The sequence below is a fragment of the Bacillus cereus group sp. RP32 genome (assembly GCF_040459735.1).
GTDB lineage: Bacteria > Bacillota > Bacilli > Bacillales > Bacillaceae_G > Bacillus_A > Bacillus_A wiedmannii.
Genome location: NZ_JARVHO010000002.1, coordinates 230,687 through 288,357 on the forward strand (window position 1 = coordinate 230,687; position 57,671 = coordinate 288,357).

Consider the following 57,671-nt stretch of genomic DNA (forward strand, 5'->3'; position numbering starts at 1 on the left):
ATAAATTCCTCGAGCAGGATACCGTTCTTAAAGTGAAATAAACCTTTTTCTTTTAAATAAAAATTATAATAGTCAATCCACTCAGCTTTGCTTGTAATAATAGATACACTTATTGAACCCATGCCTTCTCGTGGCTTAGCAATAATTTTAGAATGTTCTTCTAGAAACTTTAAACCATCTTCAAAATTATCAACCTCAATACATTTAGGAATCTTTAATCCAGCTAAAGAGACTACTTTTTTCATTTTGTATTTATCTCTATAATTTAGTGATTCATTTTGTTTTTTCCCTTTTATTTTATAAAGTTCTCTAATTTCAGCTGCAATCATTATTCCTTTTTCTCCTGAGGCAATTACAGTTATAAAATCTTCTTGCTTAAAATTATTTAATATTGAGCTAATTTCATTAATATCTGTTATATCATTTACATGATAAAACGAATCACATAAATCCATAGAAGGAGGTGGCATACTTTTATCTACTAAAACTATGGTTTTATATCCCCTCTTTTTGACATTTATTAATACACTTTCTCTTCTTCCAACACATATACAATATTTTGAACTCATTTAAATCACTCCAAACTAACTTTAATACAACTCTCCATTTTTGCTACAGATTCTTTAACATCTTCATATCCTTTAGGTGAATAAAAAGCAAATAAAATTAAGCGTCCACGATTATCCTTTAATTTTTTTACCTTATCCCCTAATTTTGTTTTATATTCTAATCGTACAAAGTTAGGGTCGTTTTCTACTAATTCAACATTTTCTATATTTTTAAAGATACCATCAAAAGGTGCATGAACAAATTTAATAAAAGCACTTCCATTTGGTTTTGGAATGTTATCCATCTTGGTTCCCATGCTATTTTCGATTATTAATTCATACATATCTATACCTAATACTTTCCCCAACATATCTGGTATACAGCCGCCCCCGATCCTAGGGTTTAATTCAATTAAAGAGATATTTCCTTTATTGACTTTAATTTCTGCATGCGTTATACCTGTTTTGACTTGTAAGGCCTGGTGTATTTTAGTAACATATAATTTTATTTTAGATATTATATCCTCGGTTAAATCTCTAGCCGGTAATATATGACCCAATTCAACATTGGTAAATTTATTATGAAAAACTTTTTCCGTAATCATTAAAATATTTACTTTTCCATTTTCGATAACAGACTCTACTGAATATTCTTTTCCTTCTATATATTCTTCAATTAACATCACATTAGAAAAAATATTACCTAAATTTGCATAATCGTTATTTGCTAAGTTTTCCTGGTATTCCTTTTCTAAATCACTAAAACTGTAAATTTTTCTAACATTAATACTCCCAAATCCATTTATTGGTTTAATAATACAAGGGAATTTAATTTGATTTTTATGATTCAATAAATCCTCATAAGATTTAATTTCAAAAAATTGATAATTGAATAATCCAGCTTCCTTTAAAAGTTTTCGATTATTAAGTTTATTCATTGTATGCTCAATTGCAAAATCACTGATACAAGGTAAACCTAAAGTCTCAGCTACTCTATTAGCGATTTCAGGAAGGAAGACATGTCCGGCCAGAACACCATCAAAAGGGATTTTTGTGTATAATTGCACTAATTTATCAACAGTTTTCTGAACGTTTAAAATATCGACATGCACATAATAATCTAGTAGCTTTGATTCCTCTTTATCTAACTCATTTTGTAACTCATGTGTTGCAAGAATAACTTCAAAATTTAACCTTTTGGCATGTCTTAAATAGTTCTTCCCAAAAGCAAAATTACCGATAATCAGAATTCTTTTCAATTTTTATATTCTCCTTTTTAACATTAATAATTTCATCTTCAATATTGCAAGAATAATCAATTATTAAATCGAAAAGTGGTTTGATAAATGTAGTGTCGAGTCCTAAATCTTTGCCTAGTACTTTTCTGGTTTCAAAAATTTCTTGCATTCTATTTGGTTGCATAATATCAATAGTTTCATTTTTTTTTAGTATTCCAACTTGCCTTACCAATTCGAATCTTTCAGATAAAATTTTTAGTAACTCACTATCTATCTCATCAATTTTTTTTCTATAATGATTTAATTGAGACATATTTCATTCTCCTTATATTAAGATAAAGAAGGATAGATTGCGGATCCTCTTTTAAGGAAGTTTTAATTCTGCTAGAACCAAATTAAAAGTTCTCGATTTTTTCTTTTTCACTTTCAACCATTATTTTGTATTTATCTCTGAATTCATTAGAAGTAGTAATTGCCTTTTCCGCATATGAATAGCAGTATCTACATTCTTTCCCACAATAAAGCTTATTACATTTATCCATTACAAACCAATTCATAAATTTAGTGAGCTTACTATTATCAATATAAATATTGTTTAAAAATTCTTCGGGAGACATTACATCTTTATAACCATAATGTTGAATTATTTCTAGTAAATTCCCATCGAATTTCTCCTCTGAATATGCTTTACATCTTTTTATTGCAACTTCAGTTGGTGTCGCTCTATCAATAATCTTAAAATGGTCATAGCCCATTTCTGTATAAAGGTGCAAATCTTCAGGTCTGATAATATCAGATATTAAATAATTTGCTGGTTCAAACACCCTTTTTGAAGAACAACCTAAATAACAATAGTCCATTGTAACTTTTTTTCCTGAAATACGGGAAGATTGGCCTAGGAACGCTTGATGATACGGTAGCATTGGGCATTCATAAAGACAATTATTATTCACAATAAGTTCCAAATCGATATTAGTAGCTTTTCTAATTTCTTTTAATAGTGGGAAATTACGATTGGTTGTCATTGGATCCAAAACAATACAATCAGCGCCCATTTCGACCCACTGTTTCACTTTTGCTACAGAGTTCACACATACCGTAGAAGAAACCTTTACGCCCAAATTTGGATAATTATCTTTAATAAAGCGTACAAGAATTGGTATAGAAACTGTCAGTGAGTCAATACCGATATCAGAAATCCAATCTAATAATTTTCTTAACTCTTTTTTTCCGTTTAATGTAAATTCATCGTTAGATAGAAATGGGTTGTTAAATGTATAGTTAACAGTTATACCATGATCATGAGCATACTGAACATGATTTTCAACCTTATTTTTATCAATTGCGTCTAAAAAATCTGTTTCTAGTCCTCCACCTACGAAGTCGTTTGTTAATTTGCCAAATACATTGGTTACCTTCAAATCTTTTACACCATCAATTAATCGATTATCAAAGTTTGTTGATACAGAAAGGTTCATATTACTTCATCTCCAATTGATTTAATTTTTTCTTCATTTAATTTAATACTCAATAAAATAAACGTAAGTCCTATTACTCCTAATAAGAAAATGTATATTGAAATTATTAGTTCATTACTAAATGTACTAATAAAAATGAAGACAGCACCAATAATTTTTGCTACCTGAAAATTAATACCACTAATTGCCATATAGGATCCTTTATTATTTAGGTCAATAACATCTGCTAATATAGCTTGCTTAGCTGGGGCATGAAAAAGCTCTCCAACCGAAATAAATAATATTGCAACAAATAATAGAAGCAAATCCGTTGTGTATGCTAGCACTGAATATCCTAGAGCAAAAGATAATATTCCATAAGTAATAAATGGTTTTATCCTTGTTGTTTTCATCCATGAAATTACAAATGGTGTTCCAAATATAATAATTATTGTATTAATAGTTGTTAGGATGCTTAATATTTTTACCCCATCAATTGTAGTATGTAATCCGAAAATTAATTTTTGTAGAAAAGGAGTTATATTCTTAGCCAAATGTATTGATATCAAATTATTACGCTGCAATTCTACTCCTAAAATCAAAATACTACCTATTGTATAATAGAGATAACATTTATCACTTAAGACAAATTTATAAGTGGAAAAAACATTTACAATATTAAATCCCTCTTCTTTTCTTTCAGTTTTTGCAAAGGTTTCTTTGATTTTAAAAATTGTAATCCATGATATTACAACTGAATTTAAAAACAAAATAATTAATATTATAAATTGAGAATTAAATAGCCACCCTCCAACAATTGTACCTATCATAATAGATAAATTTGTAACCCAATAATTTAAAGATAAAATTCTTGCCCTATTTTGTTCATCACACAAATCTACTAACATTGCTTCCCCAGTTGGATTAATTATTCCTTGTGCACAACTAATAGTAGAAACTAACAGAAACATTATATACGGAGAGAATTGGAAGACCATTAAAAGAAAACAAACCAATTTAATAAGTTCTCCTATTACCATTAGTTTCTTTCTTCCTATTAAATCGGTTTTATATCCACCGTATAGCCCTGAAATAAATTGAATGATTGTCGTAATAATAATAAACATAGATGCCCAATATGCATTTAATTCTCTGGTGTAATATATTGCTATGAATGGCAGTAACATAGATGCTCCAGCTTTGCTCATAAAAGATATTATTAACCTATTTCTTATTAAAGGATGTAAATTTGAAAACATTTTTTCCTCCTTCCTTACATTATAAATATTGCTATATTCAACATGTAAAAAAAAGGATATAATATTAGAAAAATGTATCCCTTTTAAGGAGAAAAAAATGACAGACATAGATTACTATACATTAAGAGCATTTCTATACCCTCGAGAAATTAATCAAAAAGTATTCTTTACCTTAACAGAGATTGAAAAAGTTTTGAAATACAGTAAGCAAAATGTAAAAAAGAAATTAAAACGGTATCATGAATTAGAATATTTAGAATATCTGCCTGGTAGAGGGCGCGGGCATCAGTCTTGTTTAATTTTTAAAGAATCTTTCTACTCTGAAGTGAATAAAGTACTTAAACAAGAGCTAGCAAACAAAAATATTAATTTCTCTCTTTCTATTGTCCAATTGAATATTCCTAGATCTTGGTTTTTTTCATTTAGAAAAGAACTAAATGAAATATTTGAAATGCACGGTACAGACAATAATTCTGATACTATACGGCTATTATTGAATCGCAAGTTAGCTACCTTAAACCCGTTAGTAGCATCACTTTCCTTTGAAAGTTTTTTAATTCAAAATTTAAGTGAAACTCTTTTAAAATATAATGTAACAGACAAAAAGGTTGGGCCTTGTATAGCCCATCATTGGGAACATAACAAGGACTTTACTAAATGGACTTTTGATATCAGAAAACATATTTATTTTCACCATGGGAGAGAATTAGATAGTTTGGATGTAAAGCATACTTTTTTTAATGCTCAAAAAGGCTTAACAAGTAAGTGGCTTGTATCTAATATTAAGGAGATCATTTGTGATACTCCATATAGAATTACATTTTCCCTTTCATATCCAGATCCATTCTTTGAGAAAATTGTTTCGCACTATCCATTAGTTATACTCCCTAGAGATGTATTATTTGATGAAGATTCATGGATTGGTTGTGGTAAATTTATACTTGAAGAAAAAAAGGAGGATTATCTACTTTTAAAAGCTTTTCCTAATTATTTTAAAGAGCTACCATTAACAGATAAAATAGAATTTTGGTATATTAAAAAGGATATACATTATCCAATGTTATATAGTCCTTCAAAGGAATCACATAAAGAAGAAATTGTTAAAATTACTAAAGAGCGTTGCGGAGTAAATTATTTGATTTTTAGTCAGAAAACACAAAATTATGTGGTAAATAATTATATGAGAAAAGCCTTGTGTCAGATACTTGATATAGGTAAAATGGGAAAAGATTTAAAGAAAGACAATATTACACCTATTTCTAGCTTCTTTTTTAGGATATCTGAATTTGAACAAAAGGAAGAAAATATACTTGACCTAATAGAAAAATCAAATTATCAAGGGCAAACACTTATCTTGGGTCTTATTGATCACCCTCGGGTAATAGAGGATGGAAAATGGTTTGTTAATGAAGCTCGAAAATTTGGAATCAAATTAATATTAAGGCCATATAAATTTGATTCTGATTTTTATAAGTCAGAACTTGAATTTAAAACTCACATGTCTTTTGGTTCTGAAATACCTACAAGTGATCTAGAAATTGGTTTTCTAGATTTTATATTAAATGACACCCTTCTTTTAAATAGGTTTCTTTCAAAAAAACATTTACTTGAGATAAATCAAATGGCCCAAAATTATAGAATGAAAACTAATTCTGAATCGAGGAAAATAATTTCACTTGAAATTGAGAATTACTTATTAAGTAATAATCTTTTGAAATACACCTATCGTCCATGTAAACACTTTAATGTTCAGTCATTAATACAAGGATTTGAAGTTGATGAAAATGGAAATGTAGATTTAGGGAAAATTTGGATTTGATAATTATTAGTTTTTAAGAAGACATAATAGATTAATTAAGATATTTGATTTTTCGCAATAAAACCATGTTTTCCTAATTGGAAATGCTCTTAAACAAGCTGACTACAAACGAATTTGGTCGAAATGAAAAATCAATTAACAGATTATATAGAAAAGAGGGATAAATTAATCAAAAAAGACATAATTAATCGTAAAGATCATGAAAAGCAGCTAGAAAAATGGGCTAAAAATCTTATAAAGATGATGAGCGGGATTCAAGGTGTAAAAAATAAACTTACTTCATTTGGTACGAGAAGTAAGTTTATTGTTTTTTTTTTTTGATTGCAATGGCCATTACAATCAAAAACAGATTTATTAAATCGATATTTGTTTTTCTAGATGTACTTTTGATTTTACTTTTTTATGAGGAAATGAATCATGATTTTAATACGTTAAATGCAATAACTGTAATTTTTAATATTTTTTAATTGAATAATGATTACCTAGAAAATCAAAATACTCACTCTAACCTTTTAACGTTATTCATCGAAATTTACTTAATATTTTTTGATAGCTGCTTTTAATTATAATACTTAATTGTAGTTATATATCTTTATCTATATGCGAGTTATATTATTAATCTATTCAATTCTCTTTTTGGAATGGGTGTTTCAATTAATAAATCTAAATAATAACCCTCTTCTGTATCAAAGAAATACTCCATTGTCTTCTCAAATTCTTCTTCTTCACTTTGCATATATTTCTCTACTTCATAATTAGAAAGCGCTGAAACCGATTGAGCGATTAAAGAATATACAAATCGCTCTGCTAACACATTATCTTCAAAATGTTTTTTTCTTTTCGAAAACACCCAGGAGTATGATAAGTAAAAGAGACAAAACTTTTCATAATAAAATCCCCCTTTAATTGTCTTAAAATAATCAATGGATTTTCGTGCTTTTTTCATCTGCTTCATCTAACAGTTTAAATCTCCCTTTTCCTGTTTTTATAAGTAAACCTTCTTCAACTAACTGATCCATGATATTACGAATTACATTCACATCTAGTTTCATTTCCTGTTTTACACGTGTCACTGCCGTATCCCCTGTTTCTATAATATAAGTCTTTATCCTCTCATATGGTGTTGGTAATGGCTTTATGTTTAAACCATTGTTTGGACGTTCATAAGGGAACAAATCACATATATTTTGCAATATATCCTTAGTTTTGCCTTTAGATAAGTCAACTACAGGACTTTGAAACCTTACGTATTCTTCGCTCATGACAGGGCTTTTTAATAAAGCATCTCCTTTACCAAGTAACTTCACACCTGGTGCACTTCCAAAAACAGTTTTGTAGTCATGATAACTCCCACAACTAAAAGCAATTTTCGTTGGTAAATTCGCCTCTTTTGTGAACGTTAAAAACTCTGAACTGCTTAAGATATCTCTCAAGTAAACAACACTTCGCTTTTCTTTTGGAAAACTAAACATAATTGAGTTCAGTTCTGAAGCAGATGATAATTGTAGGTCCTCTAAACCAACAGCTACCCTTATATCCTCTACATGTTTTTTAATGTCTCTAAATTTAACGTTAGAAGGAATTGGAAGGGTTACATGCATAATTGTAGACCCTTCTTCTATTTTGATAATTTCACACGATTCTTTTATGATATTTTGTTCTCTCATTACATTTAATATCTTTAATGTATTCTCATCTGCTTCTAATCGAGCATTGCGTTCCTCTTTTGTATAAGGTAATAGTTCAATAGTTAACTTTGCAATATAAATTTGTATATAATTCCTTTCAAAGACACAAAATAACGGGGTGTCTATTAATAATTCTATTGTTTTTTATCTCATTCTAAAAAGGAGCTGTATAATATGGACAAAGAAAATCTAATAAGCGAACAGATTAATCACGTCCCATCGTATGCCCTGAATACCCCTAGTAAGGAGCAAGAACAAATGTTAGAAACATCATCTCAAATGAAACATAATCCAAACAATAACAATAATGATAGAAATAAAGATAGCAACCAAGACCTATACGGCACAGACTCACCCATTTCAGATGTAGATAGAACAACAAACAAAACAAAAAATAAAATACAAAGAAAAAACTTAATAACCAGTAAACTAATTTCTTTCTAATAAAAAAATAATCATCAGGTCAGAAGCAAACGCCAAAATTAAAGATTGTTCCTACATACTTACTGAAAGAACTCTTCTTCAAATGTATGCAAGAAGATAGCCCAACAATAACAGTAAGGAGGACTTTCTTTTCTACGCATACATAGAAAAACGAGCACCCTATCACTATAAATAGGAGTGCTCGTTTTTTTCGTCTATTCCTTTTCTGGCCAAATTTTCGCGTTTGGTTCTAATAACCACTTGTGTTCTTCTTCCATGATACGATCATTCCATGGGTTATTCTCAAGATGTCGAATCATCCAACAAAAATACATTGCATATCCAGGTGCAGTTGCTTGCGGATGGTCTAGTTCACCTGGAATTGTAATAAAGCTATTATGTACAACGCGATAAGCATCCTCACCTACCATTGCACATCCAAATCCCTGCGGCTTGTTAAAGCGATAATAATATACCTCTGGCTGGTCATGGTGATGTGGTGGATAACTGGACCATCGTCCTGGATAAGAAATAACTTCTCCTACTACCATATTAGAATATGCCGCATTATTATAGTCAAAAATTGTACGAATAACACGCTGTGCTGTTCCCTCCCATACTCCTTCTCCAGCTACAACACTTTGACATTCATTTGGAGTATACAACTTGGATGCAAATTTTTGGTCATTATCTGTTTTTTGAACAAGCACTTCACTATCTGAAAGAGCGGTAATTGTAACTTTCACATTTTTAGCTACATGTAAACACCAAGGGTTTTCTTCAAACACAGACTGTCTTTGAATAACTTGTTCCATTCCTTCCCACTCTAAACGTACTGCCCCTTCTAGTAAAAGTACTGCCGTTTCATTCTTACTATCAAATAGCAACTCTTCTTTTCCATTAGACATCTTATATATGCCTATATCCATTAACATATCACTGCATTGACCGTTCATTTCTGTTAATACATTATACCCTTCATTTAATTCACCTAATTTTCCTAACACGGCTTTCTCCCCCTTTTATAAAATAGCTACTCAATCATTCTCTACTTTTGTCAGTTCACTATATTCCGAGTTTCTTCTAACTATCAATGAAGAAAGCTTTTCTGATTATGCTCTGTTTTCACTTCCGAATATTTGCATATGACTTTTAACGTTTTCGTATGCAGCCTCAATAGCATCCTGGTGATACATAAAATAATCTGAATACGGAGTATTTAGGGCGGCAGTGTTAACCGCATTAATTACATTCTGAAATGTGGCTGTTGCTACATTAATTTTTCCAACACCATGTTGAATACATCGCTTGAAATCCTCTGGACTAATGCCAGAGCCGCCATGTAAAACGAGTGGGATATGGACTACCTCATTAATCTCTTGTAGGCGGTCTAATCGTAAATTAGGATCGCCATTGTACATACCATGCGCATTTCCAATTGCAACAGCTAACGCATCTACGTCTGTTTCTTCAGCAAATCGTTTTGCTTCTGTAGTGCTTGTCAGCAACATTTCAATATCTTCTGATCCGTCCTCACTACCACCTACTCTGCCAATCTCAGCCTCTACCGTCGCTCCGTATTGTTTTGCAAGCGCTACAATTTCTTTTGTCTTTTTAATATTCTCTTCTAATGGATAGTGCGAGCCATCAAACATAACTGAACTAAAACCAATTTCTAACGTCTCTCTAATCTTTTCAAACGTCATACCGTGATCAAAGTGAACTGCTACTGGGACAGTCGCATTTTTCGCCGCAGCAACCATCAAAGGACCAATCATATGAATTGGCGAATGATTCAAACGAACTTCCGCAATTTGTAGAATAAGGGGAGAACGTAACTCTTCTGCTGCTTGAATAGCTCCCATTACCATTTCCATATTAGCAACACTGAAAGCTCCGACTCCATAACTCTCTTGATTTGCCTTAATTAAAATATCCTTCATTTGCACTAATGGCATTGCACATTCACCTTTTTCAATATTATTTATTAAATGGAGAACCAAACGTCTCGCTTTTTTTCTCCTCATGTAATCTCACCATGCGGAAATTAAAGACCTGCTTTTTCATGTATAAATTTTCGGGCTTTTAATGCGTATTCAAAAGGATTCGCTAAAGTTTGTTTATTAGACATCTGATGTCCATATGCAAGACTCATTACAACCAGAACATGCAGAAATGTCTATAGTTCTTTCTCCCATTTACACCAACTCACAGTAATCTCTAATTATTTATTGTAATTCCTAATATTAAGATGTAAAATAACATTATCTTATATGCGCTTAAGATAGATCGGAATAAGAAAAGGAACCCTTCTGGGTTCCTTTTTCTATGCAAAATAAAAAGCATTCTATTTAAATGCTCTGTGCTCTTATTTTTTTCTATATAACACTAATTCCTATTGCTATAAGGATACCTCATACAATACATACTAACCCTACTAATATTGATAACTCTGGTAACCCAAAATGTCCAAGTATCATACATAGAATTAAGCCTATGATATACAAAGACTTCTATGCAATTTATCCGTTCATTTTCCCTAGCTATATAGGACGTAGTTATACGATAATTAAGACTCCTAATACAATTAAAGCACGCACTTTCTTCAAAGTTAATCCTTTTTGCTTGTCCTTTTACTGTCTCGATAATTAAAACTACCCCTTTCCTCTTTATAAAATCAAAAATATTATAACCAAATCTAGTTACTGGTCTATCTTGCAATTTTTTAAATATGGCACCGTTATATTTTTCATCCACAAAAATATATCTTTTAAACCTATTATATTTATATATAATTAAAATAGGTTTCAATATACTTATTAAGATAATATATCGTTTTTAAGGAGGAAATGTTTTGAAAAGAAAATTAGTTGAATTATGCTCAGCACTATCTATTAGTACCTTAACAATACTTGGAGTTGGACATTATACCGCTCATGCTGAAGAAGCCTTTGCTGATGTACCACAAAACCACTGGTCATATACAGCGATACATGACTTAAAAGAAAAACAAATCCTATTTGGATACGGAAATGGGATCTTTGGATTTGGAGATGATGTAACACGAGAACAAGTAGCCATCCTTATGTACAATTACCTCAAACCAGAAAATAAAGAAACATATACTAACCCTTATTTAGATATCAATTCTCTCACAACCCATTACTCAAAAGAGATTTTATCTCTCACAAACTTAGGAATATTCACTGGAGATGAACATGGTAACTTCCGCCCTAAGGATACTTTAACACGTGCTGAAATGGCTTCTGTATTAACGAAGGCATTTCAGCTAAAAGCAACGGGAGCATTTACTTTTAAAGATATATCGAATGGATTTTGGGCAAAAAATGCAATTCATGCTATTCATTCCAACCATATTGCGGAAGGCACAGGTAACAATAACTATAGTCCATATATGAAGGTATCTAGAGAACAGTACGCACAATTTATTTATAATGCTATGAACAGGAATAATAAACAAGGTAATAATAATTTACCGCTTATTCTTGTTGAAGAAGTTGGAGAAATTGGAGAGTCCCATGTTACTAATGGAGGAACAATATTTAAAGGATAAAATGCACTAATACAATATTTATAATTAACCATCGATATCCACTTTCGAATAATACACCGAAAGTTTGTTAATACTATATAAAACCAAGTCTCCAATTCCCCTGGAGCTGAGCAGTTAGTTCATTCTAACTGCTCTTTTTATTTTTTATCGTCACCCTTCCATAGTACCTCCATATGTTGTATAGAGATATCTCCTTCTAAATTGTCATTGATGCCTCTTTCAAGTCCTAATACACACCTTAAAAAGAGCACTTTGCATGTCACTCATCCTACAATGAATTGAGATTTTAACCTACGAATAATTTATGTGATTATTTCCAATTATGAGAATAGATTGGTAACAGCCAATCTATTCTCATAATGAATCTCTGATTTTCTTGAATTCTCCCTGAGGCAAGACGGCTATTTTTAATAGCCGTCTTGCCTGTATGAATTATAAATATTTGCACATACTATTAACGGAATGGTTGAATCATTGTCATTGAAAATGTTCAGCACTTCCGCTCCTTAAGAGAACAGTCTACGCAACTGTTCTCTTTCCTATTTCCTTTTTTCACGCATATAATCTGACAAGCATTATTAACTCCCCTTACAATCAATCGCATTGCAACATTCTCAACGTTGCCTCAACAAATTCTCAATATTTTTCATGGACAACAGCACACTTTCTCAACAGTTTTAATATCTTAATATTAGATACTGAAAGGAGATGTTGAAAAATGACTTGGTTCATTATTTTAGGGTTTATGCTTATTTTAATAATAAGCGGTTTTCATGCACATAGTATTCATATCATTTTCAAAATAGGTTCAGATACAAAAGCTGTGCCAAGTTGGGCTTTCGTTAATAAAATAAATTTCCAAACATTAAAAGAATTAATAAAAGGACTAAATAAGGATAAACTTAAGATCCTTACAATAGGAGAACTTGTTATTCCTTTAAGTTTCTTTAATAGATTATTTAGCAAAACATTAATTTTTCTATTCCTATTCTTTTACTCTCAATACTTAAACTAATGTAAAATGAGTTGAGTTAAAGAATAACAATTACTGAGCGTAGCAAGCGAACGATTGATCGCCTATGATGAACTGGACCTGAAGAATTAAACAAAAAATTAAGCGGCTGTTTGAATGTGAGTCCGGTATGATACTGGACTCATTCTTTTTAACCGTACTTTGATTTTTTTCGATTGTAATGAACTATATAATTATCCTAATACTATCTTAATCTGTTCCATACCTTCGAATTTTGTAAAATAAATTACTTTTGCTTTATCTTGTTCTGTAATTCCATCTCTTTTTGAACGAAGGCCTTTAACTTTTTTAAGTAATCAATTTCCATACGTAAACATTCATTTTCATCTTTTAATGCCTCTATAGCCTCTTCAATAACTGCATTATCTAACTTCGATCTTGTATTTATAATTGCCATAGCTGGACCCCCTTTCCTCTTTTATATAGGAAATCCATTTCTTATATAAAATATACTCCCCTTCATCTACGCACTATTTCAATGAATTCCTTAACAAAAACGATTCATTTATTTCCTTTGTTTTTAATCCATTTCTAAACATTTCAGAAATACCCTTTGAAAAATCCCGCTATATTCATTCCATAGTTCTCTCCCCTAAATGAATCCTAGTACATATTATCCCCAACACATTGATAGGTTTTAATTGTATTTTTAACAAAATCTTCTTACATTTAAATAGACATGCCACTTTAATCTGTCAACTCCACCTATATTGATAAATATAAAAAAACAAATTTATTTGACATTTTGGTGACTTCTAACAGGAAAATATATACATTAAATGAAACCTGATATATCGTTAATTTGTAAGTTGTAGTTAGTTGGCCAACTTTTCATACAATTTAATAATTTAAAATATGGGGGATCTAAAACGAATCAAGTATTATGGAAAAGTAAGAAAAAAATGATGTATCTAGTTGGTTCACTTCTAATTTCTCTATCAATGTTTTCAACTACTAGTTTTGCAGCTACAGAAGGTGCTGTAAAAAGTGTTACAAATAGTACTTATACCGGAATTGCAGCTGATATAAATCTACCAAAATCAGTTGTTGTTAAAGATGGGTATGTGAATTGGTATTTAGGTATTGGAGCATCTAAAGTTGAGGGTGGTATTTCCAAAACACCAAGTGGATATAAAGTATTTCTAAATTCAGGGTATAATGAATCAGGTCAAAACAGTAAGTATTGGAACACACAGTATGATGAATCAATTAAAGATGGTGACCGAGTAAACCTTAAACTCGTTAATAACGGAAATGGTACGGTTACTATGTATGTAAATGGAAACCCTAGATATGCAAATCAGCCTGTATATGGCTCATTTTCTCAATATGAACCAGTAAAAATGGTTCAGGGGGTTGAAGATACTGGACGTAACTCCTTTAGCCAAGCTAGCTTTTCAAATGTACTTCTAAGAACAGATACATCAGGGGCTACCTACAAAAGTTGGAACAGTTCAATTTCTTCCTCATTTTCAAGACACGGTACTTATGGTAACAATTTCACAGTTTATTCTCAAGTACCATTAAGTGCAAGTTTACGTTAAGAATGCTTTTAAAATAATAATGTTTTGTAAAAAAAGTAGTTGCACTTGCAGCTACTTTTTCTATAGAGTACATTGTAATAGATATCCGTGCCAATATAAATACCATCTTTCAACCTTTTCAAAAAACAAGCTGTTTATATAAACCACATATTCCTTATAGATTTCTAAATTTATTATTGAATCTCGATTATATCCTTGTTTTAATAACTCCTCTGAAAATGTATCTCCTGAATTTTTTATACACTTTACTTTCATATACAAGCTCCTATCAACCAAAAATTAATCTTCACATTTAAAATCAACAAAATTGATAAAATAAAAACCGCAGAAATTAAATATTTCCGCGGTTTTATGTCTACTTAAGGCTCTTTCTCCTATTTTACAATAATATAGAATTTACCTGTCATCTCTTCTTGAGTATCTTGAAATGTTTCTAAAATCAAATCTGCTTCTTCACTTAACATATTCTGGCTTTCTTTAAAAAATTCCCATTCTATTGTTAAAGGAAGAGTAACCCATGCTGTTAAGCAATCCCATAACGCATTTGCATTCTCACCATAGTAATCTGGAAGATCTAATTTGTTCTTTAATGTTTTATGCAGTACATCTTTACTTGTAAACATCCGCCCATCTAAATGTATTTTTTCCATAACTAAAATCCTTTCTACTTTATTTCAGTAAACGTTTTGTAATAATCTGAGGTCTTATACACCGATCCATCAATAGAATAAAGAATTCTATCATTACCTCAATACCCTGGTATATAATTTCTATCCGCTTCATACCAGGTGCTACCTCATGCAAATTATCTTCTTTTCCCTTCCAACCTAATGATTAAGCTTGCTCTTTAGTAATATACTTATTCGGGAGTTTTTTATTTTCTTTAACGCACTTAGTAACTTCATCTATATTTACTAGAATATATACTCTAATTTATATACCAAAAACAAATTCAAGAATATTCCAACTGTTCACCATGTATATATCTAATAATATAAACTGAAATGGAGGAGTCCGTACATAATGGAATATAGATTATTAGGTAACACAGGATTAATAGTTTCAGAGATAGGATTTGGTTCTTGGGCGATTGGTGGAGATGAATGGGGAGTAGTAAAAGATAATGAATCCATTGATGCAATCAATAAAGCAATTGACCTAGGGGTTAATTTTATTGACACTGCTGACGTTTATGGATTAGGTCATAGTGAAACACTCGTTGCAAAAGCTATAATTAATCGTAGACAGGATATCATTCTTTCTACAAAAGGTGGATTAATTGGTCATCATTATGACCCAAATCAACCAGCCGTTTATGGAGATCCTCAAAAGATTATTGATGCGTTTGATGCTAGTTTACTGCGGCTTAAAACTGATTATATAGATGTGTACTTTTGTCATATTTGGTGGGATAAACCTGAAGAAACAGAAGCCTTTCTACAGGCTTTCCAAGCCTTAAAAAAATCTGGTAAAGTGAGAGCAGTTGGCGTTTCTACTAATAATTTAAATTATATTAAACATTTTAATCAGAATGCTGATTTAGATGTTGTGCAATTTGATTATAGTATTTTAAATAAAGAACCTGAAAAAGACATCCTTCCTTATATTGAAAAACATAATTTAGGTGCTGTGATAAGAGGTCCACTTAAGATGGGGATTTTAACAGGGAAATTTAATCATGAAACCCAATTTCCAGACGATGATTTAAGAAAAGATTGGCCCAAAGAAAAGTGGTTTAAAGATAGCTTAAACAAAGTAGAGAAATTACGTTCACTTGTACGATCAAATCGAAGTCTAGCGCAAATCGCCTTACGTTATGTTTTAAGTCACTCAGCTGTTTCAGTTGCTATTCCTGGTGCAAAAAACTCTCCTCAGGTTGAAGAAAACTCTTCACACCTAACTCGTCCATTATTATTAGATAATGAAATTGAATTTATTAAAAAACTTTAACGTATTCCCCGAAAGAATTCTCCTTCCTCAAGCGTGTGAAGGGCGTAGCCCAATGATAGGTGGGAGATGAATTTCGGTTTGGTATAGCCAAAAACTTTTGATAAACTAGCTATATGAAGTTCTTTGATAACTTGATATAGAAGGTTGCAGGAAGAAAATAGAGTGCGAAAACCAAGCCATTCGGTTCCTGCGTAAAATATCAACCGTACCAAAAGAGCATCCTTGCGTTGGACTAGGGGTGGAACACCCCGAAGTAACGCTCAGGGAGACGAAAGGTTACTTTCGTCGTGGAACTGAGAAGCTCCCACTTCAAGCTTTGCTAAGTGGCGAGTAGTTCACCAAGTCTTTTATTCTTCCATAAAAATCATGCTAATTTAACTACTAATTCATCCTCTATTCCATATGTCTATCTACTCTTCATCAAAGAATCTAATTGAAAATTTACAATAAAAGTAAATAACCGTTTTATATGAAGATTACTTAGGGAAAGTGAGTGTATTTTACTGGTTTCTCCTTTCTTCTCATTATCCTTAAGGTTTTTTTTAGTCTATTTCTCCTACGTTCCTGCTAGATAACATGTCCACTAATCATTAACAATCTGTATAACTGTATAAAGACTCTCCCAAATTACTAAAGGAATCTCCTTCCCCCTATCGAATTATTTGTAGAGGAAAGGAGAGGAATACATGGAAATTCTAGGATTAGACCCTCGCGCATTAGCGACTTTAGGTGCACTTGAATACACCAATCGTCGCAATAAATTAATCGAAGACTCGGAGAATAACATATACGAGTGTAAAGAAATTAAAGAAATACTTCAATCACTCCCTAAAGAGAAGCAGATTGAGGTTCTTGAGAATCAAGCTTACTTTGAAGCAGTGGCAAAGATGATTGAACAAAACAATTTAATTCTTTTAGAACAGATGAAAGCTCTACAGCTAATTCAGAAATAACAAACTTATGATTAATTAATTCTACATATGCTTCCATAAATAATGTATCTGTATTTATACCATCAGCCTCTGTTTTTACAGGGGCTTTTGTTATGTGTTGATTCATATTTTGAATTTGAATTGTTTCTTTCACATGTATGAATAGATCTTCTAATAAACCTGGTGTAGACTCTAATTCCTGCTTTTCAATTTCCTCTGTGACGGCACTGATAAATTCCCATAGTACTTTTGCACCTAGTAGTTCTGCTAAACGTTTTTCACGCATTTCAAAAGTTTTCATGTTCATATTTAACCACTTCCTTCTCCTTTCGAAATAAAAAAGAAGAGACTGCTCCTCTCATCTTTTTTCACCTTCTTTTGTATTTTGAAATCCAAAATTCTTATTTCCCCACTACAATTCTTAATAATTTAAGATAATCTATCACATCCTTGCTAGTTGATTACTTATCCTATTCCCACAACGCAAAAAAACCTTCCAGGAATACATTCGTATTACAAATTAGCGTATATGCGTTATACACTTCCTTGTAATGAATCGTAAACCCGAAAGGTTTGTGATTATTTAACAATGATTAAAAAGGAAAAATTTTCTTGAACTTATTATATAATAAGTTCATTTCTATTTTAGTTAAAGAAAACGACATATTCATACTTTCTTATAGAAGGACTTCCTTGACGCTACTCTCTATTGAAGACTAAAAGTAATATATGATAGTTTACTTTCATACGCTGACTAAAAGCCGCCCTTTTCCAATGATTTCACCTAAAAAATTTCTATGTTTTTTTAATTACTTTCCTTTAAAATAGCTCATTTCTCATATTCCCAATCAGCTTTTTAAAGTATAACTTTGTTTTAAAAAATTTGCTACAGAACCACTACCAGTAACACTCGTCATATAAGCAATTATTTGTTGTATATATTCACTATTAATAATAGGCCATTGAACACCTAATAATTTTAGCTTTTTTTGAGTTTCAGTCGAATCAAGCTTTATTGGTTTATAACAATTATCTTTTGGCTCTTCAAATGTCATGAGATTTTGAATATCTTCCTGTTTCTTTTTATCTTTAGATAGTTCTAAAATAAATTGCTGATACTCTGTTTCAGAAATTACTTTAATTGGATATCCCATTGAATTTAGTAACTTTACAAGTTCCTTTAAATTTAACGTAAGATGATTGTATATATGATTTACGCAATCTTCACTATTTTCATGCACTTCATTTGATGTTACAAACCCTGTGATAATTTTGCTGCAATAATCTACAGGTGTAAATTCAACTTCACTTGATAATAATACATCTGTCACGATACCATATTGTAATATAAATTTTAATTTGCTCATAAATGCATTTTCGGTGAAGTTATATTGATGTTGTCCATCAATATATCTATTTGTAAGATTTCCTACTCTATAAATAGTAGCATCTGTTCCCCTTAATATTGCCTTGAACACTTCATATTCTGCTAAAAATTTACTTTTCACATACACATTATCTTTGTAATTTTGTTTTACATAAAAATCGCTTTCTTTATATATTATTTCCTTTTCACTTAATACAAATTGTCCTGCTACACCAGTCGTAGATATATGATGTAAATCCTTAGTATCACCAACAAAGGCAAGAAGTTCTTTCACCGCCTGGACATTCGCTCTTTCAAATTCACTATACTCGCCAAAATGTTTTGTTAAAGCCGCAGCATGAATAACAGTTGAGATTTGTTGATGAAGCTCCTTATATAATGCGTTTTCTAATCCCATATTTTGTTTAGCTAAATCACCTTGCACAATAAAGATACGCTGATTTACTAAAGATTGATATCTTACAAATTTGTTTTTAAAATAAAATTGTAACATGTCTAATAAACGATTTTTCGCCTCTAGTTTATTTTCCCCACGAACTAAACAATATATCTTACATTCTGTAGTATCCAATAGTTGTTCTAGTAGATGTATACCTAAGAATCCTGTAGCTCCTGTTAAAAGTATTTTGCTATTATTACTAAATGCAAATCTTTTTGTTTCCTTTAGCTTCTTCGGAGGTGTTAACAATTTAATATCTAATGTATCTGAATGTGAATTTACTCTATATCCATATTGAATTTTTTTAGCTATATTATTAATAGTTTTTAATTCAAAGTAATCTTTAATAGTTACATTCCAGCCTTCAGAAAATGTTTTTACTAAAGTACTCATAATTTTTAAAGAGTGCCCACCTAGTTCAAAAAAATTAGCGTTTATCCCAATGACAGAGGAGTCAATCCCTAATACCTCTGACCAAATTTCTACCAATTTTCTCTCTACTCTATTCCGAGGTGCTATATACCCATCGCTTGTTTGTATAATAGAATCCCATGCAGGTAAAGCATTTTTATCTACCTTCCCATTAACAGTTAACGGCAATGATTCTATCTTGATAAAATGAGCCGGTACCATATAATTTGGAAGATGTACCTCTACATGTTTTCTCCACTCTTGTATATCTCCTTCACCTACAATATAGGCTACTAAGATTTTATCTCCAAATGTATCTTCTTGCGCTACCACAGTAACTTCTTTAATGTCTGGATGTTTTCCTAATATTGTTTCAATTTCACCTAACTCAATTCGAAATCCTCTAATCTTAACTTGTTTATCAGCTCTCCCTATATATTCTATATTTCCATCAGGTAAATATTTAACTAAATCACCTGTCCGATATAATCTATCATTTGAGCTATTCTTGAATGGGTGTGGGATAAATGATGCTTTTGTTAATTCAGGTTGATTTAAATATCCTCGTGCTAATGCGATACCTCCTATATAAAGTTCACCCACTGTTCCAATAGGGACAAGTTTTTGAGCTTTATTTAATACATATACCTCTACATTGGGAATAGATCGACCAATAGGTGGTGTCCCTTCACCACTATAAATTTCTATAGTAGCAACCGATGCCTCTGTTGGACCATATGCATTAATAAAGAGGTGATTTTTCACCCACCGTTTTGCCACTTGTTCACTACAGACTGAACCCGCAGAAATAACAGTTTGTAATTCCTCAAATTTAGATTCATCTAACAAATTAAGTACCGTAGGTGGTAAAAATGCATGCGTAATTTTATTTTCTAGCAAAAACTGAGTAAGTGGTTCAACTGGCATAATATCTTGTTGACCACATACATATAAAGTTCCACCCGACACCAGAGTTGCGAATATATCATATAGTGAAACATCAAATGCAATTGAAGAAAACTGAACTACCTTACTACTCGTATTTAATTTTGTAAAATCAATGCTGGCATTAATAAAATTGCATAGACCTTTTTGTGCATAAAGGACACCCTTTGGATTTCCTGTGGATCCAGATGTATAGATTACATATGCTAAATTATCTGGTTTAACTTCAATTGTAGGATTTGTATTTTTTTCTCTCGAAATATTCATTTCATGTTCTTTTATATCAATACAGTCTATTTCTTTAGGTATCCACTGTGTTAGATGACTTTGTGTTAGCAATACTTGTATGTTGGCATCTTTCAAGATATATTCAAGTCTCTTTGTTGGATAGGCTGGATCTAGTGGGACATATGCGCCACCAGCTTTTATTATTCCTAATATACTTACAATCATCTCTAAAGAACGTTCTATATAAACCCCTACCATACTTTCAGGTCCTACGTTTCGTTTCTGTAGATAAAAAGCTAATTGATTTACTTTTTCATTTAATTCCTTATAAGTTAACTGTTGTTCTTTATATACCAACGCAACAGAATTCGGATTCTGAATCACTTGCTGTTCAAATAACTCTTGAATCACCACATCTTTTTGATAATTCCCCTCTATGTTAGTCCATTCATGTAATAATTGCTTTTCTTCCTTCCTAGTAATTATTCTTAAATTCTCAATAGGTTCCTCCGGAAATTGTAAAATTTCATCTAGCCAAATTTCAAAAGATTGAGCCATTCTTTTTATTGTAGAAACCTTAAATAAGTCTGTATTATATTCAAAGTCCACTTGTAATCCTGTTGGTACCTCTTCCATTGCTATAGTTATATCAAACTTTGCACCATTCATATGTCTAGGCATTTTTTCTACGCTATGATCTAATAATTTTGGTAACTCTTTTAATTGATTATGAAAAACAAACATTGTCTGAAATAGTGGAGAATAACTCATATCACGTTCTGGTTGTATGGCTTCTATAACTTTTTCAAAAGGAACGTCCTGATTTTCTTGTGCATCTAACATTTTTTTCTTTATCTGTTGGACCAATTCTTTAAATGTTATATTATTTGAGCAATCTGCACGATAGACTACAGTATTCGCAAAGAATCCAATAAGATCTTCAACCCCTGGATAATTCCTATTAGCAATCGGGCTGCCTACTAAAATATCTTTTTGATTTGTATAACGAGAAAGAAACCCTTGATAACTTGCTAATAACGTGGCAAATAGTGTAACACCTTCCTTATAATTAAATACCTTTATTTTTTCTAACAATTTATTGGGTATGACAAATTGATACGTATCTCCATTATAGCTTTGTATTGTTGGACGAGGATAATCAAATGGGAGTTCCAATATAGGAAGGAAGCCACGTAATTCATTCCTCCAATATGCTATTTGTTTTTGTATTATGTCTTCTGTTAACCAGCTTTTTTGCCACTTTGTAAAATCAATATACTGAAAAGGTAAAGGGGAAAGCTTATCAGTTTCGTCTTCCAAAAATGCATGATAAAAACTCATCCATTCATTAATAAAAGTATCTAATGACCAGCGATCAAAAATAATATGATGGACGGTACAAAGAAGTACTAACTCTTCATTGTCCATTATTATTAAATGAGCACGCAATAAAGGCCCTTGGCTTAAATCAAATGGCTTTTCAGCTTCTATTTTCGATATTTTATCCATTTTCGATATTTTATCTTCTGGAGAAAGATAACATAAATCAATTACTGATAAGGGAACTGTTATATCTTTTTGAACAATTTGCACTGGTTTTCCGTCAACTTCTTGAAATACTGTCCGTAAAATTTCATGGCGATGTATCATTGCAGCATATCCTTTTTTTAACATGTCAACGTTCCATTTCCCTTTTAAACGCCATGCAATCGGGACATTGTAAAGTGCACTATTTGTTTCAATTTTATCCATTATCCATAAACGTTGTTGAGCAAAAGATAATGGTTCATATTGTTCACGTTTTACTGATTGTAACGGTGTTAAAACATCGCTTCCCACCATTTTTCCCAATAAAAATGTTAAACGTTTTGAGAAACTTTTAATAGTAGGGTATTCAAATATATCACGTACTTGTATTAGAATTGAAAAATCAACACCTAAACGTGAAATTATTTTAGTTGCTAAGAGAGAATGTCCACCTAACTCAAAAAAATTAGCGTTTATCCCAATGATAGAGGAGTCAATCCCTAATACCTCTGACCAAATTTCTACCAATTTTCTCTCTACTCTATTCCGAGGTGCTATATATCCCTCGCTCGTTTGTATAATAGAATCCCATGCGGGTAAAGCATTTTTATCTATCTTCCCATTAACAGTTAACGGTAATGATTCTATCTTGATAAAATGAGCCGGTACCATATAATTTGGAAGATGTATCCCTACATGTTTTCTCCACTCTTGTATATCTCCTTCACCTACAATATAAGCTACTAAGATTTTATCTCCAAATGTATCTTCTTGCGCTACCACAGTAACTTCTTTAATGTCTGGATGCTTTCCTAAGATTGTTTCAATTTCACCTAACTCAATTCGAAATCCTCTAATCTTAACTTGTTTATCAGCTCTTCCTATATATTCTATATTTCCATCAGGTAAATATTTAACTAAATCACCGGTCCGATATAATCTATCATTTGAACTATTCTTGAATGGGTGTGGGATAAATGATGCCTCTGTTAATTCAGGTTGATTCAAATATCCTCGTGCTAATGCGATACCGCCTATATAAAGTTCACCAACTGTTCCCATAGGGACACGCTTATGATCTTTATTTAATACATATGCCTCTACATTTGGCATGGGCCGACCAATAGGAGGTGCTCCATCTCCTTTATATATTCCCGCGACAGTATAAACTGTGGTTTCTGTTGGACCATACGCATTAATAAAAAGGTGATTTTGCATCCAGCGTTTTGCAACTTTTTCACTACAGGCTGATCCTGCAGAAGTAACAACCTGTAAATCTTTAAATACAGATTCATCTAACAAATTAAGTACCGTAGGTGGTAAAAGTGCATGTGTAATTTTATTTTTTTGCAAGAACTGAGTAAGTGGTTCAACTGGCATAATATCGTGTTGACTACATACATATAAGGTTCCACCTGAAACTAGGCTAGTAAATATCTCAAATACTGAAGCATCAAATGATAATGAAGCAAATTGAATATTTTTACTGTCTGCATTCATTTTTGTTAAATTAATACTAGAAATAATAAAATTACATAAGCTCTTTTGTTCAATTAATACCCCTTTGGGTTTTCCTGTAGATCCAGATGTATAGATTACATATGCCAAATTATCTGGTTTAACTTCAATTGTAGGATTTATACTTTTTTCTTTCGAAATATTCATTTCATGTTCTTTTATATCAATACAGTCTATTTCTTTAGGTATCCACTGTGTTGAATGGCTTTTGGTTAGCAATACTTGTATATTGGCATCTTTCAAGATATATTCAAGTCTCTTTGTTGGATATGCGGGATCTAGTGGGACATATGCACCACCAGCTTTTATTATTCCTAATATACTTACAATCATCTCTAAAGAACGTTCTATATAAACCCCTACCATACTTTCAGGTCCTACGTTTCGTTTCTGTAGATAAAAAGCTAATTGATTTACTTTTTCATTTAATTCCTTATAAGTTAACTGTTGTTCTTTATATACCAACGCAACAGAATTCGGATTCTGAATCACTTGCTGTTCAAATAATTTTTGAACATAATGTTCTGATTTATCAGTAATTTTAAGGTTAATATTCATTATATCGCTCCTTTAATATCATATTTAGCAGTAATCATAGTACTCATATATCTTGATTTACTCTTTCTTAAAATCTAGAATATTATCAATAGATATATAAAACAGGATTAGGTTCCGAAAATTTGATTATTTAATTTATTATCTTCATTAAACGGGTAATTGTTATATTTCTAAACATTAGGGTTAATTTTATCCACCCTTAATACGGTTTATTTCACCGACTAATCAAAATTTTTATATCGCATTTAAAAAATTAATGAACATAAAAACTTTTAGAAAATCCTAAAGGTTTTTATGTTCACTATTAATTTTATTACCCATAGCAATCATTAATTTTTTAGGGTATACACTTAAATATAAAAAATATTATTACTTACAAAATCATGCTTCTGTAATAGAGCTATTATTTACTTGATCGTTTTTAACATATAAAAATTTATTCATAAGTAGTGAAACAATAACTGGCAAAATACCAATAACAAACAAAGTAAACATAAATGTTGTATTAGCAAATAACCAACCAACTAAAAATGAACCTATTCCCATACCACCTATAATTAAAACATCAATAGCTGCAAATACTCTTCCCGAAGCATTGTCAGGAGTCTCTTCCTGAATAATAGTCATAATAGGTGCTTCCGGCAACATAGTAAAAATACCTATAAATAAAACTGCTAAATATGCCACGAAAACATGATTTATTCCACCACAAATAATACAAGCAATAAAAGAACCTAATACGCTTATCCAAATTATAAAAGTAAGATTTTTCTTACCAAAGTGTCCACCTAATAAAGTTCCGATAACACAACCTAATCCATTAATCGCTAAATAATATCCCGTACCTGAACCTTCTTGTCCAGTTATATCAGCAAGATATGGAACAAAAACAAAGACTGATCCAACAACTATATGAATAAAGCATAAAATAATAGAGACAGAAAAAATCTTTTTATTGAATAAAATAAATTTAAATCCCTCTACAATATTATTTAGAGAATCTGAAATTTTAACCTTTTGTTCAGTTTGCAACAATCCATCAAAATTTTGATTGATAGATTTTGGTATAAAACACACTAAAACTAAACAAATTAAATATACTAGAACATTAATTAAAAACGCCCAAAATAAATCGTTTAAACCAACCAATACGCCTCCAATAATAGGAGCTATCATAAGAGAAATTGTACCTAATGAAGTCGTAAGTGTATTCATTGCTAATAATGAATCCTTATCAACTAATTTTTTACCAATTGTCAATCTAATAGGGTAATCTATAGTTCCTACAAACACCTGAATTAAGGAAACTAGAAGAAACACATATAAAGAATTAATTTTTAAGAAAGAAAATATAATAAGCATTGTCATAGATAGTACATTTAAAAGATTTATAAAAATAATTATTTTTTTCCTCGGAAATCTATCAATTATATAACCAGATATGGGTGAAAAAAGTATATATGGAATTTGTCTTGTAAGACCAAATATCGCAACTCCTGTAGTTCCAAATTGCTGATAAATCAAAGCGGTCATTGCAACTACATAATTCCAATTCGCAATACTTGTTAAGAAACCGGAATATAAAAAACTTTGAAAACCGGGAAAATGAAACGTTTGCTTCAAATACTTAAATAAGTTCATAAACTCTCCTTAAGAATAAATTAATAAAAACTCGCTCAATTCTTGTTTAATTTCATCAAAAAAGATTTTCCCTAAATTAGAAAACTCAGCTTCGTTTTCTAAAATCTCCACACCTTTTTCCAATCTCAAAATAAATTCTTTTTCCAAGTTATCCATTGTTATTTTTTCCTCTTCAGATAAAACAACTTCAGATTCTTTTATTTTAGAAAATACTTTTAAAACTCTCCATAACACATATGTAGCATGTAACGTACCATTTAACCAACGTTTATCTTCTCTTAAAGGAGAATCTGCTTTTTTAGTTAAATTTTCAATCATTCTTCCAAATGTTTGTTTAACCATTAATGCTTGATGTCCACTTTCATGTATTAAAACATCAACAAAATTCATAGCATTCCAACCTGGTTTATTTTTCAAAAATATTGCCCCAAATGAATATGCTCCAGTAGCCGAAGTAAAATTATCACCATTAGAATCAATCACAACAATCTTTTTTGATAATAATTTTATTTGTTTATAAGCTTCTGGCCAAGCCTTTTCAATAATACTTAAAGCTCTATTAATTAATTCACATTCTTCTGTAGTTGGAACATTCATTTTCAACACAATTTCTCTATTTAAATCTTTTGAATTACTTTCAGATAAAATATCAAGTGAACGACTAACCCAATGATTATCATTTATAGAATTAAACCATGACTTATCTTGTTCTGAGATAGCAAGATTTTCCTTTAAAAGCTCAACATTTTCAGGATCACGATAAATTGACCAAGCCATAGCTGGATGGTATTTTAACTCATCTGAAAAATCTATTTCATACTTACTTAATAATTCTTTATATGTATCTAAAAGGGCTAATAAAAATTCATTTGCTTCATATTTCAACTTAGATTCCTCTAGAGTAATAGTAAATATGTCTTCTATTCTTTCCATTAATTAAACATCTCCTATCAAATATTAGATTAATAAATTATATAGAACACGATTCACATAATTCATTTTTCAACACATCCTCTGTTCTTACAATATCACCTGTTTTAAAAGTTAAAACTTTATTTTTAGTTAAAGGCTCATATGTACCTGTTAACCAAGAAAACCATTCTAAAAACTGATAATGTGATGATAATGTAATTCCTGAAACAACAGAAGGATACTTTCTTCCTCGTTTCTTTTGCATCCCAATAATTAAATCCTCATAATCACTTTTGTCTAAATTTTGTCTTATATATTCTTCATAGCATGTAAAACAAGCTGTTTCTTCTGGTATAAATAATGGACCAATCTGTTGAGCAAAGCTTCCTATATAAGGAATTTTCAACTTTATACACGCTTCATTTACCCACCTATTCAATATAAATCTTGGTTCATCAGCTTCTACAAAAATAAAATCAAGACCATCAGCAAACGAATAAACATCTTCTAAATTTTCAACATAACTATTAATACATTCCACATTAACATCTCTATTAAATGAATTTATTCTCTCTTTAATAATTTCGGCTTTAAATTCACCAATTTGATTTTCATCATAAAAAATTTGCCTAACTAAATTCGAGGATTCAATTTTATCTCCATCCATTAATTTAAGATAACCAACACCAGTAGCTCCAAGCATCATTGCTAATAAACTACCCGTTCCTCCCATGCCTATAATTCCAACTTTGGCATTTCTAATTTTTTCAAAAGCTTCCCAGGGATTATTTTTTAAATCCGGAAAATTTTCAAACAAATCAATTAAAGTAAAATACCGATCATATTGTTCATTAGAAAGCCATTCTGGAACCTTTCTTTTATTACATTCAACTACAATTCCATTTTCAGAAAATGTCTCCAATATTTCCTCAATTTCCACTTCTGTTATGTCATAATTTTCCAATCTTAATTCATTAACAATTTGCTTTATATTTTTAGTGCCATCACACTTTTCAAGTAAACATTCAAGTATAGATTCTGCTTTTTCAATTCTCATATGACGCCCCATATGACTGTTTAGAAATATATCTCCATTCGACAGTTTTATAGGCTCAATTGACGATGATACTATAGGGAATTCAATTTGTTTTTTCATTATAGTAACCTCTCTAAAATAAAGTATTGAAAATCTATATAATATATAAACTAAATATTATTCATATTTTGAATCAAAAAATCAGTAAAGGGGCCTAATGTAAATAGGCCCAATTACTATTTTGAATTAAGCGCGTGGCTCGCCAAGTGAAGATGTTAATTCTTCAGCTTTAATGTTAACTTTAACTTTAACTTTTTCCATGATTATCAACTCCTTGTTATGTAATAAAACCTAAATTGTAATAATATACAACACTTAGATTAAGCACGTGGCTCGCCAAGTGAAGATGTTAACTCTTCAGCTTTAATGTTAACTTTAACTTTAACTTTTTCCATGATTATCAACTCCTTTTCTTGTTTTTTTAAAATTATGTTTGCATAATTTTCATACTTGGATTAAGCGCGTGGCTCGCCAAGTGAAGATGTTAATTCTTCAGCTTTAATGTTAACTTTAACTTTAACTTTTTCCATGATTATCAACTCCTTTTCTTGTTTTTTTAAAATTATGTTTGCATAATTTCTACACTTGGATTAAGCACGTGGCTCGCCAAGTGAAGATGTTAATTCTTCAGCTTTAATGTTAACTTTAACTTTAACTTTTTCCATGATTATCAACTCCTTTTCTTGTTTTAAAAAATTATGTTGTCATAATTTCCACACTTGGATTAAGCACGTGGCTCGCCAAGTGAAGATGTTAATTCTTCAGCTTTAATGTTAACTTTAACTTTAACTTTTTCCATGATTATCAACTCCTTTTCTTGTACTCAAAAGCTTATGTTGTAATAATATTCCACACTCGTTCGTTTGTAAATATAAAATATTCAAAAAATTCTTTATTTTAACTTTATAAATAATTTTCTGAATTTAAAGAAAATTATTTATAAAGTTACAGTATGCTATGTGCTTAGATATACTAATATGGGATTTACATGAAGAAATAAATGGTTTTTAAAAATATGAAGAATTGAAACATTAGTCAACCAACTAAATGTATAAACCTTTCAAACAAACAACGGCAGTAAACGAACATTCAAAACTTCCTATTTATAAACCAATCTTTTCAAAATCCATAGTAGATAATTTGTTTTTGGGATTATCAAAATATTTTTGCATTGATTTGGGTTTTATCAAATTTTTCTTCTGCCTGCCAATTGCTTGTTTGGCATGATTATGTAGCTCTTCGACAGATTGCCACACCTTCAATACAATCACTCCTTCAACTTTGGAATCTGATGAAGCTTTTTATGTGTCTAAAGCTAAAAATGCAAATTGAATCTCTTAATATAAGCCTTTTCAAAATCAAATATTGTTAGTTGCTCAGGCATTATAATCACTCCAAGCCCTTACTTTTTATTTTTCAGCTTGATCATAGACTAGTAAAATTGCTTACTGGGGCCTCCGTTTAAATATTTTCAAAATGTTCCCTACAGAAATACCAAATTTCCACATCTCTCGAAAATCATTAATCTATTGGATACTCCACCCATGATTAAATTTCTCTCGCATAATATAATCTACTTCCATTTGACTTAAGCTTCTTTTCGATATTTAGCTAATACTTGTTCTAAACGTTTACGTTCACCTTAGGCGCATTCTTTTGTAAAGCTATTTCCATTGCCTTGAGAACAAGTTGTGAATTTAAATCTTCAATCCCCGTATTATTCCCTTCAGCCACAAATGGTTTACTAACTCCAAAGTTTGCTCGTTGAATGCTATTGGGTTTTCTTCTACTACTTTTCTATCACTTGAGCAACTTACTGCTTCTTTTCCCTTCATATCAAAAACCTTTAAGCTAATTTTTCTCGCTTTAGGTTAGAGCTACCTTGTTAGGTTATTAGGCATAGATCCTTTTTTTTCTTATCCTATATTTCTGACCTTTTAATCTGTCCATTTCCACGAATCACATATTATGAATTCATTTATAAATCACACTTACAAATAAAAAAATAAGAAGATCCATGCGAATAAACGCTTTAGAATCTTCCTATTCCTCCTTATACACCCTTAAAAATAGTTGGCTTATTGCTTTGTATTAGATAATCCCCTTTTTCATTAAACTTACATAGCTGTTATCTCCAATAATGACATGATCTAAAAGAGGTATACCAATAATGTTTCCACACTCCTTTAATCTCTTAGTTACCTCAACATCTTCATGAGACTCCATACTATGTCCTGATGATAGCAATAGGTAAGACTTTGAGGTTATCTCCACCTTTTCCCCTGCTCTACACCGTGCGTGCAACTTTCATCGCACACGGCATGCCATCGTTTGCCTTCTATTTCATTTTCCTCAATCTACTTAGTTTAATTTAAATCCCTAATTTACTTGATTATTTCATTTCCAATTAACAATCTTAGTTTATTCAGCTTTATAAGTTGTTCCTCATTTAATTCAAGAAATTCAAGATACCTTTGGATAGTTTCTACATCTGTGGCATGGATTAGCCGGTGAACATCTCTAGTAATTAGCACTAAGTTGGAATAACTATCATCCTTCGTTTTACTCCATAATGTTTTATGATGGCAATCCATTTCCGTTAGAATCAATTCTTCCCCAGTCACTGCACATTTTCCATTTTGGGCTATAAACAGCGATATTCGATTGTCATTGAATTCTATTGTTGCCCGTTCATTAATGATAGGGTGTTCCCTAATCCATTGAACTTGCCAGTTCGGAACCGACTTTTGTTCCCGATGCATTAGTTCTCGTCCTTCTTTGGTAAATTTATTAACACTATTTTTGGGCATTAATGCTGTTTTTGTTTTAATGAACCCAATAGGAATGAGGGGATATCCATTAATATATCTTGTCATCTTTGATTTTAAATAAGGTTTAATGCCTTTATCTTTGATTGGATAATTGGTTGTTTTTCTCAATGAAAATTGCTTTAATCGCTGACGTTCTATTTGTGTTAATTGGTATTGTATTGGCATCAAACTATTGACTACTTGCGTCGCAATTTGATAATAATTGTGAATGCCAATAACCATACTATTATAGATTCGAACGTTCTTGATTAATTCGTTTCCATTGGGAACTCTTTGCATGAGTTTGATCTGGTCTTTGAGTTGTTTCTTAATCCTCTTTCGTGCTTTTTCTGCTATATGTGATTGACAAACGTATTTTCTGCGGCCAAAACGGTCATATCCTTTTCGTTCCATTTTCAGTTCAAAGCCGAGAAACTCGCTACTTTTCTTTTTCAGATTTGTAATTTGAGATTTCTCCTCAGAAATAGGAAGGTTTAACCGTTCCTCTAGCCACATTTTACTTGCCATGAAAATCTTTTCAGCATCTAATCGCGTTGTAGTAAAAATTTTAAAATCATCTGCGTAGCGGACAATGTACATTTCTTTTAATGTAGATGTTTTTCTAAGTTGTTGATAGCGATATTGGCGACTATACCATCCTGTTTTCTTATTAAGATAGTCCTTAAGCGTTCGGCACTTTTTACTTTCCCATTGGTTTGCAATCCACCAATCAAATTCATTTAAAGTGATATTCGCCAATAGAGGGGAAAGTATTCCACCTTGCGGTGTCCCTTTTGTTGGATGTACGATTTCTCCATTTGGTAAAACAATAGGCGCTTTTAACATTTTACGTATAATCACAAGTAATTGTTTATCACGAATACCCATTGTCCAAATTTGTCGCATAAGTTTTGAATGTTTCACTTCATCGAAGAAACCTTTAATGTCTATATCCACTACATATTGCATTTTATTATTGTTTATTCGTCCATTACATGCAGATATTGCATTTTCAGCTGATTTTGTCGGTCTAAACCCATAACTATATTTGTAAAAATTAGCTTCACATATAGGTTCCAGTACTTGTAGAATACATTGTTGCGCAATTCTATCCCACATAGATGGAATACCTAATGGTCTAGTTTTTCCATTAGGTTTTGGAATTTCCACACGTTTTACTTTTCGAGGATTATACTGTTTAAATCTTTTCTTCACAATTCCAATAAACTCATGGGTTCCAAGCTCTTCAACGTCCTTTATCGTAACTTCATCGACTCCAGGCGTAGCGCTTCCGTTATTCCGTTTAATATTTCGATAGGCAAGTAGAATGTTGTTGTCTGAAGTAATGATTGACATGAGGTTTTTAAATTTTTGTTTATCCTTACTTTTTACATAAAGTTCATCGAAGATTTCAGTCATGCCATAATACTCTGCATGGCGTAACCTTGTATTTTTCATTCTAGGGATCTTCTTAAAGTTTTCGTTCAAGGTATATCACGCTCCAATCTTGGCTCGTGACCTTTTTAGTCATACGAGAATCCTTGAGATGATTGAGTTAAAATAGTTTAGGCGAAACGACTTGAGGCTATTGTTCCATTTCCATTACAGAAACTTCATCACTCCTGCCTCTACTCTCACTATCATAAAAGGAAGTTATAGATATATTCCTTTCCTCCCTACCACTTCATAGAGTGTGTACTCTCCATGTTGATAGCTTTCCACGTTCCCTTAACTCTATCTATTCTTAACTTAGGTGCTAGCTCTTGCCTGACGTCCTCTCCATCGCCTGTAACGATGCATGGAGCTTTCGAAACCACCATACTTACTCGCCCACGGAACGCACTTGAAGTTTTCATCAAGTCTACTCATTTCTAAGTAGTTCCACTTACAGACATTTCATTCGCTAGTTCGTCAGTGTTTTACCACATTCTCACCATATTAAGTTTTTCACGACTCCCGACCTATCAGTTGTACCAACCACCTCTGGTTAGCTTTCGGTTACTCATGAGTACTACGACAACTTTCAGCCGACTTCACCGAGCTTCACACCCTATTCTTATACACATTCGAATAACGCATGTCGGAGTATTAGAGTAGGCATTTCAAGGCGTTACCCTATCATTCTACCTATCGAGTTAAGAGTTCACGACTCTCTTACTTGCCATAAATGACGTTCAGACAGCGTGCGTAACCTTTTCAGTTAGGAACGTGTCGCACGATGGTTATGAAAACATATGATTGAAGATGCATTATTTAATATTGCCGTGCGGAAGGTTTCCCTTGGATGGACTAACGATGAATCAACAGTTCCTTCGAACACAATACTACATCCAATAATTTCATTCTTTGTATTTAAGTTAAATACACCAAAAATTTCATTTGGCCTTGATTCTATATCAAATATAATCTGTGCAAAGCGTACAGCATCCGCTGGACAAGTGATTTTCTTTTTCTCAATATCATAAATACGATTACTGTCTTTTACCAACTTTACAGATTGAACCATAATTTTCTTACCCATGTCCTTCTCCTTTCGAAATAAAAAAGACGAGACTGCTCCTCTCATCTTTTTTCACCTTCTTTTGTATTTTGAAATCCAAAATTCTTATTTCCCCACTACAATTCTTAATAATTTAAGATAATCCATCACATCCTTGTTAGTTCATTACTTGTCCTATTCCTACAACGCAAAAAAACCTCCCAGGAATACATTCGTATTACAAATTAGCGTATATGTTTTATACACTTCCTTGTAATGAATCGTAAACCCGAGAGGTTTGTGGTTATTTAGGAATGATTAAAAAGGAAAAAATTTCTTGAGATTATTATATAATAAGCTCATTTCTATTTCAATAAAAAAACAAAATATTCATACTCTTCCAAAGGAGATTTGATTTCTATAATAAAAAACACCCATATTCAATTGAGTTCCTTTACAAAATTATTTAACTTGTTTTTGTAGAATTCCCTCTAATTCTCGCACAGTCTCGGCAAATTCATCAATTCTTATCGTACACATTTCAATAGTTTTTTCTGTATCGATAATTTCCCACACAGGATAATCAGCTTCTATTTCTTGTCTCGGGTATAGCAATATACACCTTTGAACTTCCTTATAAGCAGTTACATACGCATACATTTGATAAATGTCACTCTGTACATAACTACTTCTTCCATTATTTGTTGCACTTTTCCACTTCGTATCCATGATTATCACATTATCAATCAAAAAATCTGGTTTTAATAAAATGTTCTGGCGTCCACTCTTCTTATTACGTAGGAGTCTCTTCTCTGCATGTTGACTGATTATTTTATTATTATCAATAGCCTCTTGTAGTGCTACTTCAATATATTTTTCAAATAACATATTCATTTGAAATAAGAAAGAGAACGATGATGCTCCTCGCCCTTTACTATAAATCGTTGCCCGCTCAACAATTAGCTTAGCAAATAAAGCAGCTTGACGAAAACGTTCATTCTGTCGGTTAAATGTAATACTCTTTAATTCCTTCTCTGTAAAATACACTACATCCACAGGTTCTAAGTAGCCTAAACAGCGCTCAAGATAAAGTTTTAAAGTATGTATTTTTGTATGCTTTTTTACAATGAGCAATGCACATTTAAATAGCTGGTTCAAAGAGTTATTTTCCGTATATTCATCAAATGCACAATATGCTTTTGTTTTTTGAAATACATTCTTATAAACGTGTTTACTAAGCTCGAGTTTGCCACGCAGTGTATTTAAGTTTTCTTCATGACGTTCATATGTTTTATAAGTCCCTTTTCTGAGTTCATTCAGCAAACGAGTAAGAAATGTAGCAAGAAATGCCGTAAGCAGTTCTCCCCTATCCTCACCATTTAGTACTTCCTCATAAAATGAAACCGGCAAAAAGCCTGTAATTGAAAGCATTCCTAGCAATGCCTTTCGATCGTCAGTAGGTGTGAGTTTTAATTTAGGAATAATTTCGTACCTCACATCTGAACATTGTATCACTCCAACATAATTAATAAAGCGAAGTCGTTTATACTTCTGATCAATCACCTGTTCATTAGGATATTTTTCTTCAATATACCGTATAAGCTCATCAAATTGTTCTACTGTAACCTCATTTTCTGTAATCCAGTCATACGCCTCACGCACTATAATTGTCTTATTCATAAATCGCTATTAGCTCTTGTGCTGTTAATTTTCGTTTTACTCGGTACAGCGCAGGAATATAAATAGATGGCTTTTGTTTAAACAGTTCATTTACATTAACTTCTTCTTTATAAACAATATATTGATCTTCCTTTGAACTCCCTATTCCACCCAAAACAAGACCGATTTTTTCCCAATCATCATAAAAATACTCTTGTAAAAGTGGAATGATTTTCGTTTGAAAAATAGCGATAACTTCATTATCAGTTTTCGCGTTTATAAAATACGCATGCCCAATCATATGATCGCGATCATACAGCACTTCAATCCGCTTATTAATAACAGAAAGCATCTCAGCAAGATCAATTTCATCACCAATCGATTCAAGAAGATCCGTATTTGGCATAATTTCTTCAAACACAAAGCGGCGACGTAACGCTGTATCCAGTAACGCTATGGAGCGGTCTGCAGTATTCATTGTCCCTATTACATATAGATTTGGAGGTAACGTAAACTTCTCTTTTGAATAAGGTAGTTCAACAATCAATTCATTACTTTGTGTTAAACGCTTATCCTCTTCTAGTAACGTTAACAGCTCACCAAAAATCTTAGAAATATTGCCTCGGTTCATTTCATCAATTATTACAACATGTTTTTTCGCATTCGAATAATCAAATGAACCGTTTTCCAGCAATGCCTTTTGAATAATTGTCTTTTTCCCTTCTACTTCAACTTCAATCTTTTCTTCGCCTTCTACTGTATCTTCCATTTTTTCTAATATCCAATTTAGTACAGACCAATACCTCGTCTGATTACACCCACCAATCGCCTCACGAACAAACATAGTATTATTCTTCCAATCAATATCATGCTCCTGAATATAGCGATAAAGGCTTAGTAAACGATTCTTTGAAACTATTGAACTAGTTTTTACATCTTCACTCGTTACAACGATATTGTTTTGCTCTGAAATGTATGAAATAAAATTTGTCGTTCCTGTTTTTGATTCGAACTGAATATTATTCTTCAAACCATTTTCAACTAGGTAATCATAAAGTTTCTCAAAACGAACTTCATTCGAAAAATCCTGACTAGTGCTTTGAATTCCTTCATACATCGCTTCAAGAGCTGCTTTTTTCAAAATACCATCTGTTGGCACAAAGTTCCCTTTTCCATCAGATTTCAATCCTTCTATAAAATCTTCATATCCATAGGACTGATGGAATGTCACGAGATGAATTTTCCCTTCTTTAGTTAAACGTGAAAACTCTTGTTGTAATGCTTCTCGTCCATCTACTTTCAGTTCCTCATATGTTCTTTTATCGATCAATTCAAGAGCACGTTCAACGATTTGATATGTTTTCCCTGTTCCAGGTGGACCAAAAAAGACATAGTTTCTTGGATCTGTATCTAATACTTCAATAGATTCTTGGGGCGTATTACTTGTTTCCTTTCCCTGCATAAATACTAAGTTAATGACATTTTTATTTTTCACTTCATTTAATGTACTACGATATCCTCCATAACCTATGAACTCTCTCTCTTCAATATTAATCCACTCAACAGGAAGTAGATGTCCGTACTCTTCAGAGAATTCATAACCATCAATAGTATCTTTGGTAATTTTCCCAACAGCACTAACTCGTAACACTGATCTTGTCTTCCCATCAACCTTACGAGTAAATGATGTTTTTAAAGCAACTAGGTCCCCTTCTTTCATTTTTAAAAATTGCTTTAATGCTTTTTGTCCTGCTGATGTTTCTTCCTTCTCATCTATAATATCTTCAATATTTTCTTCTTCTAAAAGAGATGATAAATCCTCATGTAAAAAGCCTATCGCTATGCAATTGTTTTTTAATAAAAAATCTTGAATGGAACGATCTTTTCCATATGTATGTCCTGCTAGCCAATAACTTGAATTCTTATCAAGCGCTTTATCTCGTTCTGAAAACGTCTCCCAGATAAATCGTGAAATTTTTTCATTAGACCAATCTAAAAAAACATTCTCTTTTTTAATAGCATGCAACACTGCATGATTCAACTCAATTGCATTTTGAGGAGTAAGCAATTCATCTTTTATATGTAATTCCTTCCCAAGCTCAATTAATATTGGTGGTGAATAAATATTAAAAAATTTCTCTGGAACATAAATATTTAAAATTTTTAGCAGTACCATATTATAAATTGGTAAATCCAATGTAACAATTTCAGAAATATGGCCTTCCTTTGCAAGTCGTATTGCCTCACAAATCCCTTCTTTTAGGACTCTAAATTCTTCTTGTAACTGTTCATTTTTTAATACCACTTTTTGTTTACCATAACTTTTACAGTACTCACCAGTTTTAGCAAGATAAATACCGAATTTAGCAGAATTGGCTCCGCCAATGCCGCCTAAAATATTTTTTCGCTCGAGCCAGTAATTGAAACAATCTTTTGCTTTAGTATTTGCATATTCTTCTATGGTGAGATTTCTTAAGGATTCTAATGGAAAACGTTTTACGAATTCTTGGCGCCCTGATTCTTTTTCAGCTAGCAATGAAATATCAGGTTCAAATTGAGTAGCTTTTTGGGTCACTATTTGAAGCTTCATATTGGAAATTACCCCCATTTAATTTTATAGATTAATTATAGAATATGAGGAGAAAAGAAGGAAGTAATTGGGTGCAGATTAATAAACCTTGTGGATGAGGTTTAAAGATTGAAAAGCATTTACTTCCCATAACTTCCCTATGAGAGCGCCACTTTGACAGGATGGAGGTCGCTGGTTCGAGGCCAGTCGAGATCATACGAAAAAACCCTTGCAGCGCAAGGTTTTTTGTTATATGTTAGCATCTTTAAGGTATTGCAGAGGTGCTTATTTTAATATTTTGGTCAACAGTTTCGATTTTTGTGAGCTTTAATGAATAACCTACACTATTATTAGAAATCAGGAACGGATATTCACCTAAACAACAAAATGTTTACGAAGAAGTCAAATACGGTATTGAGAAATAAACGTTTTTTGGGAGATATTAAATTTCACACAATAAAGTATCACTTACAATACGTCATTCTAATATAATGCTCATAATAGTGTCCCCACTAAAAAAACGAGAGTATGTACCTATTCACAGGCATATACTCTCGCTAGCATTACATTATCCTTTTCTATATCTAGCTTCTAAACCAGAGATTGTCATATTTTCATTGACATCATTATGTGGGATTAATAGATAAACCCATTCCTTACCATCATGTTGAAGTTCATGCTGGGTAGCATATTTGCACCATTGAATTGCTGCGTCTGCTTTTGCTTCTACTTCCTTATCTCCCTCAATCTTATTGGTAGCTTTCAGTTCCACAAGATATTTCTTATTAGTTGTCTCGACAATAAAATCAGGATTATAGGTTTGTTTTTGATTATAATAAATTTTGAGCTGATTTTGTGCTGGTTTGAACCACTTCTCAACCATCGGGTCTTGCTCACAGATAACCGCAAACCTTCTTTCATTTTCGGCATCAAACTTTTGAACTGAATACAAGCAACGCTTAAATCCACCAAAACTCATACCACGTATGGCTGCTCGATTTTCTACAGAAAGTTTGTAGTCCCTAACCTCTTCATCAATATCTACTGAAAACGTATTTGTTCGCAAAATCTCAAAGTCACTTCTTACTACCACATCATACTCAACTTTCGCTTCCTGATAGTGATCCAACATCTGAGAGTGTATTTTGTTTGCCAACAATTGCTGATTGTACATCAATACATTTCGAACCTGACTATCATCATTTAAATAAGATTTCAAATGAGCAATTATTTGTCCCACGAGTTTGTATAATAAATCTGCATGGTCCTCGTAAGATATATCATCAAAATCCATCAAACGAGAAATAATATAATTCTCTAAAGGCTCTTCACCATTCACTTCAACTTTAAAATGCATTACATCACGTTCATGTGTCCGCAGCTCTTGTAATAAGATATCTTGCGTAACCGGCTGAAGATAGATTCCTGAAACATCCAAATCAAAATCCCGAAAACTCCAAGTGATTTCATCCTTTGGTTGCAAGATAACCTTAGGAATATCCATTGTTTTTTCAACAATATACTCCGCAACTGTTTCGACAATCTCTTCTATAACAGCCTTATCATCTTCAAACATAAGCTCTATTTGATTTAAAGGATAGTTAGCTCTTACTTCTTGTACAATTTTCTGCTGTACTTCAGTGTTTGTTAGGTGAGAATGACGTGCTATTTCCTTCATCTGTTGGATTGTTCGCAGTGTTGTTTCAGCAATATTCCGCTTAGTTTCTACACGTTTTTTCACAATCTCATCTTGGCTATTTGTATCATCACCAACAATCCTTTGGAAAATACTTTGTTTTACTTTCGATTCAACCGAAACAACCTTCTTATTTGTCCTTGCAACATCTCTTCCAATTACAACGCCTTTTCTTATAATTGAATCTGGGTTATTGGCTTCGTCGATAATGTCTTGAAAACGATCATGTGCGATAATAGTTAATCTGTCAATTGTTTTCATTTTTGTTCGCTTACCATATGGTAAGCGCAATCCCCGCCCAATAGATTGCTCGACCAAAGTTTTAGAATTAGCCGCTCGCAGTGGAATGATAGTGTATAAATTCGTTACATCCCATCCCTCTTTAAGTTTATTAACATGTATAACAATTTCAGTGTTGGAATTTGGATTTTCAAGTCCTAAAAGTTCCTGAATGGTCTCATCTTTTTCTACACCCGACTGTTTGGAATGCACTGTAATAACTTTGTCTTTATATCTTCCATTAAAAAATTCATCACTCTTGATGATACTCATCAGATTTTCTGCATGACCGGTATCTTGGGCAACAACCAAAATAAAAGGCTTTACTATTGGTTGATTGTTTTCTCTGGCGTACACTTCCAACTCTACTTTAGTTTCCTCATGAACAAGAATACCGTCTTCAAGCTTTAGACGCTCCAGCTCAACCTCCGAGTAGTTCGATGCGTCAAAATTCTCACGAGTAGCTACTGTTGGCTCTTTTACATAGCCATCTTCCATGGCTTTAAATAATGGATAGCTGTAAATAACATTCTTGAATGGAATAGCTTTTTTACCTTTCTCAACCTGTGGCGTTGCGGTCAGCTCCAAGCCCAATACAGGATTCAATTCATTCAATACCTTGATTCCTGCTGAAGCCCTGTAACGGTGAGATTCATCCATCAACAATACTAAATCCGGCAAGGAGGCTAAGTAGTCAAAATAGCTTTCCCCGATATATTCGCTTAGTCTTTTAATACGTGCAACATTACCACTTCTTACCTCGGTGTTAATCTTGGAAATGTTAAAGATATTAATCTTCACAAGTTCATCATTCAATAGGAAAATAGAACTCTGCTCATAGTTATCTCCAGTGATTATGAATGGAGGCTGTGAAGCAAATTGAGAAATACCCGTGAATACATACTTTTTAGTATTAGGTGTAAAATCTTGAATAAGCTTCTCGTATATAGTCAAGTTAGGTGCCAAGACGAAAAAGTTCTTTATCCCTTTAGCAAGATACAAATATGTGATAAATGCCCCCATTAAACGAGTTTTTCCTACACCAGTTGCTAAAGAGAAACAAATGGAAGGGAACTCTCTTTCAAAGTCTTCTACAGTTGGAAAAAGACCTCGAATTCGATTTAATCTCGCTACAAATTCCTCTTCAGAATTATTTTTCTGTAAACAAAGCTCTTCAACAACCTCAGCTAATATTTCCAAAGATTCGCGTTGAGGAGATCGAAGGCTGAGTCGATTAGAAATTTGTCGAACATAATGGTTCATTCTTCTCCCCCCTCATTTAGCAACTCATCATCTTCTTCATGCAACGGCTCCACTTTCAAGTTGTAATCATCTCTGCCAAATTCACATTTATTAAGGATAGCTTGAGGTATCTTCTTCAAAGTGATATTCTGGAAATCATCCTGATTCGCGTTAAATGCCTTGCAATATATTACTAATGTTTCATCTTCTAACATTTGGGAAGCTATATCCGTTAGTATTTTTTGGTTAATTAACTGAGTAGTTGTATAAATAAAATCTGTTTCAGTGGATTGTCCCTGCTTCCAAAAAACATTACTATCCGGACCGTACCTGAATCCTTCAAATTTACAGATTGCTTCAGCGAGCATACTATTATCATACTGTTTGCTAATAACCCAATTTCCATATTTGTCTTTTTCTAAAAGACTTGGAGCCAGATTATATGTTATAAAGCCGCCGCCACCCTTCCAACTCACTAAATCACTTACACCACCTTTGTCTGTTCCATCAACAACTTTTTTTAGACGCGGTATTATATGTGTAAAACAATGATTGCCTAACTCTATCATAATCCATCTTCTTTTCATTTTATGAGCTACTGCACCCGTAGTCCCAGAGCCGGCAAACGAATCCAAAACAATATCCCCCTCATTTGTAGCTAAATGAATAATTCTTTGAAGAAGTCGCTCTGGCTTTGGTGTAGAAAACACATCTTTTCCATTGAAAGCTTTAACTTCCTCTTTTGCTTCATGGTTATGTCCAACCTCATCGAACTTCCAAATTGTTTTAGCTGGAATCCCTTGTTTTTTCAAATCAATCAAAAAAGTTTTTCTAGAAGGAATTGCTTTACCATCTTTTCCAAACCAAATTTCATTATTCACATCTAATCTTTCTAGTGTTGCTCGCGAAAACCTTGGAAAAGTTCCAGGCGGTGGACTCCATTTAACACCATTTTTAAAGATGTATTCAAAATCTTTTTCTGTTCCGCTTTTAGCGTGAAGTGGGGTTGATTTCCATAAACCTTTTGGATGGTTATCGGGGTTCTTATAGGCCTTATTCATTTCTTCAGAACGAGGTAACAGATTAGGTCTCCATATATCTTTATTTTTAGCATAAACCAAGATATGGTCGTGATTATCCGAAAACCACTTTGCGTCATTTGCTAAAGTATACTTTTTTTCCCAAATTATATTATTTACAAAGTTTTTTCTTCCAAAAATTTCGTCACACATAACTTTTAGATAATGACATTCATCATCATCTATCGATATCCAGATTGATCCATCCTCTGATAAAAGTTTGTTCAGTAGAACTAATCTTTCTCTCATCATAGAAAGCCAAATAGAATGCTCCAAACTATCATCATAATGTTCAAAAGCATTACCTGTGTTATAAGGAGGATCAATAAATACACATTTGACTTTCCCTGTGTATTCTTGCTCCAAAGCCTTTAAAGCTAATAGATTGTCACCATGAATTAACTTATTTGATGTATAAAGCCCATCATTTAAATTGTAGGAATTCTCATTATCCTTAATAAGTATCCTCGGTTCAATCCTCATATTCTTCTCTTTACCTAGCCAATTTAATTCTAAACGATTTATTTCAGACAACTCTCACACCTCATTAATTTAATTTTGTGTTTATTTACTTCCAATGTGTAGTAGCTGGAGAATATTTTCAAGCAATATCTCTTTTTGACGCATCTCAATAGGCAAGTCAAGATAGACTCTATCCGATGAGTACAACTTACCAGCTTGTCCATATATTTTTTCAATAATAATATTATCAATGTGCTCCTTAGTTGGATAATAAATTACAATTATTGGTGGACAACCTTCTATTGCATCCCTAAGCAAAGCCAAGCGGTTATACTTCCTCCTGTCTTTATTTGGATAATATATGTCAAATGTATGATTCTCTATGGCATCATCCAGCGTATGTTTCTTAAATTCTAGAATTGCTAATACCTCGTTCTTATCATTTACCAACATCATATCTACGTCACCAGGCCAAGCGGCATCTGTTCGTGATAAGAAACATTCAAGATCCGTAAAAGCAATTCTCAAACCTTTTTCACCTACTCTAACTGGGCCACCAGATAAGTTTCGAATCTGCTGCATTAGTGATACTAATCCCCACTTCTTCACTTCGACGACCTTACCATGCACATCAATTTTCACATCCAGTATAGGCTTCGATGTCGGATCAACTAGTTGACTATTCCAATCTGTATCCTCTCGAAAAATTTTGTAGGTGAGTGTATTATCCCCAGCGAATTTAGCCAGATCTTTGACAAACTCCTCACCATCACATTCGTATATTAGATTCTGTAAGTTCTCTGGATTAACATCAATTTCCTTATCATCAGCAAGTCGCTTCACCCAAATTTCAGAAGATACTAACCAATTAGACCAATTCACAAAAAAGTCAAAACTTATTTGTCTTATAGAGTATCTACTAAGTAAATCATTTGTTAGCCAATCTTCTGGATCTCCAGCAATGCGATGCTTCTTTGCTAATACACTTCTATTTGAACATTCTGCAGCAAATGGTTTATAAAGCATACTAATTCCTCCTCTCAGACTTTAAATAACTCTCCATTTAAGACTAAACAGATGCTTCCTTGAGACCTTTTGCTCAAGTTTTATCTCAACCTCCGCATACCCTTGGATGGTTCTATTTAATCTAAATAAATCAGAAGTATTACAGTTGTTTAGCTAATAAATTATTCATCTATATATTCTATCATACTTTTTATTCTATATTTTCTATTCCCTTGTTCTTGGATCTCTTAGTATGACTGATGATTACCAGCTACTTAATAAAAAAGGAAGTAAGCCACGAAAATCTTTTAGCCCTTTATAGATAAAAACATACAAAGATCATAAAGTGCAAGAATAAATCAAATAAAAGTACTTCCTTCGGATTAATTCTTTAATTTATTATCCATTCGATTAAGTACTTCTGTTATATCTGATTTTTTATTATCTGTTGCATTATATGCCAATTCTAAAAACACCTTCAACAACATCCCTTGCTTCTTTACCTTGTTCCAATTGTTAATGTTCTTACTTTTTTCAAATGGGGTTCGTATTACACGATTACATTTATTAATTAGTTTCTGTATCTGCTTAATTTTTTCAGCCCAAGATTCCTTAGATAAATCAGTTAAGATATTAGCACAAAGTTCTATAAAAAGGATATCTCTTGGTGCATACAAAGAAATATTATTATCTTTATCCCCTTCTACTTTTTCCAAAAATAAATTAATCCAAAAGAGAATAGCCTCATCACTAGTCATATTGTTGTCTTGGACTAAATATAGCATTAAATCATGATAAATATCCTTTGACCAACCTCCTACGGACGGTCCACATAACCGTCGTAATACAACCATCGCATCAGCCTTCGATAAATTATTTGGCCAGTTCTCCCTAATTTTTTGATAAATACTTATTCTTACATCTTTAATTTCTTGTGACTCAGCCCCCATTCTATTTACTTTTACTCTTAAATGGTAAATCCACTCTGAATATGCTAAAATACGTTCATTTTTATTTAATTTAGTAAGATCATTATAGAGAGTGAGTGATGAAAGACTTTCGACATCACTTATTTGAAACCATTTTGCTTGAGATCCAAGTCCACGAAGAAATGGAACCTTAGTCAGTAATAACGAATCTATCAAATCATTAGTTGACATAGAAGACAACAAGTGAATAATTAATTCATCCAACAAATACGCCCTTTTAATAAAAGTTTCTTCTTTTTGTTTTCCCTGATTTTCATATAACTCTTCTAAAACATTTACTATTATTAAAGGGGATAAATAAAGGATTGCTTTTGTTGCATATTTAAGGTTGTAATTTCCATATAACCGATTAGCATAATGTCCATCTAACAATAAATAGGCATGATATAAACTTTCTTTAAAATTACAATTTAGCAAGGAATTCCATTGGAGAACGGTAATTTCTTGTGACCCATTAACTCTTTCAATATTTAAATCATATTCAGTTAACAAATAAAATTTGATGCGTTCTCCAAGTCTAATATTCCCATTATCACATACCTTATATAAATATTTTTCTGCATCAATTACATTAGTTAACCAATATAAAAAACTCTCCCAAAGTAAGAAGAATGCTCTATTATCTTTATATAATAATTTTTCAGAGAAAGTATTTAATGCTTTATATAAAGATTTTTCATCACCAACGATAAATTGTAAACTTTCAGGGTCTATTAAATTCCTATCCAATAATTTCTGTTTAACAGATTCAATATCTGTCGATGTTATTTCAGGATCTTGTAATAGTTCCGCAAGAAATAAACTAGTTTTAGAGAGTCTCTTTAATAACTCATTATCGTTATTACTTGTTACACTACATTCAGAAACATCATTATTCACAACCATCTCTGGATATATCTGAATTGTTGATGCATAATTGATAATAGGTGGTCGAGCATTTCTTAACATATCCACATAAGAAGCTACTTCTGTTAAAATATCAATTGGAATCGGAGTTACCAATAATGGGTCAAATTTCGTTGCAGCCTGAAGCGAATTGGATAGATGATATCCCTCTGAAATATTACCATCATTATCATAAATCAATATATAACGATCATGAAAATAAGAACCTTTTCCTTTTTGATTACCCCGTATATCTAATATCTTTAACTGCAAACGAGATAGGATTAACCTTAGGTTTTCACATCCCTTTTTAATTCGAGTAGCACGTTCGGGGTCAGGGACATTTTCTTGTAGATCAATTTCATTAATTTTTGTTTCTACTTTATCATCATTGGACTTAACTTGAGTGCATGTAATTACTTCAAACGAACTATTTGTTGTAGGAGAATGGGCTATTAGTTCTAAACCTACCGTGTCAAAGTACGGATCTACAATTGTTACTAGTTTGTGGTCTGCATTATTAGTTATAGACTTAAACCATTCAGCAAAACTGAGTGCAGATGGAGCATCATCTCCCCACCCTTTCGGAAAAAACTCTCCTTTTGATTTAGCTGGGAATAATCTATTTACATAATTGCTTACCTCTAGTGTGGAAGGAGCCCAAGGATCACGGACATAGCCACCTATACTAGAATACTGATAAGTGGTTTGCTTTACTCTTTCGTAATGTTGAACTCTATCCTTAATTTTTTTAGAATTTCTCCATTCCTGTATTGTACTAAGTTCTACATTCCCTCGTAATCCAATCATTCCCATTTCCATGTTCATTTCCCTCGTAAGTGGAGTATCTTGTTCATACCACATTTCCCATTCACCATCATTTGAGTTTGCTATCCAAACTGTCAATTGAACCTGATTGACTTGTTGATTTGCAGAAAATCGCAATCCCTGTTCAGCAGTTTTGATATCAACTAACTTTACTTGGTCTAGCATTATTTCATGGCAATTTCTTAGACGACATCGAATAAGAAGTTTTTCATTTGGCAAATCCAGCCCTGATTTTAAATAAACTTCGATTTCTTTACAACTTTTGGCACTTAAATCAAATTTATTATTTTGGTTAGATACATTTTCATTTACCATACTAAAATCAATTGGCGATTCTTCTGGATCCAATAGCGGAGTCGCAATCCATTCTATATTACCTAACCTGCTACTATCACGGCCATCAAATTTAAATCCTGTCTCATTTATCAGAGCATTAATGCAAAACCTTGCCAATTCATCAGCACTTTCTATTGGTTTGCTATTTAATTCACTTTTTCCCCAAATATTCATTTTCTGTAATTGAAATAATGAAGCAGATACACAAGTAACATCTCTGGAAGGGCTTTGAATAGGGCGAATATTCTCTTTATATAAAAGGGTCATTGATTTCGTTTCAAGAAAAACAGGGGGACGTACAACATAGGTATTTTCTAATTTAAATTCCGATACTTCTTTTGGTGGTTTGGTAAGATTAAGATTTTCACAAGCTTTGGAAATAGAATTTCCTTTTAATAAATCTAAAATAAGAAAATAAATAGATTCTCCATTGGAGTAAAGTGTAAATTTTTTTAAATTAACCTTATATGCACTGGTATTGGGAGACCACTTAGTTTCTATATCTGCTTTATACCATTTACCATCACAGTAGTCAGCAGGTATTACCCATGAGTATAATAAGCGTTTAGAAACACGTTTCTCTTCACAAATTTCAAGTATCCACAATTGTAATTGACAATTCCCTCCTTTTTTCATTACATTTTTAAGTTTTTTATCAGATTTTAATTGATCAAAGCTAGAAAATAGCTGTTTTTTATCTGTCATAATGGACCTCCTTTTTCCCCAATTACGTTAATCCTTCATAAATTTAAGATAAATGGGTAGCATAGCATATATCCAAATACAATATTTATGCTGTCCTATCCATGTTTTTGGTTCATTCTGTAGTTACCTTTTGTGGTTAATTAAAAATCCGCTACATTAATAATCCACTAGATTCTGTCTCCTTTAATATATCGAACCATATTTTCGAACATTCAAAATGATCAAACTATACAAAAGGAATGCTGAAAATCAGTCCTTAATTCTTGCTTCCTACTCATACTTCCCACTGATAGGAGTTCTTGTCGTTATGCCTGTTATGACTTCGACCCATTTATCTGTATGAGTTTTAAGCAGCTTAAAATCATCTCAAATTCTCTCTCCTATTCGATACCGTAATAAAGCCTATATACTCTATTTCTAATCAATTCATTAACGTTTATTAAAAGAAACAAACATCCAACATTACCACCTGTTATGTTAAAATAAAACTCTATATAAAATATATAAAAGAGGTGATTTTATTGAACAAAGACACCAAATACAAATGGATTACAATTAGAGTGATTCTAGAAAAAATGTTGATTGAAGCTTTCATGTTAGGGTTAATCACTTTCATTGTATATAACGTTATCAAAGACATATATTCTATTAATCTTTTTACAGCAATATACTCTATGTTAAAACCAATTCCTTCAGAAACTCTAACTATCATTTTTATTTTGATCATATCTAGAAATTTCAATAAGCGTTATAAATTTCATAGACTGCTAGATGTTTTAGAGAATAGCAAAAATAAATATGAAAATCCACAGGCTCGCATTGAATGGAGTATTGCAAATTTAAATGGCCAAATAGATTCATTGAAATTGAAGGTGGATATATTAAAGTCATTTTCTCCAATCCCCATTCTTATTCTATTTATAGGCAATTTGTTTGAAAAAGGAACTTTAATCAACTTAAACTCCTTTAGCATAACAGTTTTAGTGATTATATTAGTTTATTTTGCTTGGTTAATGAATGCTTATAATCAATTTGTTACCATTAGGAAAGTACTTGTTCATTTTGAACAAGAAAAAATCAAATTAGAGAATAATAATTTCTTTGACCAAAAAATTCGTAAACCTAATTATCTTCATAAAGACTTTAAAAAATTTGAAAAAAGTTTAAGCAAATTAAGAGAACCTTCTTTTTCAACAGAAGAAAAAGATAACTCCAATTAATTTAAAATATCATTTTAAATTTTCATTTATGGATTAATAACAAAATCCCATCAGAAATTAACAATAAATCTATAGCTCTTTATATCAGTAAAAAACATAACTATACGTATTGAGCACACCTTGTATACTCTCCCTGAAATATCACATTTACTCTCAAATAAGCTTTTAAAAAGAGATAGAATTCTCTAATATAGAAAAAATTTGATCTTGATGCTAGATGACGTCTTGACAGTCCTCTATAAGAAATTAAGAATATAAACACGGATACTGCGGTATGCTGAAAGAGTCAAACATTCAAGAAACACAGGCAGAGCACCCCCATAATACTACTCCTGCTATTTATTACTTAGCTTAATACATTCAGAAATGGTGTGGGGATGCATCTTCCTAATAATGTTTCTGTCTCTTATTTTGATAACTTTAAAATTACTTTCCCCTCAGAAGATGAACCTACAACTGGCGATAGTCTATGTTTGTTACATTCCTCAGGTTTTCCATATATTCTATACCTAGGATTTTCTTGACATTCTACCACAATAACCATATAACCATAAAATTCGAACATATATGTTGCATCTTTTAGGGCATCACTTTCCTTTTTATAATTACTCCAATACTCTTTACAGGTACATTCTTTCTCTTTAGACATTAGTCACCCCTAATATTAACCATTACATGTATATTCTACTGAAAAATCTTAACAAATTCCAAAAAATAATTTCTGAAATTTGTCTTATCATTAAAAAGGATGACTGTGACCGACTTCTTTTGTCAGATAGTTTGTACATCTCATCACATATATTTAACCATTTGTATAGCTAATCCGCATGCTGTTAAAGTCTGATATAGAGCCATTTGTAATATTATTAGCTCTTAAACATATAGGATGGACATATAGAAAAGCATGTTACAATTACCTTATGGGAAATAATTAGGAGGTAGAATCGATAGGGAAGGGATTACGTTACGAAAAAAAGTTCTTATCGGTATGCCGATAAGAACTTTTGACTCATTGTAATATATCTTTTTAATTTTTTCTTACAAGTAATGAACAACACTCTATGTGTCCGCAGTGTATATGGAAATACGTAAAGGCACTATTACTAGTTCCTTTCCCTGGAATATATTACACTATATAGAATTTATAACGATCTTTACTACTAATTGGTGTTAATAATATTTTATGGAGTTACACTTCTTTTACTTCTTTTACTACTTTCATGTCTTCTAAGACAATCATCAATTGTCCCATTTTTTAATATTTTTTCAACCAACTTTTTTTCTGGAAAACTTGCCCCTAAACTTGAATTACAATTCTGACATGTTAAATAAAGGTTAGCTGGATGATCTTTTTTCTCTAGTAAAAATCTGAATGCTCTAGCCCCAGTCCTGATACACAACATGGCCGAAACTAATCTCAGAATATGTCATTGTACTAAAGCTTTTATGACCACATCTATCACCAGGACATTAATAATAAGTTATTTAAATACTATATATAATCTATTACTCTAACAACTTTTTTTGTATAAAAGATACTATTTCAGTACCCTTTAAAACTTGCTTTACTCCTCTTACTCTTATATGGAGTTCTTTTCCCTTATTAAAGTATATTGCTTTCTTATCTCTGCTAGGTGGAACAACTACTTCCAACACATATAAATCTGTGGTAGGTTCCAAATTTGTATCATATACTTGATGAAATTCAAGTGTATAATGATCTGCAGAAAGAGTCGGTTCAATAGTTCGAAGTGAATCGTAAACTACTCGTTGAATCTCATCTATTTGTTGACCATTTGCTTTAAACCCTTTGACTTTACTATCATCCGTTATTCCGTAAAATATCCGCCCGCCTTGACTATTTAAGAAAGCCGTAGCATATTCGGCAACATTACTATTTATGGATCCTTTTGGATTTCCACCCCTTATTTCTTTAAATTCATATTCATCATCTTCGAGTATATTAAGTTCATTATTAATAATATACATGTAACTTTTCTCAGTTGATTCAATAGATTCTTCTGAAAGGGGAATTGCTCCTCCAGATAGCATGTAAGCCTTTGTAATCTGTTCCATTATTTCTGGATCGTTTGAAGCACTACTTATTTTTTGGCTTAACCGCATTTTATCAATTGTACGTATTTGCTCAAGGAGAACAATTGAGTCCCTTTGAAAGTTAAACTTTCTTGCATCCAATTTTACATGAGTTGGCAGTTTAGCTTCCCTAATTCGTGCTGTTATTGCTGCTACTATTACAGTTGCGGAAAATCGATTTCCTATATCATTTTGTATTACCATCACTGGACGTACTCCACCGTGTTCACTATCTACTACTGGTGATAAGTCTGCTAAAAATATATCTCCTCTATTAATTTCCATATTTCCACACCCTTACTAGTTAATAGCAAAATTTTACCACAAAAAAAAGAATATATAGATATTTTTTACTCCAAATAACATTACATCACTTATATATTTCTGAAATTTATAAATTTCCATATTCAAGGAAATTAAATTACACTATACTAGACAATTAAAATCATCCTGTTAGAGAGCCAATACAAGAAAACATATTATATTGTATTACTGATTTCTATCTCCCCGATTATAATTTAGTGATAGAGTCTCACGGTAATTATTAGCATACTACCCCAGAGGTGTATGACCCTAGTGAGCTAAATGAGAAACAACAGATAAGAGTAAAAAACGACTATTTTAATATAAATGGCCTAATTAATGAAGGATATAAAACCTTTGTGCTATGAGAACAGGATAAAAATAATCGCGTCGATTGGTGTATTGACCAAATAAAAGAAACAATTCGGGATACAGCTGTTAGCTGACTATTCTTTCCTTAGGCAGTATTTATAATTGATACCTCTAAGATTTCCGAATCGAAAAGATTTTTCAAAATGGAATTGGTATTTCGAACTGGTCGCTATTACGGAATAGAGGTGACCAAGAGAGCTTTAACCGACTACTTGGCACCCATAGTTCGGAATTATCCATCCATGTTCATCCATCATTAGACGTAGTGTTTCTGCGGCGGTGCGCCGCTCTTGTGCTGGGGTGGCGGATGCGGTCTTTTGGTGGCTTAACACCCGTCGCTATGCGGTATGTACTTGTTTTACATCTATTTTCAACCGTTCGGCGTACACGTTCCGAACGGTTTATGGACGATCAATGATTTCGTTGCTCATTCTGTTTGTTCACAAACGTTCCTTTATTGAAAGGTAATCTCGAGAAACTTCTATTTTTATTATATTAGTTCGAAGCTAAAAATAGCTGATAAACAAGAATACTGATTCACTTTCATATTCTTCTTTTTAATATGTGGGGTTTCCCTTTGACAAGGTGTTAATAAGATCTTTATGTTTTACAAATACGTATCCTTTTTATATACAAACTAATTGTATTTTATATTAGGACTATCCTAGCTCTTAACACATATTTATTATTCCCTCCAAAACAAAAAAGCCTATACCATATGGGTATAGGGTAAAACTCTTTATAAATATCTATATTCTATCATTTTCAATCTTTTCATTTAACTCTCTATTCCCTGTTGTTTGTGCCTGCTCGTTAATTCTTTGCTCTGTTTCGATAATTACGTGTTCCAATTCGTCTATTATCTTACCCGTCATCTGTAATAATTCTTCCATATCTTTTGCAACCACAACTTCACTCTTGGCTCTGTCAAAAGAGATAGCAGCAGGAAATTCGTTCCGCTTCGCAGATTTAAGCCCTCTCTCTATTAATGTCAAATCCCCAATATTTTCAAAAAAATCCGAGGGAACACCTAGTTTCGGGAAGCTTTCTACTCGATTTTGGCTCACTACTTTTGTAGTCATAAAATCATGTGTTCTCAAAAGAAGATTCTCAGCCTTTTCCTCAAATCTTTTGATAAAATTCTCTTCAATCTCTTGTTGAACACTTTCGCTAAATTGCTCGAAGGTCATTAACTCGATATTCGTATAGCCTGAAGAAGCAATTGCCCCACTTTGAAATCCTACCTCAGTAATAATTATTCCCTTATCTGCTCCTATATCTTCAACAATAGATTTAAGTGCTTGAACCTTCTCTTTTGGAACACGACTATTCCAAAATTTGCACTCTACAATCCAGTTGTTATCTAGTCCATATTTTTTAAAATTTACCCAAACATCAACTTCATGTTCGGCCCTCGCTCCTTTGATAGATTTTTCTATTTCTGCCTTACAACCTAAGGACCGAAACAATTTAGCAACTTCCTCTTGATAACCTTTCCAATCCATAGACAATCCTCCTAACTAAACTTAACTATATAATTTATATTTTTTAATCATAACATATATAAAAAAACACCCTAGCTATTAAGTACGGATGTTTTATATAAATTTAATATTAATTTGTACATTGTTTCCTTCACGAATATAGTCAATCCTATCAATCAATTGTTTGACAAGAATATTCAGTTCTTTTTTTACTAATACTTTCCGTTTTCCATGCCTTCTTAAATTCCCTAATTACATGTAATCGGTCATCATCTGTTCTTACATTCTCTATAACTGCAAATGATTGTTCAATAGACCGAATTTCCTCTTTCTTGGTTTGCACTAATTGTTGTTATTTTTCAATCCGGTTCTTCATTTACTACTTATCAATCATTTCATCAATGGACAAATCTTTAATACGCTCAATTCCCTTCTCTAATCGCTCTAACTCTTCATATTTATTATGCATTGCTAGTTGAAGTGTTGAACTAGCTCCCCGCTTTCCTTTTGGTTCATGATTAATTAATTGTTGTACATATTGCTCTAAATCCAGAAATAATTGAGCATAAATCACTTCAATATTAAGGCTCCTACTGCGGCAACGATTTCCAAAACAATCTGTTGTCAAACAGGTTTTTACGTATCTCTTGCCACTCGACTTTCCAGTAAACTCCATTACCCTTTTACATTTACCACAGTATATCAACTTTGAAAGAACTTGTACGTTTGTCCTTGTTCACTTTGGTATAAATTTTTTTGATTCAAGTATTGCTAGTATACGTTGGTGCTCTTGCTCAGTTTTTAAAGAACAATGTGAACAATCAGCAATAACCCCTTCAGACCTATCTTTTATTCGAACACCATTAGCGTTTGGCTTTTTTTAGAACCAGTACCAGAAGTTGTGTTTTCATTTCAACCACACTCAAAATTGCAAATTTTTGTTAGTTATTCAACTTACACTGCTATTGTATATAGAACATTTCAAAACGTAAACCAAACTTGAAAAAACTTCTAAAAACTTTCTAATGCAATATTTACAATTTATCTCTCTCCTCAACACAGAATATTCAGTTTTCATAAAAAATTATTTTGTGTATTTGATTTTAGTTTAAATTACCATATTGTATACCAGAATAAATTTTACTGACAACTAAACAAAATATAGCAATCTTCCAATTGGATTACAATTGGAAGATTGCTATATTTAATATCTATTATGATTATTTTCTATAAATAGCATCTAATCTATAATAAGAAGGCTTCCAATAAGAGGACTCTTCAATAAATTCTTTTTAATATTTGTTATTTACTTCTTGAACTAATTTCTTGTGAAAATCTCTACTTTTTGTCAAGGTTGCAACTTGTTTTCCACTAGCATCTGCTTTAATTGCATCATACATTATTTTTACACTTTCCTTAAAAATATCGTCAAATTCATCACTTACTCTTTCAGACCATTCCTTAAAATTCGTTTTTACTTTCTGATTTATTGGTGGTAAACTTCCATACCTCTTCTGACTAATTAATGAACATAGTGAAATTAAGAAGAAGTCACCAGTATTTAAGAAGGAATAATCATTTATATCATCACTGCCTATTTCTAAGTAAACCAGGATATCCGTACGTTTTTTATTACGTTTATAGCTTCTATAATCACTAATCTTATCCATTATTCGATTATATAATTCAAAAACAAAAGCCACTCTTTCCGCTGTAATATTTTTAAGAATAACTGCTAAATTCTTCTTCTCAAACAATTTTGCTTTATTTAATTTAGCTACAGGAGCAAGATTTTCATAAAAACTTGCTTGTAGCTGTATCGCAAGATCTAACTCTATTGACTTACTGTTGTTCACGCCTAAAATTTCAGTTTTTTCTTTTCTACTTAGTTGATTTTTTAACAATGCCAATTTATTAGCTTGTCTTTCAAAAATATATCCTAATTCTTTTAGATCTTCTTCCAATGATCTTATGATAGGGAAATTGGAAATTAGATAGCTATCTTTTATTTCCGTTTGAGAATTTAAATAAATAGAAATATTTTGTTTTACGACAGGATCTTTTATTTCTATTACCGTAACTTGAACAAACCCTTCTTTTAAACTCCCTTGATTCTTTGCTTCCAATAAACTATTCATAGTTTGACATCCATTAACTACCATAGGATTATCTATTTTAAGTATTTTTCTAGGATCTGCATATTTTACCTTTGGTGATACAATTACTATTCCATTATTATAAAGATGAAAATGCATTACATCTTTACTAGATGCTGTTTCAATTATTCCCTTATTAAATTTATTCTCTACCCCATGAAATAATCTAACATTTTCATCAAAAATTATATCCTGGTGTTTTTCACACAGCTCAGCAAGTTCTGTCAAAGATGCATGAATAGTATATGAATTGGAATCTTCATCTAACATAATTCCTGTACTAGACCCATACTGCTTTAGTTCAACAGTATATTCGTTTTTCATCTTACTTTTCTCATACAATATATCTGTAAGACGGATTTTATCTAGTAAATTCCATTCTATATCATTGCCAGTTCCTTTAATTTTTTCTATCTCAGCTTTTAATGTGTATTCTGCTGTTTCACTAAGTGAATCAGTATACGACACAAAAGTAAGTTTGAAACTAAAAATATTACTATCCAAAATTTCCTCAACTTTTGATCTTAAATCCTCATTTGCATTTTCAGGTATATTTCCACTGGAACAAATGTTATATCCTCTTAAAAAGCTTGCAACATCTTCTTGTGAAATCTTCTTTAGTATATTTTCTTCTTTATCTGGAAATTTAAATTGGTATAGATTCACTACTTCATTATCATAATCAATAATAATAGCATCCACTCCCCAATCATTATGCCCGTCTGTAATAGATTCTCCAATTACAGACGAGCTGATACCTTCAATATAATAAAGATACCAATGAGCAAATGCATGACTTTTCTTCTGGTAATTATTCCCTTCCATTATTTCCTCAACTTGACTCTGAATTCTATTATAGTATGAATTATACATCCCATGATATTCTTGAAATAACGGTTCTAACAACTGAATCCCTCACAAACATTATAATTTTTATCATTATATTATCATATTTTGGATAATTTTTCTTATTTTTCTCACCAAGTTATATGTATCACAAAGTTACATGACATTAGTGACACGGTTACTGTTCTATATTAATTACGGCAGGGAGTTTTTTAGCGTCAGCATCCGCTTTATGATCAATGTCATACCGTTAAGTTTTTTTCATTTACAACTAATTTCACATGATCAGCAGAACGCTTGGTACACCTAGATTTCCAAAGGTAAATTAACAATTGAATAATACCCCTGGATATTTTGCAAAGTGACGTTTTCTGACGGACTGTATCAAACTTTTTATTGTTTATAAACTAAATAATTATTTGTCTCATTCGAAAATGACAAATTTTTCGTTATTGAGCTAACCAAAAAGTATAATCGACTAACCATTCAATAGAACGTGATAGTACTGATCAGCTATACGTATATTACGTTTAATTCGTAAAAAGGTCATAAGCCTCGCTAGCGCTCAGTTGAACCCTACCTAGATAGGCAGGATTCACACTAATATATATTATTTAATTGACTGCCACCAAAGCTGATAAGCTTTGGTGCAGACCGAACCGATGAACAGTTAGGCTTTTTAGGTGAAGATTATTACGTTCAAGATTAAAATATAATTTCTACTATAAAATAGCTACATTGCTTGGTACTGTAAGACTAACTGTATTTTTTCTGTGGTATCTGAAATACCGATATTAGCGTAAAAATGGAACTTAAATTGCCGGCATTGTACGTTATGATAACTTAAACACATCTATTTCAGATTGATCTGAACTTCCATCTTTTCGATATAATAGTAATAAATTCAACCTGTAAAGGGTAGCCACTTAATGTAGCTACCCACAAGTATTTAACCCTCTCTTAACTTTTGTACAGAATACGTTACTGCTTATACTACTAGTGCTTTCATTCATTCTCCCTTTAAATGCCGATTCTATATAACAAAATAATTTAATGTATTACAGAAGTCACGAATAACTTTTTTCTTTTGATTTTCTTCCTTTCCCTCCATACAGCATGGTAATCGTAACAATGATTATCTTCCCTATATAGTTTCTCAAAGTGTTCTTTCACCATTCTAATTTGATATTTTGCTTTCTTTACAACTTTACCCTTCAAGATGAAAGCCTGTTGGGTTCTTTAAACATTTCTTTCTGTCCATAACAATACGAAGCCCCTTAACCAGAACCTCTTCCCATGTTACCCCTAAAAGTGATATCTAACAAAATAGTAGCACACTGCTACCCTTTTAAGATTAGTCATTCAAATTATTTATAAATTCTTTAAATCCATTCAATCGTTTTCCATCGCTCGCTTCCCAGATACATTAATACACCTTAAACAACTAAACCACCAGTCTCACAAATCATTTTGTAAGGATTATCCTTTATTTCTTTAGCATTAAATTAAACATTTTGCTTCTCTCCCTTTTTCTCTTATTGGTTAAATTATATAATACTTGTATAAAGAATTGGTCTACTAGGAGGAGACTCATGGAAAAATCTAAAAAAATATAGTTTATGAAGTGTCGCTTGAAATAGAACATACGGGTTCATGCATTATTACTAGTCGTACCATTGTTAGTTACCCCATTATTCTTGCCAATTTGAAAAATAAATTATTTATGAAAAAACTCATAAATAACTTTTCATTTTCAAAAAAGGAAGATCAAAATTTAATAGGTGATTATATTAATAAATCAACAAAAAATGGAACATCCCTCGTAAAGAGTTATATGAAGCCGCATTAATTAGCAAATCTTATTTTTATAAGATAATAAAAGGAGATAGTCATCCAAGTAGGAACATCATTATCCAATTAGCATTGAGTTTAGGGTTAAATTTAAATGAAACTAATTTACTTTTAAAAAAGGCTAATTATAATGAACTTTATCTTAGAAATAAAAGAGATATGATAATCTAATCTGGAAAATAACTCTAATTTAAT

General features: G+C 31.8%; 40 protein-coding genes and 5 pseudogenes (1 of these 45 cut by a window edge). 9 read left to right on the plus strand and 36 right to left on the minus strand.

All coding sequences use genetic code 11. The annotated features are described in order from the left end of the window. The 5 genes from QCI46_RS28530 to QCI46_RS28550 all read right to left on the minus strand — a co-directional run. Positions 1-569 carry the 5' end (the start) of an ATP-grasp domain-containing protein gene (locus QCI46_RS28530; protein ID WP_353842038.1) on the minus strand. 640 nt of this gene lie to the left of the window's left edge, so 569 of the gene's 1,209 nt are visible here — the first part of the coding sequence; it begins with the start codon at positions 567-569; its stop codon lies beyond the left edge, outside the window. Between the two features lie 5 nt (positions 570-574). Next, positions 575-1,807: an ATP-grasp domain-containing protein gene (locus QCI46_RS28535; protein WP_353842039.1), complete on the minus strand. Its 1,233-nt coding sequence runs from the start codon at positions 1,805-1,807 to the stop codon at positions 575-577. Continuing rightward, a complete protein-coding gene (locus tag QCI46_RS28540) occupies positions 1,782-2,099 on the minus strand; it encodes a chorismate mutase (protein ID WP_353842040.1) in 318 nt (105 codons plus the stop codon). Before QCI46_RS28540 ends, QCI46_RS28535 begins: the two co-directional genes overlap by 26 nt. 82 nt (positions 2,100-2,181) lie before the next feature. Beyond that, the gene (locus QCI46_RS28545; protein WP_353842041.1) at positions 2,182-3,264 is read right to left on the minus strand and encodes a U32 family peptidase; all 1,083 of its coding nucleotides are present in this window, start codon (positions 3,262-3,264) and stop codon (positions 2,182-2,184) included. Next, positions 3,261-4,502: an MFS transporter gene (locus QCI46_RS28550; RefSeq protein WP_353842042.1), complete on the minus strand. Its 1,242-nt coding sequence runs from the start codon at positions 4,500-4,502 to the stop codon at positions 3,261-3,263. Before QCI46_RS28550 ends, QCI46_RS28545 begins: the two co-directional genes overlap by 4 nt. A 97-nt stretch (positions 4,503-4,599) precedes the next feature. Here QCI46_RS28550 and QCI46_RS28555 point away from each other — a divergent pair, with 97 nt between their 5' ends. The 3 genes from QCI46_RS28555 to QCI46_RS28565 all read left to right on the plus strand — a co-directional run bounded on the left by QCI46_RS28555 (position 4,600) and on the right by QCI46_RS28565 (position 6,788). Then, a complete protein-coding gene (locus QCI46_RS28555) occupies positions 4,600-6,321 on the plus strand; it encodes an ABC transporter substrate-binding protein (protein ID WP_353842043.1) in 1,722 nt (573 codons plus the stop codon). A gap of 123 nt (positions 6,322-6,444) precedes the next feature. After that, entirely contained in the window at positions 6,445-6,642 is a 198-nt protein-coding gene (locus QCI46_RS28560; RefSeq protein WP_353842044.1) for a hypothetical protein, read from the plus strand. Positions 6,643-6,647: 5 nt separating this feature from the next. Beyond that, the gene (locus QCI46_RS28565) at positions 6,648-6,788 is read left to right on the plus strand and encodes a DALR domain-containing protein (protein WP_353842122.1); all 141 of its coding nucleotides are present in this window, start codon (positions 6,648-6,650) and stop codon (positions 6,786-6,788) included. Positions 6,789-6,928: 140 nt separating this feature from the next. Here QCI46_RS28565 and QCI46_RS28570 read toward each other — a convergent pair whose 3' ends face one another. Together QCI46_RS28570 and QCI46_RS28575 are read right to left on the minus strand one after the other, a co-directional pair. After that, entirely contained in the window at positions 6,929-7,276 is a 348-nt protein-coding gene (locus QCI46_RS28570; RefSeq protein ID WP_353842045.1) for a hypothetical protein, read from the minus strand. Further along, positions 7,242-7,988, minus strand: a complete 747-nt coding sequence (locus QCI46_RS28575; RefSeq protein ID WP_353842046.1) for a hypothetical protein — start codon at positions 7,986-7,988, stop codon at positions 7,242-7,244. Before QCI46_RS28575 ends, QCI46_RS28570 begins: the two co-directional genes overlap by 35 nt. A 195-nt stretch (positions 7,989-8,183) precedes the next feature. Between QCI46_RS28575 and QCI46_RS28580 the strand changes: the two genes are divergently transcribed. Beyond that, entirely contained in the window at positions 8,184-8,453 is a 270-nt protein-coding gene (locus QCI46_RS28580) for a hypothetical protein (RefSeq protein ID WP_353842047.1), read from the plus strand. Positions 8,454-8,647: 194 nt separating this feature from the next. Here the strand turns inward: QCI46_RS28580 and QCI46_RS28585 are convergent, their stop codons facing one another. Both QCI46_RS28585 and QCI46_RS28590 read right to left on the minus strand, forming a co-directional pair. Beyond that, a complete protein-coding gene (locus QCI46_RS28585; protein WP_353842048.1) occupies positions 8,648-9,439 on the minus strand; it encodes a 5-deoxy-glucuronate isomerase in 792 nt (263 codons plus the stop codon). Positions 9,440-9,544: 105 nt separating this feature from the next. Next, positions 9,545-10,390, minus strand: coding sequence for a class II fructose-bisphosphate aldolase (locus QCI46_RS28590; protein WP_353842049.1), 846 nt, complete (start codon positions 10,388-10,390; stop codon positions 9,545-9,547). 896 nt (positions 10,391-11,286) lie between these two features. Between QCI46_RS28590 and QCI46_RS28595 the strand changes: the two genes are divergently transcribed. After that, complete coding sequence (locus tag QCI46_RS28595; protein WP_353842050.1) at positions 11,287-12,006, plus strand: S-layer homology domain-containing protein; 720 nt, start codon at positions 11,287-11,289, stop codon at positions 12,004-12,006. A gap of 718 nt (positions 12,007-12,724) precedes the next feature. Continuing rightward, on the plus strand, positions 12,725-13,021 hold the full coding sequence (locus QCI46_RS28600) for a hypothetical protein (RefSeq protein WP_353842051.1): 297 nt from the start codon (positions 12,725-12,727) through the stop codon (positions 13,019-13,021). Between the two features lie 244 nt (positions 13,022-13,265). Here the strand turns inward: QCI46_RS28600 and QCI46_RS28605 are convergent, their stop codons facing one another. Further along, positions 13,266-13,436 carry a hypothetical protein gene (locus QCI46_RS28605; protein ID WP_353842052.1) on the minus strand — a complete coding sequence of 57 codons (171 nt, stop codon included), beginning with the start codon at positions 13,434-13,436 and terminating at the stop codon, positions 13,266-13,268. A gap of 505 nt (positions 13,437-13,941) precedes the next feature. Here QCI46_RS28605 and QCI46_RS28610 point away from each other — a divergent pair. Then, a complete protein-coding gene (locus QCI46_RS28610) occupies positions 13,942-14,583 on the plus strand; it encodes a hypothetical protein (RefSeq protein WP_353842053.1) in 642 nt (213 codons plus the stop codon). A gap of 374 nt (positions 14,584-14,957) precedes the next feature. Here the strand turns inward: QCI46_RS28610 and QCI46_RS28615 are convergent, their stop codons facing one another. Continuing rightward, complete coding sequence (locus QCI46_RS28615) at positions 14,958-15,233, minus strand: barstar family protein (RefSeq protein ID WP_098215359.1); 276 nt, start codon at positions 15,231-15,233, stop codon at positions 14,958-14,960. A 373-nt stretch (positions 15,234-15,606) separates the two neighbouring features. On the opposite strand from QCI46_RS28615, the gene QCI46_RS28620 reads away from it, so the two are divergent. Then, complete coding sequence (locus tag QCI46_RS28620) at positions 15,607-16,533, plus strand: aldo/keto reductase (RefSeq protein WP_353842054.1); 927 nt, start codon at positions 15,607-15,609, stop codon at positions 16,531-16,533. A gap of 828 nt (positions 16,534-17,361) precedes the next feature. Here the strand turns inward: QCI46_RS28620 and QCI46_RS28625 are convergent. The 18 genes and pseudogenes from QCI46_RS28625 to QCI46_RS28710 form a co-directional block, all read right to left on the minus strand. Further along, complete coding sequence (locus QCI46_RS28625; RefSeq protein ID WP_353842055.1) at positions 17,362-17,772, minus strand: hypothetical protein; 411 nt, start codon at positions 17,770-17,772, stop codon at positions 17,362-17,364. 541 nt (positions 17,773-18,313) lie between these two features. Beyond that, positions 18,314-24,478 (minus strand): non-ribosomal peptide synthetase, encoded by a 6,165-nt coding sequence (locus tag QCI46_RS28630; RefSeq protein WP_353842056.1) that lies wholly within the window; start codon positions 24,476-24,478, stop codon positions 18,314-18,316. A 381-nt stretch (positions 24,479-24,859) separates the two neighbouring features. After that, the gene (locus QCI46_RS28635; protein WP_097891355.1) at positions 24,860-26,119 is read right to left on the minus strand and encodes an MFS transporter; all 1,260 of its coding nucleotides are present in this window, start codon (positions 26,117-26,119) and stop codon (positions 24,860-24,862) included. A 9-nt stretch (positions 26,120-26,128) separates the two neighbouring features. After that, entirely contained in the window at positions 26,129-27,052 is a 924-nt protein-coding gene (locus tag QCI46_RS28640; RefSeq protein ID WP_353842057.1) for an aKG-HExxH-type peptide beta-hydroxylase, read from the minus strand. A gap of 37 nt (positions 27,053-27,089) precedes the next feature. Continuing rightward, positions 27,090-28,187, minus strand: a complete 1,098-nt coding sequence (locus tag QCI46_RS28645) for a ThiF family adenylyltransferase (RefSeq protein WP_353842058.1) — start codon at positions 28,185-28,187, stop codon at positions 27,090-27,092. Positions 28,188-29,230: 1,043 nt separating this feature from the next. Then, entirely contained in the window at positions 29,231-29,389 is a 159-nt protein-coding gene (locus tag QCI46_RS28650) for a hypothetical protein (protein WP_157349587.1), read from the minus strand. Between the two features lie 373 nt (positions 29,390-29,762). Beyond that, positions 29,763-29,953, minus strand: a pseudogene (locus tag QCI46_RS28655) (DnaD domain-containing protein); the annotation flags it as partial. Between the two features lie 265 nt (positions 29,954-30,218). Next, positions 30,219-30,365: pseudogene (locus QCI46_RS28660) on the minus strand (JAB domain-containing protein); the annotation flags it as partial. 146 nt (positions 30,366-30,511) lie between these two features. Beyond that, positions 30,512-32,425 (minus strand): group II intron reverse transcriptase/maturase, encoded by a 1,914-nt coding sequence (gene ltrA, locus QCI46_RS28665; protein ID WP_456304689.1) that lies wholly within the window; start codon positions 32,423-32,425, stop codon positions 30,512-30,514. A gap of 188 nt (positions 32,426-32,613) precedes the next feature. Further along, positions 32,614-32,793 carry a hypothetical protein gene (locus QCI46_RS28670; protein ID WP_000858402.1) on the minus strand — a complete coding sequence of 60 codons (180 nt, stop codon included), beginning with the start codon at positions 32,791-32,793 and terminating at the stop codon, positions 32,614-32,616. Positions 32,794-33,140: 347 nt separating this feature from the next. Then, positions 33,141-33,458 (minus strand): annotated as a pseudogene (locus tag QCI46_RS28675) (JAB domain-containing protein); the annotation flags it as partial. 420 nt (positions 33,459-33,878) lie between these two features. Next, a complete protein-coding gene (locus tag QCI46_RS28680) occupies positions 33,879-35,096 on the minus strand; it encodes an McrC family protein (RefSeq protein ID WP_353842059.1) in 1,218 nt (405 codons plus the stop codon). Next, positions 35,089-37,665 carry an McrB family protein gene (locus QCI46_RS28685; protein ID WP_353842060.1) on the minus strand — a complete coding sequence of 859 codons (2,577 nt, stop codon included), beginning with the start codon at positions 37,663-37,665 and terminating at the stop codon, positions 35,089-35,091. The genes QCI46_RS28680 and QCI46_RS28685 overlap by 8 nt, the downstream gene beginning before the upstream one ends. A 547-nt stretch (positions 37,666-38,212) precedes the next feature. After that, complete coding sequence (locus QCI46_RS28690) at positions 38,213-40,882, minus strand: DEAD/DEAH box helicase family protein (protein WP_353842061.1); 2,670 nt, start codon at positions 40,880-40,882, stop codon at positions 38,213-38,215. Next, on the minus strand, positions 40,879-42,474 hold the full coding sequence (locus tag QCI46_RS28695; RefSeq protein ID WP_353842062.1) for a site-specific DNA-methyltransferase: 1,596 nt from the start codon (positions 42,472-42,474) through the stop codon (positions 40,879-40,881). The genes QCI46_RS28690 and QCI46_RS28695 overlap by 4 nt, the downstream gene beginning before the upstream one ends. Before the next feature lie 30 nt (positions 42,475-42,504). Then, entirely contained in the window at positions 42,505-43,428 is a 924-nt protein-coding gene (locus tag QCI46_RS28700) for a hypothetical protein (RefSeq protein ID WP_353842063.1), read from the minus strand. 362 nt (positions 43,429-43,790) lie between these two features. Continuing rightward, complete coding sequence (locus QCI46_RS28705) at positions 43,791-47,150, minus strand: VPA1262 family protein (RefSeq protein WP_353842064.1); 3,360 nt, start codon at positions 47,148-47,150, stop codon at positions 43,791-43,793. Between the two features lie 270 nt (positions 47,151-47,420). Next, positions 47,421-47,504: a hypothetical protein gene (locus tag QCI46_RS28710; RefSeq protein ID WP_353842123.1), complete on the minus strand. Its 84-nt coding sequence runs from the start codon at positions 47,502-47,504 to the stop codon at positions 47,421-47,423. A 167-nt stretch (positions 47,505-47,671) separates the two neighbouring features. On the opposite strand from QCI46_RS28710, the gene QCI46_RS28715 reads away from it, so the two are divergent. After that, positions 47,672-48,370 (plus strand): hypothetical protein, encoded by a 699-nt coding sequence (locus tag QCI46_RS28715; protein WP_353842065.1) that lies wholly within the window; start codon positions 47,672-47,674, stop codon positions 48,368-48,370. A gap of 406 nt (positions 48,371-48,776) precedes the next feature. On the opposite strand, the gene QCI46_RS28720 is transcribed toward QCI46_RS28715, so the two are convergent. The 7 genes and pseudogenes from QCI46_RS28720 to QCI46_RS28750 all read right to left on the minus strand — a co-directional run bounded on the left by QCI46_RS28720 (position 48,777) and on the right by QCI46_RS28750 (position 55,685). Further along, entirely contained in the window at positions 48,777-49,019 is a 243-nt protein-coding gene (locus QCI46_RS28720) for a hypothetical protein (protein ID WP_353842066.1), read from the minus strand. 857 nt (positions 49,020-49,876) lie between these two features. After that, entirely contained in the window at positions 49,877-50,422 is a 546-nt protein-coding gene (locus QCI46_RS28725) for an ATP-binding protein (protein ID WP_353842124.1), read from the minus strand. Then, positions 50,402-50,749 (minus strand): annotated as a pseudogene (locus QCI46_RS28730) (type II toxin-antitoxin system PemK/MazF family toxin); the annotation flags it as partial. The pseudogene QCI46_RS28730 and the gene QCI46_RS28725, both read right to left, overlap by 21 nt. Positions 50,750-51,888: 1,139 nt before the next feature. Next, positions 51,889-52,644 (minus strand): restriction endonuclease, encoded by a 756-nt coding sequence (locus QCI46_RS28735; protein ID WP_353842067.1) that lies wholly within the window; start codon positions 52,642-52,644, stop codon positions 51,889-51,891. A 358-nt stretch (positions 52,645-53,002) separates the two neighbouring features. Continuing rightward, on the minus strand, positions 53,003-53,197 hold the full coding sequence (locus tag QCI46_RS28740; protein WP_353842128.1) for a hypothetical protein: 195 nt from the start codon (positions 53,195-53,197) through the stop codon (positions 53,003-53,005). 42 nt (positions 53,198-53,239) lie between these two features. After that, positions 53,240-53,299: pseudogene (locus QCI46_RS28745) on the minus strand (hypothetical protein); the annotation flags it as partial. 616 nt (positions 53,300-53,915) lie between these two features. Next, positions 53,916-55,685, minus strand: coding sequence for an AIPR family protein (locus tag QCI46_RS28750; protein WP_353842068.1), 1,770 nt, complete (start codon positions 55,683-55,685; stop codon positions 53,916-53,918). Between the last annotated feature and the right edge of the window lie 1,986 nt (positions 55,686-57,671).

What these genes read in the sequence shown, in the direction of transcription:
- QCI46_RS28540 (WP_353842040.1), bottom strand. Translation starts at nt 2,099, where the DNA reads ATGTCTCAATTAAATCATTATAGAAAAAAAATTGATGAGATAGATAGT.
- QCI46_RS28545 (WP_353842041.1), bottom strand. Translation starts at nt 3,264, where the DNA reads ATGAACCTTTCTGTATCAACAAACTTTGATAATCGATTAATTGATGGT.
- QCI46_RS28550 (WP_353842042.1), bottom strand. Translation starts at nt 4,502, where the DNA reads ATGTTTTCAAATTTACATCCTTTAATAAGAAATAGGTTAATAATATCT.
- QCI46_RS28555 (WP_353842043.1), top strand. Translation starts at nt 4,600, where the DNA reads ATGACAGACATAGATTACTATACATTAAGAGCATTTCTATACCCTCGA.
- QCI46_RS28560 (WP_353842044.1), top strand. Translation starts at nt 6,445, where the DNA reads ATGAAAAATCAATTAACAGATTATATAGAAAAGAGGGATAAATTAATC.
- QCI46_RS28565 (WP_353842122.1), top strand. Translation starts at nt 6,648, where the DNA reads ATGGCCATTACAATCAAAAACAGATTTATTAAATCGATATTTGTTTTT.
- QCI46_RS28570 (WP_353842045.1), bottom strand. Translation starts at nt 7,276, where the DNA reads ATGAAGCAGATGAAAAAAGCACGAAAATCCATTGATTATTTTAAGACA.
- QCI46_RS28575 (WP_353842046.1), bottom strand. Translation starts at nt 7,988, where the DNA reads ATGAGAGAACAAAATATCATAAAAGAATCGTGTGAAATTATCAAAATA.
- QCI46_RS28580 (WP_353842047.1), top strand. Translation starts at nt 8,184, where the DNA reads ATGGACAAAGAAAATCTAATAAGCGAACAGATTAATCACGTCCCATCG.
- QCI46_RS28590 (WP_353842049.1), bottom strand. Translation starts at nt 10,390, where the DNA reads ATGCCATTAGTGCAAATGAAGGATATTTTAATTAAGGCAAATCAAGAG.
- QCI46_RS28600 (WP_353842051.1), top strand. Translation starts at nt 12,725, where the DNA reads ATGACTTGGTTCATTATTTTAGGGTTTATGCTTATTTTAATAATAAGC.
- QCI46_RS28605 (WP_353842052.1), bottom strand. Translation starts at nt 13,436, where the DNA reads ATGGCAATTATAAATACAAGATCGAAGTTAGATAATGCAGTTATTGAA.
- QCI46_RS28610 (WP_353842053.1), top strand. Translation starts at nt 13,942, where the DNA reads ATGATGTATCTAGTTGGTTCACTTCTAATTTCTCTATCAATGTTTTCA.
- QCI46_RS28615 (WP_098215359.1), bottom strand. Translation starts at nt 15,233, where the DNA reads ATGGAAAAAATACATTTAGATGGGCGGATGTTTACAAGTAAAGATGTA.
- QCI46_RS28620 (WP_353842054.1), top strand. Translation starts at nt 15,607, where the DNA reads ATGGAATATAGATTATTAGGTAACACAGGATTAATAGTTTCAGAGATA.
- QCI46_RS28625 (WP_353842055.1), bottom strand. Translation starts at nt 17,772, where the DNA reads ATGAACATGAAAACTTTTGAAATGCGTGAAAAACGTTTAGCAGAACTA.
- QCI46_RS28630 (WP_353842056.1), bottom strand. Translation starts at nt 24,478, where the DNA reads ATGAATATTAACCTTAAAATTACTGATAAATCAGAACATTATGTTCAA.
- QCI46_RS28635 (WP_097891355.1), bottom strand. Translation starts at nt 26,119, where the DNA reads ATGAACTTATTTAAGTATTTGAAGCAAACGTTTCATTTTCCCGGTTTT.
- QCI46_RS28640 (WP_353842057.1), bottom strand. Translation starts at nt 27,052, where the DNA reads ATGGAAAGAATAGAAGACATATTTACTATTACTCTAGAGGAATCTAAG.
- QCI46_RS28645 (WP_353842058.1), bottom strand. Translation starts at nt 28,187, where the DNA reads ATGAAAAAACAAATTGAATTCCCTATAGTATCATCGTCAATTGAGCCT.
- QCI46_RS28670 (WP_000858402.1), bottom strand. Translation starts at nt 32,793, where the DNA reads ATGAAAACTTCAAGTGCGTTCCGTGGGCGAGTAAGTATGGTGGTTTCG.
- QCI46_RS28680 (WP_353842059.1), bottom strand. Translation starts at nt 35,096, where the DNA reads ATGAATAAGACAATTATAGTGCGTGAGGCGTATGACTGGATTACAGAA.
- QCI46_RS28685 (WP_353842060.1), bottom strand. Translation starts at nt 37,665, where the DNA reads ATGAAGCTTCAAATAGTGACCCAAAAAGCTACTCAATTTGAACCTGAT.
- QCI46_RS28690 (WP_353842061.1), bottom strand. Translation starts at nt 40,882, where the DNA reads ATGAACCATTATGTTCGACAAATTTCTAATCGACTCAGCCTTCGATCT.
- QCI46_RS28700 (WP_353842063.1), bottom strand. Translation starts at nt 43,428, where the DNA reads ATGCTTTATAAACCATTTGCTGCAGAATGTTCAAATAGAAGTGTATTA.
- QCI46_RS28705 (WP_353842064.1), bottom strand. Translation starts at nt 47,150, where the DNA reads ATGACAGATAAAAAACAGCTATTTTCTAGCTTTGATCAATTAAAATCT.
- QCI46_RS28720 (WP_353842066.1), bottom strand. Translation starts at nt 49,019, where the DNA reads ATGTCTAAAGAGAAAGAATGTACCTGTAAAGAGTATTGGAGTAATTAT.
- QCI46_RS28725 (WP_353842124.1), bottom strand. Translation starts at nt 50,422, where the DNA reads ATGCTATCTGGAGGAGCAATTCCCCTTTCAGAAGAATCTATTGAATCA.
- QCI46_RS28735 (WP_353842067.1), bottom strand. Translation starts at nt 52,644, where the DNA reads ATGGATTGGAAAGGTTATCAAGAGGAAGTTGCTAAATTGTTTCGGTCC.